This window comes from Rugosimonospora africana, assembly GCF_016862975.1.
Lineage (GTDB): Bacteria > Actinomycetota > Actinomycetes > Mycobacteriales > Micromonosporaceae > Rugosimonospora > Rugosimonospora africana.
The window spans coordinates 1-55,038 of the sequence record NZ_BONZ01000093.1 but is presented as its reverse complement, the minus strand read 5'-3'; the positions used below and the strand labels follow the sequence as shown (position 1 = coordinate 55,038).

58 protein-coding genes, 1 tRNA gene, 1 pseudogene and 1 riboswitch (1 of these 61 only partly in view) are annotated in these 55,038 nt (G+C 70.6%); of the genes and pseudogenes, 33 read left to right on the top strand and 27 right to left on the bottom strand.

What is annotated here, in order from left to right:
• Window positions 1–908, top strand: partial view of an ABC transporter ATP-binding protein gene (locus Raf01_RS42260; RefSeq protein WP_203923760.1) — the 3' portion only. Its footprint begins 130 nt before the window's first position; 908 of the gene's 1,038 nt are visible here — the last part of the coding sequence; its start codon lies off the left edge, out of view; the stop codon is at window positions 906–908.
• A 119-nt stretch (window positions 909–1,027) separates the two neighbouring features.
• Here the strand turns inward: Raf01_RS42260 and Raf01_RS42255 are convergent, their stop codons facing one another.
• Window positions 1,028–1,990, bottom strand: a complete 963-nt coding sequence (locus Raf01_RS42255) for a C40 family peptidase (protein ID WP_239134401.1) — start codon at window positions 1,988–1,990, stop codon at window positions 1,028–1,030.
• A gap of 39 nt (window positions 1,991–2,029) precedes the next feature.
• A riboswitch (cyclic di-AMP (ydaO/yuaA leader) is annotated at window positions 2,030–2,187 on the bottom strand.
• Between the two features lie 544 nt (window positions 2,188–2,731).
• On the opposite strand from Raf01_RS42255, the gene Raf01_RS42250 reads away from it, so the two are divergent.
• Window positions 2,732–3,196, top strand: coding sequence for a DUF6232 family protein (locus Raf01_RS42250; protein ID WP_203923759.1), 465 nt, complete (start codon window positions 2,732–2,734; stop codon window positions 3,194–3,196).
• A gap of 119 nt (window positions 3,197–3,315) precedes the next feature.
• On the opposite strand, the gene Raf01_RS42245 is transcribed toward Raf01_RS42250, so the two are convergent.
• Both Raf01_RS42245 and Raf01_RS42240 read right to left on the bottom strand, forming a co-directional pair.
• Window positions 3,316–4,365, bottom strand: coding sequence for a helix-turn-helix domain-containing protein (locus tag Raf01_RS42245; RefSeq protein ID WP_203923758.1), 1,050 nt, complete (start codon window positions 4,363–4,365; stop codon window positions 3,316–3,318).
• A gap of 167 nt (window positions 4,366–4,532) precedes the next feature.
• Window positions 4,533–5,879: an ABC transporter ATP-binding protein gene (locus tag Raf01_RS42240; RefSeq protein ID WP_239134400.1), complete on the bottom strand. Its 1,347-nt coding sequence runs from the start codon at window positions 5,877–5,879 to the stop codon at window positions 4,533–4,535.
• A gap of 265 nt (window positions 5,880–6,144) precedes the next feature.
• Between Raf01_RS42240 and Raf01_RS42235 the strand changes: the two genes are divergently transcribed.
• The 4 genes from Raf01_RS42235 (at window position 6,145) to trxA (ending at window position 7,689) form a co-directional block, all read left to right on the top strand.
• The gene (locus tag Raf01_RS42235; protein WP_203923757.1) at window positions 6,145–6,585 is read left to right on the top strand and encodes a MarR family winged helix-turn-helix transcriptional regulator; all 441 of its coding nucleotides are present in this window, start codon (window positions 6,145–6,147) and stop codon (window positions 6,583–6,585) included.
• An 18-nt stretch (window positions 6,586–6,603) separates the two neighbouring features.
• A complete protein-coding gene (locus tag Raf01_RS42230) occupies window positions 6,604–6,858 on the top strand; it encodes a Smr/MutS family protein (RefSeq protein ID WP_203923756.1) in 255 nt (84 codons plus the stop codon).
• Window positions 6,859–6,962: 104 nt separating this feature from the next.
• Window positions 6,963–7,322 (top strand): MerR family transcriptional regulator, encoded by a 360-nt coding sequence (locus tag Raf01_RS42225; RefSeq protein WP_203923755.1) that lies wholly within the window; start codon window positions 6,963–6,965, stop codon window positions 7,320–7,322.
• 46 nt (window positions 7,323–7,368) lie between these two features.
• Window positions 7,369–7,689 (top strand): thioredoxin, encoded by a 321-nt coding sequence (gene trxA, locus Raf01_RS42220; RefSeq protein ID WP_203923754.1) that lies wholly within the window; start codon window positions 7,369–7,371, stop codon window positions 7,687–7,689.
• 109 nt (window positions 7,690–7,798) lie between these two features.
• Here the strand turns inward: trxA and Raf01_RS42215 are convergent, their stop codons facing one another.
• Both Raf01_RS42215 and Raf01_RS42210 read right to left on the bottom strand, forming a co-directional pair.
• On the bottom strand, window positions 7,799–8,872 hold the full coding sequence (locus Raf01_RS42215) for a fatty acid desaturase family protein (RefSeq protein ID WP_203923753.1): 1,074 nt from the start codon (window positions 8,870–8,872) through the stop codon (window positions 7,799–7,801).
• A gap of 457 nt (window positions 8,873–9,329) precedes the next feature.
• Window positions 9,330–10,001: a DUF7144 family membrane protein gene (locus Raf01_RS42210; protein ID WP_203923752.1), complete on the bottom strand. Its 672-nt coding sequence runs from the start codon at window positions 9,999–10,001 to the stop codon at window positions 9,330–9,332.
• Window positions 10,002–10,891: 890 nt separating this feature from the next.
• On the opposite strand from Raf01_RS42210, the gene Raf01_RS42205 reads away from it, so the two are divergent.
• The gene (locus Raf01_RS42205; RefSeq protein WP_239134399.1) at window positions 10,892–11,509 is read left to right on the top strand and encodes a hypothetical protein; all 618 of its coding nucleotides are present in this window, start codon (window positions 10,892–10,894) and stop codon (window positions 11,507–11,509) included.
• A 77-nt stretch (window positions 11,510–11,586) separates the two neighbouring features.
• Here the strand turns inward: Raf01_RS42205 and Raf01_RS42200 are convergent, their stop codons facing one another.
• The 3 genes from Raf01_RS42200 to Raf01_RS42190 all read right to left on the bottom strand — a co-directional run bounded on the left by Raf01_RS42200 (window position 11,587) and on the right by Raf01_RS42190 (window position 13,524).
• Complete coding sequence (locus Raf01_RS42200; RefSeq protein ID WP_203923751.1) at window positions 11,587–11,958, bottom strand: hypothetical protein; 372 nt, start codon at window positions 11,956–11,958, stop codon at window positions 11,587–11,589.
• A gap of 119 nt (window positions 11,959–12,077) precedes the next feature.
• Window positions 12,078–13,028 carry a sulfotransferase domain-containing protein gene (locus Raf01_RS42195; RefSeq protein ID WP_203923750.1) on the bottom strand — a complete coding sequence of 317 codons (951 nt, stop codon included), beginning with the start codon at window positions 13,026–13,028 and terminating at the stop codon, window positions 12,078–12,080.
• Window positions 13,021–13,524 carry a DinB family protein gene (locus Raf01_RS42190; protein WP_203923749.1) on the bottom strand — a complete coding sequence of 168 codons (504 nt, stop codon included), beginning with the start codon at window positions 13,522–13,524 and terminating at the stop codon, window positions 13,021–13,023. The genes Raf01_RS42195 and Raf01_RS42190 overlap by 8 nt, the downstream gene beginning before the upstream one ends.
• An 86-nt stretch (window positions 13,525–13,610) precedes the next feature.
• Between Raf01_RS42190 and miaA the strand changes: the two genes are divergently transcribed.
• Entirely contained in the window at window positions 13,611–14,603 is a 993-nt protein-coding gene (gene miaA / locus Raf01_RS42185) for a tRNA (adenosine(37)-N6)-dimethylallyltransferase MiaA (protein ID WP_203923748.1), read from the top strand.
• Window positions 14,578–14,685: a pentapeptide repeat-containing protein gene (locus tag Raf01_RS51070; protein WP_373319747.1), complete on the top strand. Its 108-nt coding sequence runs from the start codon at window positions 14,578–14,580 to the stop codon at window positions 14,683–14,685. The genes miaA and Raf01_RS51070 overlap by 26 nt, the downstream gene beginning before the upstream one ends.
• Window positions 14,686–14,698: 13 nt before the next feature.
• On the opposite strand, the gene Raf01_RS42180 is transcribed toward Raf01_RS51070, so the two are convergent.
• Window positions 14,699–15,184: an NUDIX domain-containing protein gene (locus Raf01_RS42180; RefSeq protein ID WP_239134398.1), complete on the bottom strand. Its 486-nt coding sequence runs from the start codon at window positions 15,182–15,184 to the stop codon at window positions 14,699–14,701.
• A gap of 277 nt (window positions 15,185–15,461) precedes the next feature.
• On the opposite strand from Raf01_RS42180, the gene Raf01_RS42175 reads away from it, so the two are divergent.
• The 4 genes from Raf01_RS42175 (at window position 15,462) to Raf01_RS42160 (ending at window position 18,522) form a co-directional block, all read left to right on the top strand.
• Complete coding sequence (locus tag Raf01_RS42175) at window positions 15,462–16,019, top strand: flavoprotein (RefSeq protein ID WP_203923747.1); 558 nt, start codon at window positions 15,462–15,464, stop codon at window positions 16,017–16,019.
• Between the two features lie 68 nt (window positions 16,020–16,087).
• A complete protein-coding gene (locus Raf01_RS42170; RefSeq protein ID WP_203923746.1) occupies window positions 16,088–16,795 on the top strand; it encodes a permease-like cell division protein FtsX in 708 nt (235 codons plus the stop codon).
• 51 nt (window positions 16,796–16,846) lie between these two features.
• On the top strand, window positions 16,847–17,761 hold the full coding sequence (locus Raf01_RS42165) for a MerR family transcriptional regulator (RefSeq protein WP_203923745.1): 915 nt from the start codon (window positions 16,847–16,849) through the stop codon (window positions 17,759–17,761).
• Window positions 17,758–18,522 carry a class I SAM-dependent methyltransferase gene (locus Raf01_RS42160; protein WP_203923744.1) on the top strand — a complete coding sequence of 255 codons (765 nt, stop codon included), beginning with the start codon at window positions 17,758–17,760 and terminating at the stop codon, window positions 18,520–18,522. The genes Raf01_RS42165 and Raf01_RS42160 overlap by 4 nt, the downstream gene beginning before the upstream one ends.
• 62 nt (window positions 18,523–18,584) lie before the next feature.
• Here the strand turns inward: Raf01_RS42160 and Raf01_RS42155 are convergent, their stop codons facing one another.
• Together Raf01_RS42155 and Raf01_RS42150 are read right to left on the bottom strand one after the other, a co-directional pair.
• Entirely contained in the window at window positions 18,585–19,139 is a 555-nt protein-coding gene (locus Raf01_RS42155; protein ID WP_203923743.1) for a permease-like cell division protein FtsX, read from the bottom strand.
• Window positions 19,120–19,641: a SigE family RNA polymerase sigma factor gene (locus Raf01_RS42150; RefSeq protein WP_203923742.1), complete on the bottom strand. Its 522-nt coding sequence runs from the start codon at window positions 19,639–19,641 to the stop codon at window positions 19,120–19,122. The genes Raf01_RS42155 and Raf01_RS42150 overlap by 20 nt, the downstream gene beginning before the upstream one ends.
• A 186-nt stretch (window positions 19,642–19,827) precedes the next feature.
• On the opposite strand from Raf01_RS42150, the gene Raf01_RS42145 reads away from it, so the two are divergent.
• Window positions 19,828–20,559 (top strand): phosphotransferase, encoded by a 732-nt coding sequence (locus tag Raf01_RS42145; protein ID WP_203923741.1) that lies wholly within the window; start codon window positions 19,828–19,830, stop codon window positions 20,557–20,559.
• A gap of 338 nt (window positions 20,560–20,897) precedes the next feature.
• Here the strand turns inward: Raf01_RS42145 and Raf01_RS42140 are convergent.
• A tRNA-Arg gene (locus Raf01_RS42140) sits at window positions 20,898–20,970 on the bottom strand.
• Window positions 20,971–21,164: 194 nt separating this feature from the next.
• Here Raf01_RS42140 and Raf01_RS42135 point away from each other — a divergent pair.
• Window positions 21,165–21,680: a DUF1444 family protein gene (locus Raf01_RS42135; RefSeq protein ID WP_203923740.1), complete on the top strand. Its 516-nt coding sequence runs from the start codon at window positions 21,165–21,167 to the stop codon at window positions 21,678–21,680.
• Between the two features lie 3 nt (window positions 21,681–21,683).
• On the opposite strand, the gene Raf01_RS42130 is transcribed toward Raf01_RS42135, so the two are convergent.
• Complete coding sequence (locus tag Raf01_RS42130) at window positions 21,684–22,631, bottom strand: alpha/beta hydrolase (RefSeq protein WP_203923739.1); 948 nt, start codon at window positions 22,629–22,631, stop codon at window positions 21,684–21,686.
• Between the two features lie 270 nt (window positions 22,632–22,901).
• Here Raf01_RS42130 and ssb point away from each other — a divergent pair, with 270 nt between their 5' ends.
• The 8 genes from ssb to Raf01_RS42090 all read left to right on the top strand — a co-directional run bounded on the left by ssb (window position 22,902) and on the right by Raf01_RS42090 (window position 31,635).
• Window positions 22,902–23,483, top strand: coding sequence for a single-stranded DNA-binding protein (gene ssb, locus Raf01_RS42125; RefSeq protein WP_203923738.1), 582 nt, complete (start codon window positions 22,902–22,904; stop codon window positions 23,481–23,483).
• 106 nt (window positions 23,484–23,589) lie between these two features.
• A complete protein-coding gene (locus Raf01_RS42120) occupies window positions 23,590–24,771 on the top strand; it encodes a cobalamin biosynthesis protein (protein ID WP_203923737.1) in 1,182 nt (393 codons plus the stop codon).
• Window positions 24,768–26,279: a cobyric acid synthase gene (locus Raf01_RS42115; protein WP_203923736.1), complete on the top strand. Its 1,512-nt coding sequence runs from the start codon at window positions 24,768–24,770 to the stop codon at window positions 26,277–26,279. Before Raf01_RS42120 ends, Raf01_RS42115 begins: the two co-directional genes overlap by 4 nt.
• Before the next feature lie 2 nt (window positions 26,280–26,281).
• A complete protein-coding gene (locus tag Raf01_RS42110; RefSeq protein WP_203923735.1) occupies window positions 26,282–26,908 on the top strand; it encodes a uridine kinase family protein in 627 nt (208 codons plus the stop codon).
• Window positions 26,901–27,998 carry a M48 family metallopeptidase gene (locus Raf01_RS42105; protein WP_308442700.1) on the top strand — a complete coding sequence of 366 codons (1,098 nt, stop codon included), beginning with the start codon at window positions 26,901–26,903 and terminating at the stop codon, window positions 27,996–27,998. The genes Raf01_RS42110 and Raf01_RS42105 overlap by 8 nt, the downstream gene beginning before the upstream one ends.
• Window positions 27,999–28,100: 102 nt before the next feature.
• A complete protein-coding gene (locus Raf01_RS42100) occupies window positions 28,101–29,459 on the top strand; it encodes a dipeptidase (RefSeq protein ID WP_203923733.1) in 1,359 nt (452 codons plus the stop codon).
• A 16-nt stretch (window positions 29,460–29,475) separates the two neighbouring features.
• Window positions 29,476–29,706: a hypothetical protein gene (locus tag Raf01_RS42095; RefSeq protein ID WP_203923732.1), complete on the top strand. Its 231-nt coding sequence runs from the start codon at window positions 29,476–29,478 to the stop codon at window positions 29,704–29,706.
• 312 nt (window positions 29,707–30,018) lie between these two features.
• On the top strand, window positions 30,019–31,635 hold the full coding sequence (locus tag Raf01_RS42090) for an ATP-dependent DNA ligase (protein WP_203923731.1): 1,617 nt from the start codon (window positions 30,019–30,021) through the stop codon (window positions 31,633–31,635).
• Here Raf01_RS42090 and Raf01_RS42085 read toward each other — a convergent pair.
• Together Raf01_RS42085 and Raf01_RS42080 are read right to left on the bottom strand one after the other, a co-directional pair.
• Window positions 31,608–32,210 carry a hypothetical protein gene (locus Raf01_RS42085; RefSeq protein WP_239134396.1) on the bottom strand — a complete coding sequence of 201 codons (603 nt, stop codon included), beginning with the start codon at window positions 32,208–32,210 and terminating at the stop codon, window positions 31,608–31,610. The two genes, Raf01_RS42090 and Raf01_RS42085, sit on opposite strands and share 28 nt — an antisense overlap.
• A 195-nt stretch (window positions 32,211–32,405) precedes the next feature.
• A complete protein-coding gene (locus tag Raf01_RS42080) occupies window positions 32,406–33,239 on the bottom strand; it encodes an SURF1 family cytochrome oxidase biogenesis protein (protein WP_239134395.1) in 834 nt (277 codons plus the stop codon).
• Between the two features lie 98 nt (window positions 33,240–33,337).
• On the opposite strand from Raf01_RS42080, the gene Raf01_RS50210 reads away from it, so the two are divergent.
• On the top strand, window positions 33,338–35,203 hold the full coding sequence (locus Raf01_RS50210) for a nucleotide-binding protein (RefSeq protein ID WP_239134394.1): 1,866 nt from the start codon (window positions 33,338–33,340) through the stop codon (window positions 35,201–35,203).
• The gene (locus Raf01_RS42065) at window positions 35,200–35,787 is read left to right on the top strand and encodes a GNAT family N-acetyltransferase (protein ID WP_203923787.1); all 588 of its coding nucleotides are present in this window, start codon (window positions 35,200–35,202) and stop codon (window positions 35,785–35,787) included. The genes Raf01_RS50210 and Raf01_RS42065 overlap by 4 nt, the downstream gene beginning before the upstream one ends.
• A gap of 80 nt (window positions 35,788–35,867) precedes the next feature.
• On the opposite strand, the gene Raf01_RS42060 is transcribed toward Raf01_RS42065, so the two are convergent.
• Entirely contained in the window at window positions 35,868–38,045 is a 2,178-nt protein-coding gene (locus Raf01_RS42060; protein ID WP_203923730.1) for a transglycosylase domain-containing protein, read from the bottom strand.
• Between the two features lie 83 nt (window positions 38,046–38,128).
• On the opposite strand from Raf01_RS42060, the gene cobC reads away from it, so the two are divergent.
• From cobC to Raf01_RS42040, 4 genes are read left to right on the top strand one after another with little or no spacing between them, the layout of a single operon-like run.
• Window positions 38,129–39,298, top strand: a complete 1,170-nt coding sequence (gene cobC / locus Raf01_RS42055; RefSeq protein WP_203923729.1) for an Rv2231c family histidinol phosphate aminotransferase CobC — start codon at window positions 38,129–38,131, stop codon at window positions 39,296–39,298.
• 45 nt (window positions 39,299–39,343) lie between these two features.
• The gene (gene cobT, locus Raf01_RS42050) at window positions 39,344–40,393 is read left to right on the top strand and encodes a nicotinate-nucleotide--dimethylbenzimidazole phosphoribosyltransferase (RefSeq protein ID WP_203923728.1); all 1,050 of its coding nucleotides are present in this window, start codon (window positions 39,344–39,346) and stop codon (window positions 40,391–40,393) included.
• Window positions 40,390–41,589 (top strand): uroporphyrinogen-III C-methyltransferase, encoded by a 1,200-nt coding sequence (gene cobA / locus Raf01_RS42045; protein ID WP_203923727.1) that lies wholly within the window; start codon window positions 40,390–40,392, stop codon window positions 41,587–41,589. The genes cobT and cobA overlap by 4 nt, the downstream gene beginning before the upstream one ends.
• A 44-nt stretch (window positions 41,590–41,633) precedes the next feature.
• Window positions 41,634–42,701: a LacI family DNA-binding transcriptional regulator gene (locus Raf01_RS42040; protein ID WP_203923726.1), complete on the top strand. Its 1,068-nt coding sequence runs from the start codon at window positions 41,634–41,636 to the stop codon at window positions 42,699–42,701.
• Window positions 42,702–43,118: 417 nt separating this feature from the next.
• Here the strand turns inward: Raf01_RS42040 and Raf01_RS42035 are convergent, their stop codons facing one another.
• The 5 genes from Raf01_RS42035 to Raf01_RS42015 form a co-directional block, all read right to left on the bottom strand.
• A complete protein-coding gene (locus Raf01_RS42035) occupies window positions 43,119–43,832 on the bottom strand; it encodes an ABC transporter permease (RefSeq protein WP_203923725.1) in 714 nt (237 codons plus the stop codon).
• Between the two features lie 75 nt (window positions 43,833–43,907).
• Window positions 43,908–44,819 (bottom strand): ABC transporter ATP-binding protein, encoded by a 912-nt coding sequence (locus Raf01_RS42030; RefSeq protein ID WP_203923724.1) that lies wholly within the window; start codon window positions 44,817–44,819, stop codon window positions 43,908–43,910.
• Complete coding sequence (locus Raf01_RS42025; protein WP_239134393.1) at window positions 44,819–45,712, bottom strand: ABC transporter permease; 894 nt, start codon at window positions 45,710–45,712, stop codon at window positions 44,819–44,821. The genes Raf01_RS42030 and Raf01_RS42025 overlap by 1 nt, the downstream gene beginning before the upstream one ends.
• Window positions 45,702–46,631, bottom strand: a complete 930-nt coding sequence (locus tag Raf01_RS42020) for an ABC transporter ATP-binding protein (RefSeq protein ID WP_203923723.1) — start codon at window positions 46,629–46,631, stop codon at window positions 45,702–45,704. The genes Raf01_RS42025 and Raf01_RS42020 overlap by 11 nt, the downstream gene beginning before the upstream one ends.
• A gap of 137 nt (window positions 46,632–46,768) precedes the next feature.
• Window positions 46,769–47,089, bottom strand: coding sequence for an antibiotic biosynthesis monooxygenase family protein (locus Raf01_RS42015; protein ID WP_203923722.1), 321 nt, complete (start codon window positions 47,087–47,089; stop codon window positions 46,769–46,771).
• Window positions 47,090–47,201: 112 nt separating this feature from the next.
• On the opposite strand from Raf01_RS42015, the gene Raf01_RS42010 reads away from it, so the two are divergent.
• On the top strand, window positions 47,202–47,642 hold the full coding sequence (locus Raf01_RS42010) for a VOC family protein (protein WP_203923721.1): 441 nt from the start codon (window positions 47,202–47,204) through the stop codon (window positions 47,640–47,642).
• 7 nt (window positions 47,643–47,649) lie between these two features.
• Here the strand turns inward: Raf01_RS42010 and Raf01_RS42005 are convergent, their stop codons facing one another.
• The gene (locus Raf01_RS42005; protein WP_203923775.1) at window positions 47,650–48,345 is read right to left on the bottom strand and encodes a helix-turn-helix domain-containing protein; all 696 of its coding nucleotides are present in this window, start codon (window positions 48,343–48,345) and stop codon (window positions 47,650–47,652) included.
• A gap of 51 nt (window positions 48,346–48,396) precedes the next feature.
• On the bottom strand, window positions 48,397–48,768 hold the full coding sequence (locus tag Raf01_RS42000) for a VOC family protein (RefSeq protein ID WP_203923720.1): 372 nt from the start codon (window positions 48,766–48,768) through the stop codon (window positions 48,397–48,399).
• 70 nt (window positions 48,769–48,838) lie between these two features.
• Here Raf01_RS42000 and Raf01_RS50205 point away from each other — a divergent pair, with 70 nt between their 5' ends.
• From Raf01_RS50205 to Raf01_RS41985, 3 genes are all read left to right on the top strand, one after another.
• Window positions 48,839–49,558: a hypothetical protein gene (locus Raf01_RS50205; RefSeq protein ID WP_239134392.1), complete on the top strand. Its 720-nt coding sequence runs from the start codon at window positions 48,839–48,841 to the stop codon at window positions 49,556–49,558.
• Between the two features lie 96 nt (window positions 49,559–49,654).
• On the top strand, window positions 49,655–50,383 hold the full coding sequence (locus Raf01_RS41990; protein WP_203923719.1) for a dienelactone hydrolase family protein: 729 nt from the start codon (window positions 49,655–49,657) through the stop codon (window positions 50,381–50,383).
• 10 nt (window positions 50,384–50,393) lie between these two features.
• A complete protein-coding gene (locus Raf01_RS41985) occupies window positions 50,394–50,687 on the top strand; it encodes a DUF6295 family protein (protein ID WP_203923718.1) in 294 nt (97 codons plus the stop codon).
• Window positions 50,688–50,831: 144 nt separating this feature from the next.
• On the opposite strand, the gene Raf01_RS41980 is transcribed toward Raf01_RS41985, so the two are convergent.
• From Raf01_RS41980 to Raf01_RS41965, 4 genes and pseudogenes are all read right to left on the bottom strand, one after another.
• On the bottom strand, window positions 50,832–51,689 hold the full coding sequence (locus Raf01_RS41980; protein WP_203923717.1) for an SMP-30/gluconolactonase/LRE family protein: 858 nt from the start codon (window positions 51,687–51,689) through the stop codon (window positions 50,832–50,834).
• 79 nt (window positions 51,690–51,768) lie between these two features.
• Window positions 51,769–53,502 (bottom strand): IlvD/Edd family dehydratase, encoded by a 1,734-nt coding sequence (locus Raf01_RS41975; protein WP_203923716.1) that lies wholly within the window; start codon window positions 53,500–53,502, stop codon window positions 51,769–51,771.
• 28 nt (window positions 53,503–53,530) lie between these two features.
• Entirely contained in the window at window positions 53,531–54,640 is a 1,110-nt protein-coding gene (locus Raf01_RS41970; protein ID WP_203923715.1) for a Gfo/Idh/MocA family protein, read from the bottom strand.
• A 90-nt stretch (window positions 54,641–54,730) separates the two neighbouring features.
• Window positions 54,731–55,038 (bottom strand): annotated as a pseudogene (locus tag Raf01_RS41965) (hypothetical protein); the annotation flags it as partial.

The following is a 55,038-nucleotide window of genomic DNA, read 5'->3' as shown; positions in this document are numbered from 1 at the left end:
CTCTGGCCGGCCTGACGCAGAACCGGGGCTCGGTCGTGCTCGACGGCGAGGTGCTCGACCGGGTGCCGCCCGAGCGCCGGCGCGTCGGGGTGGTGTTCCAGGACTACCTGCTGTTTCCGCACCTGTCGGTGGTCGACAACGTGGCGTTCGGGCCGCGCTGCCGGGGTACCGGCCGGGCCGCCGCGCGCCGGGAGGCGATGGAGTGGCTGGAGCGCACCGGGTTGGCGGAGTACGCCGACGTCAAGCCCCGGTCGCTGTCCGGCGGTCAGGCACAGCGCGTGGCGCTGGCCCGGGCGCTGGCGGTACACCCCCGGCTGCTGCTGCTGGACGAGCCGCTCGCCGCGCTGGACGCCGGTACCCGCCTGGAGATCCGCGCCCGGCTCCGGCAGCACCTGGCCGGCTTCGAGGCGGCCACGGTACTCGTGACGCACGACGCGCTGGACGCGATGGTGCTGGCCGACCGGATCGTGGTGCTGGAGCGGGGCGCGATCGTCCAGGAGGGTACCCCCGCCGAGATAACCCGCCGGCCGCGTACCGACTACGTGGCCCGGCTGGTCGGCCTGAACCTGTACCGGGGCCGCGCCGCCGACGGCGTCGTGGAGTTGGCCGCGGGCGGCCGGCTGTCGGTCGACGCCCCGGTGACCGGTGAGGTGTTCGTGGCGTTCCCGCCGTCGGCGGTCGCGCTCTACGCCCAGCGACCCGAGGGCAGCCCGCGCAACGTCTGGCGGGGGACCGTGATGGGCGTGGAGCGGCAGGGCGACCGGGTGCGGGTCGAGTTGTCCGGGGCGCCGCCGGTGGTGGCGGACGTGACCCCCGCGGCGGTCGCGGAATTGGAACTGCTCGCCGGCCAGCCGGTATGGGCGGCGGTCAAGGCGACGGAAACGCACGCCTACCCGGCGCAGGTCTGACAACGGGTGGCCGTCCGCGCCCCCGTGGGGAGGTCGGGGGCGCGGACGGCAACGTGGGCGCGGACACTAACGTCGCGGGCCGGTGAAGGTGGGGGGTCGAACCAGCCCGGCAACGATTCCTAGTGCGGACGTCCGAACCCGTATGGAGTCATCATGTCCACGCTCGCCAGTTTGACGTCCTCGCCGGCCTGGGGAGCGTGGATGACCTGGTTGTTGCCGACGTAGATGGCCACGTGTCCGAGATTCAGGTAGAACACGAGGTCGCCAGGCTGTAGCTGGCTTCGGCTGATGTGGCTGACTACGCCCCACTGATCGGCGGCGTTGTGCGGCAGGCTCACCCCGGCCGCCTTCCACGCGGCCATCGTCAGCCCGGAGCAGTCGTACCCGCTGGAGCTGGCGCCGGCCCACACGTAGGGCGTGCCGATCGCGCCGTAGGCGAACTTGACCGCGACGCCCGCCTTGCCGGGCACGTACGGTGCCGTGACGGTGGACTTGTGCGCGGTCTCGGTCGCGGTCCCGTACGCCTTGGTGCGCATGGCGTAGAGGTTCTTCAGGTCGGCGTTGATCTTCGCCCGCTGCGCTCCCAGCGCGCTCTGTTGCGTGTGCTGCGCGGCGAGGTTGCTGTCCAGCAGCTGCTTCTGGCCGTTGTACTTGGCCTTGGCGGTCTGGTATGCGCTGATCTCCGCCTGCTGACGCCGGCCGATCTGGTCGAGGGAGTTGAGCTGGTCGATGAACGCCTGTGGCGAGCCCGCCTGGAGCAGCGCGCCGGCCCGGGTGGCCGGACCGCCCATGTAGGCGGCGACCGCGAGCTTGTCGACGTTTGCCGCGGCGGCATCCAGGTTTGCCTGCAGCGGTTGCAACTGCTGCTGCAGCTTGGCTTCCGCGGCCTGAGTGACGGTCAGCTGCCCGGTGACCTTGTCATACTGCTCGACGACCTTTTCCAGAGCCGTCGACGACTGATTGATCTGCTGCTGGATCTGTGCGGCGGTCGGCTCGGCGTTGGCGATGGACGCCGGTGCCACGATGCCGACCACGGCAACCCCGACGAGCAGGGTCCGCAGCATGCTTCGCGCGGTGCGCAAGAGCTACCCCTTCTTCCTCGACGGAGACGCATCAACGCGTCGGTCTCCGTCGCCGCCTACCGGGTTAGCTGACGGATTCGGGCCGGAAGAATGGCCCTACCGCGAAAGGCTCTCGCGGATTCACCCCAACGAACCTGGTTCCCCGGCTCGCGCCTGCCGTGATGGGGGCAGGTGGTGCGACTCGGCGGTGCCGCCCGGTATCGCCCTCGGATGGGCGACTGGACTTCCGGTTAGCGTCTTCAAGCTAGCGGGAAGATGCCGCCCCCGAAAGCCAGTGAGTGGGATCTGCGACAAATTTGGTGTAACAAGAGAAATCTTCCCTATGTCGGATACGCGTGAACGGTATTCATCTGATTCTTTCCAACGTCACGCGGGGACTTGGCGGCGGTGCTCGCCACACGCGCCTCTAGCTGCTCAAACGTAACCCTGTCGAGGCTCGCTCGGAGCCTTCCGGCGTGGGCAGATCGCTGAATGGATGCAGTCGATCTGACATATGGCAGATATCCACGCTTCCCTTGTCCAGGTGGCTGTCGCACAATGAAGACGGTCACTACCTGGTGCCCGCCACCTACCGATCGTGACTCCCGGCCGCAAGTGCGGCGGTCGCCCGGAGCGCGATCGTCGGGAAACGCGATCGTCGGGAGCGCGGTTGCCGGGAAAAGAAGCGGCACCCGGCTGCCACCGGATGCCGCTGACACCTCACTCCATCGCCCGTCTCATGAGCCGGAGGGAGACATTTCCATGGAGACTACCCAGAGTGGCGCAGGCGTACCAGACCGAAAACGTGCCACCGAGACAGTCTTCTACGACGAAGGCGGGATCACCGTGACCGACCGGTGGCTGGTGGTCTCCGGCTTCCGGTACCCGATCGCGGCGCTGACCGACATCCGGATGGTGCGCTCCCCGCACGATCCGCTGACCGTGGACGCCGGCATCGCCTCCGGCACGATCGCGGTCGGCATCACCATCACGGCCAGGTACCTCGACGCGTACGGCTGGCTCGGCGCGTTGGTGGTGCTGGCGATCCCGGTGAGCCTGATGCTGTACGGCCTGCTGCGCCGGCACCGCGCGTACGAGCTGTGGGCGCGGTACCAGGGGATGACCGTACAGCTGCTGTGGGTCGAGGACGCGCGGCGTTTCGGACAGATCAGCCGCGCCCTGCTGCGCGCGCACGAACGGGAGTTCGACCTGCGGCTCCCCGGCTGACCCGCGGCCCTGGCTGGCTCGCGGTGCCGGCTGGCCCGCGGTGCCGGCTGGCTCGCGGCCCTGGCTGACCCGCGGTGCTGGCTGTCCCACGATCCCCGGCGGCCCCGGGCCCGGGCGCCTCACAGCTGGCGCGCGACGCGGCCGATCAGCGCCAGTGACTCCCGTTCGCCCAGTGCCGCCGAGCGGACCCGGTCGAAGAGCCGGGCGTACGCGGCGATGACCGGATGCTGCGAGCGCATGCTCTGCACGCTGGAGAATCCCTCGACATAGAGCGCGGGCCCCTCGCTCTCGCTCTCGCGGTCGGCGCCGCCGCCGCCATTGCCATCGGGAATGCCGGGATAGCCATCGTGCTTGCCGTTGCCATTGCCGGAGTCGTCGTGATTGGCGGAGCCGTTGCCGGAGCCATCGCGATTGGCGGAGCCGTTGCCGGAGCCATTGCCGCGACCACTGCCGCCGTTGGGAAACCGGAACTCCAGCAGGGTGAAGGTGCCGAAGACGGCCGCGGACACCGGCGCGCTGAACGGCACGACGTGAAGGGTCACGTTGGGGCGCGTCGCGATCTGCTCCAGGTACCCGAGCTGGCCCCGCAGCGCCGCCCGGTCGCCACAGGTGCGCCACAGGCAGCCCTCGTCGAGCAGCGCCACGATCGCCGGCGGCCTGTCCTGCCCGAAGACGCCGCGCTGGCGCCGCATCCGCACATCGATCTCCAGGTCGAGACGGTCGTCGGGTACCGGCTCCGGCGCGGTGGCCCGGTTGACCGCCCGGGCGTACCGTTCCGTCTGCAGCAGCCCGGGTACGCAGCCGACCTGGTGAAGCTTCAACGCCGACGCTCCCGCCTCCAGGTCGAGGTACGACTGGAAGCCGGCGGCGAAGTGCTCGCGGTAGGCGTACCACCAGGGTTTGAGCCGGGCCAGCCGGGCGAGTTCGACCAGCTCGGAGCCGCGTTCGCCGGAGTCGACGCCGTACAGTCGCAACAGCCCCCGCACGTCGTTGACGGAGACGGTGACCGCGCCGGTCTCGATCCGGATCACCTTGGACAGCGACCAGTCCATCTCGGCCGCGACCCGCTCCTGCGTCATGCGTGCGTCGGCACGCAACTGGCGCAGCGCGGAGCGTAGCCGTCGCCGGTGACCGGAGTTCTCGCCGGACGGAGTCTGGGATCGCTCCACCCGATCCTCCCTCGGCCCCGCCGGGCCTGGCCGCCCAGCTCCCGCATCGCACGGCCCGACAGCGGTCAGTTCGCCGCCCCGGTCCGCCCGCATGCACCAACGAACCGGTTCCGCTCAAGGTTGCGCGCGGCCCCGTTGGTTGCGCGCGACCGGGCGGTTGCCGGCGGTCAGCGGTTCGGGAGGCGGATGCGGTCGCCCTGGTGGTCGAAGAGGAACACCTGGTTCAGGTCGACCGCGAGCGCCAGCGCGTCGCCCGGCCGGGGCGCCGGCACCGGCAGGGGGAACCGCGCCGACACCGTGCCGCCCAGCGACGACGGGCTGCGCTCGTCCCGTTCGTAGACCGGGTAGAACCCGTACCGGGTGCGTGCCGTCGCCGGTACCGGCCCGGGGTGCGGATGCGGCCTCAGCCGGGCAAGGGTGCCGCGCAGCGCATCGACGCCGTGTGACTGCGCCGGTTCCTCGGCGAGCGTCTCCGCCAGCAGCCCCGGCGCGTCGGGCAGTTCGAGTTGGCTCAACGCGGCCGCGGTCGGCACCCCGCCGACGTCCACCACCGCGATCGCCTCGTTGCCCAGGTGCTCGACGTGCTGGACCCGGCCGTGCAGGGCACCCGGGGTGGACGGCGGCACGACGGTCAGCGCGTCCGGGCGCATGCCGACGGTGATGCGGGCCGTGTGGTACGCGGCGAGCGCGCCGGCCCGTGGATCGGACCAGGGTGTCGAGATCACCTGTTCGCCCAGGTCGAGGATCGCCTCCTCGCCGGTGCGGACGTAGACCGCCGCCTGCAGCAAGCTGGTGCGCGGGGTGCCGAGGAAGGCCGCGACGAACAGCCGTTGCGGGTCGCTGTAGACCTGGCTGGGCGAGCCGATCTGCTCGATGCGGCCGCGACGCATGACCGCGATGCGGTCCGCCATCGTCATCGCCTCGGTCTGGTCGTGCGTCACGTAGAGCGTGCCGACGTGCAGCGTCCGGGTGATCGACGAGATCTCGGCGCGCAGGTCGGCCCGGACTGCGGCGTCCACATTGGACAGTGGCTCGTCCAGCAGCAGGGCGCCCGGCTTGCGCACGATGGCCCGCGCCATGGCGACCCGCTGCCGCTGGCCGCCGGAGAGCTGGATCGGCTTGCGGTGCAACAGTTCCTCCACCCCGACCAGCCGGGCGACCTCGGCGACCTGGGTGGCGATGGTGGCGTCGTCGACGTGCTCGGTGTGCAGCGGGAAGGCGATGTTCTGCCCGGCGGTGAGGTGCGGGTACAGCGCGAAGTCCTGGAAGACCATGGATACCCGGCGATCGCGGGCGCCCGCCTCGTCGACCGGGCGGCCGCCGAGCCACACCTCGCCGGAGGTGGCCGTCTCCAGACCCGCGACGATGCGCAGGATGGTGCTCTTGCCGCAGCCGGTCGGACCCAGCAGGGTGACGAATTCGCCCTCGGCGACTTCGAGGTCCACCCCGTCCACGGCGACCGTCCCGTCGGCGTACACCTTCGTTACGCCGGACAGGGCGATCGCGGCCACCATTCGTCTATCTGACTCCCGCCGCCGACATGACGCAAGCATCGATACCCGCACGTGATCAATCGACATTTTCGGGAACGCGAAGGGTAACTGTTGTTATGCGTAACGTATTTCGCGGGAGCTAATCCGCCGGCGATTTCACGTGAGAATTCACGTGCATCGCTCACCGGAAAGGGGGGCGGCAATGCCGGGTGCCGACGCTCGCGCGGGCGTCCCGGGTGCGTGCTGACGCACACAGAGACATCGACCACGGTGCTACCGTGCCCGGATGACCGATCCAACCGCGGCCTGGGCCGCGCTGATGCGGGTACACGCGACGCTCGTGCCGGCTCTGGACCGGGAGCTGCAACGGACGCACGGGCTGCCGTTGACGTGGTATGACGTGCTGGCCGAACTCGACGAGGCGCCACATCGCCGGTTGACGATGGGTGACCTGGGCGACGTCGCCATGGTCAGTCGCAGCAGGGTCAGCAGGGTGGTCGACGAGCTGGTGGACGCGGGCCTGGTCACGAAGGAGTCCAACCCGGCAGACGGCCGGTCGGCATACGCGGTCGTCACCACGCAGGGGCGCCGCCGGCTGCGCCAGGCGAGACCGAGCTACCTGGCCGCCGTGGAGCGCGGGTTCACCGCGAACCTGTCGATCCGGGAGGCCGAGACTGTCGCGCGGGCGCTGGGCAAAGTGCTGGCGGCGGGCGGACCGGACGACTGACCGCGTACCGTCGGGGTTGTGAAGCTGAAGTTGGACCTCCACGACATCTTCAATCGCGGCCAGGACATCGACCGGGCCCTGCGCGGCATCATCGATGAGGCGATCGCGAAGAAGGCGACGCTGGTGGAGATCATTCCCGGCAAGGGGTCCGGCCAGCTCAAGAAGCGCGTGCTGCGATTTCTGGATCAGAAGGAGATCCGGCAGCTCTACCACCGGGTGGAGAAGGACTCGCAGAATTGGGGACGGTTGTTCGTCCATTTTCGGCATAAGTAGCGGCGAATTCCCCATTCGATCTGGATGGGGTGATCCGTTCCGGTGTGCCGACCATTACGCGCGGCGCTGGCCCTGACACCGGTGTCAAGGTTTACCGTTGGAGCATGCGGATCGGGGAGCTGGCCGAGCGGGCCGGTACGAGCGCCAGGTCGCTGCGCTACTACGAGGCCCACGGGCTGATCGAAGCGCGGCGCGGGGCGAACGGGTACCGCGAGTATGACGAGAGCGACCTCCGGTTGGTACGGGAGATCCGCTCGCTGCTCGACATCGGGTTCGCTCTGGAGGAGACCCGGCCGTTCGTGGACTGCCTGCGTGCCGGCAACGACACCGGCTCGGTGTGTCCGGGATCCATCGCCGTGTACCGGCACAAGCTCGCCGAGCTGAACGGCTGCATCAGCCGCCTGGAGGCGGTCCGTGACCGCCTGCGGGGTGAGCTGGCGGAGGCGATCACGCAGGCCGGCTGAGCCAGCCGGGTGCAACAGAAGGCCGTAAGTAACGGAAAGGAACAACATGACCGCGAGCGTCACCGACGCCACCTTCGCCGACGAGGTTCTCGGCAGCGACGTCCCGGTACTGGTGGACTTCTGGGCCGAGTGGTGCGGGCCGTGCCACCGGATCGCACCTGTACTGGACGAGCTGGCCACCGAGTACGAGGGCCGGGCACGCATCGTCAAGCTGGACGCGGACAACAACCCGGAGACGGCGCGTAAGTACAACATCATGGCGATGCCCACGCTGATCGTCTTCCGTAACGGTGAGCCGGTCTCGCAGGTGATGGGCGCGCACCCGAAGTCCAAGTTCCGCGCGCAGCTGGACGACGCGCTCGGTTAAGGAGCGCTCGGTTAAGGAGCGCTCGGATAACGGCAGCCGAACGCGCGGTACCGGTCCGTCCGGTACCGCGCGTTTCTGTGTGTGCGCACGCTTCCGCCGGTGAGGACGTTCAGCGCATCGGCGCCCCGACGCCGTCCAGGTGCCGCAGGACCTGCCGGTACGACTGGATGAGGGTGGCGTCCCGGTACTCGATGCCGTGCTGTACGCAGTAGTCGCGAACCAGCGGCTGAGCTCGGCGCAGGTTGGGCCGCGGCATGCTCGGGAACAGGTGGTGCTCGATCTGGTAGTTGAGCCCGCCGAGCAGCAGGTCGGCCGCCGTGCCGCGCACGTTGCGCGAGGTGAGCACCTGACGGCGCAGGAAGTCCAGCCGGTCGGCGGCGGTCAGCACCGGCATCCCCTTGTGATTCGGTGCGAACGCGCAACCCATGTACAGCCCGAACAACCCCTGCTGTACGGCGATGAACGCCAGCGCCCGCAGCGGTGAGAGCACCAGCAGGACAGCGGTCGTGTACCCGATCAGGTGCGCGGCGAGCAGCACCGCCTCCACCCGGCGGTGGCGTCCCAGGCCGCGCAGCGACCGGACGCTCGACACGTGCAGGTTCAGCCCTTCGAGCAGCAGCAACGGGAAGAACAGGTACGCCTGCCGCCGGGCCAGGAACGCCCCCAGACCCCGCCGCGACCGGGCCTGCTTTCCGGTCCACACGATGGCGCCCGCGCCCACGTCGGGATCGCGCTCCTCGTGGTTGGGATTGGCGTGGTGCCGGGTGTGCTTGTCCATCCACCAGCCGTAGCTCAGGCCGACGCCCAGGTTGCCGTGCAGCAGGCCGAGGACCTCGCTGAACCGCCGGCTGCCCGACACCTGACGGTGCCCCGCGTCGTGGCCGAGGAACGCCACCTGAGTGAACGCGACGGCGAGCAGGGCGGCGACGAGAAGCTGAGCCCACGAGTCGCCGACCCAGGCGAAGAGCGCCCAGCCGCCGGCGAACGCCGCGTCGGTGAGCAGGAACCGCATCACGTAGTACCGGGGTCGTCGTTTCAGCAGGCCGGCCGCGACGATTCGCCGGGACAGCGCGGCGAAGTCGCTGCCGGCGGAGTCGCGGCTGGCCGAGTCGCGGCTGGCGGGGTCGCTGCGATTGCCTGTTACGGTCTCGGAATTGGCGCGGGTCAGGGTCGTCGAGGTCATGCCTTCGACTCTGTCCGCGACGGCAGCCCGCGGTAAGCCGGCCAGCCCCCAAGCTCACGGTGGGGTTTACCCCCCGGTCCGTGCGGGGTCCTGCGTCCCCACGCCGCCCATCGCGACCAATGCGAGAGACCGCGGTCGTCGATTGAGGAAGGGCTAGAGCCAATCGTGCCCTTCAATTTCATGCGAGCTCGGCCGGTCCTGCGGCGGGCCACGGCCTGGGCCGGCCTTGCGGCGGGCCACGGCCTCGGCCGGTCTTGCGTCCTGGGCCGGTCTTGCGTCCTGGGCCGGTCTTGCGTCCTGGGCCGGTCTTGCGTCCTGGGCCGGCCTTGCGTCCTGGGCCGGCCTTGCGGCCTCGGCCGGAAAACCGAAGCGGGGCCGGGTCGCGTTTCCGCGAATCCCGCCCCGCCTCGGTTGATGGCCAGCGACGTGACGCTGCGTCGCGCCGCTGGCCGCTTCGTCAGGTGCCAGGCTTGCGCCCGGTGCTCGGCTGCTGTTCACGCTGGCCGTCGCCGTGCATCTGGCCACCCGAGTCGCCGTGCATCTCGCCGGACATGTCGGCGCCGCGCATCGGCATCTGGTTGGACATGTCGCCCCGCATCTGCCCGGACACGTCAGACGCGCGCTGGCCGGTCTGCTCCATGGTGTTGTAGCCGGCCCGGTTGGTCATGGCCCACCGGTCCCCACTGGCCATGGCGCCAGCGTCCATCATGCGCGGCCCGGTACCCATGCGTTCCTGCGCGGGCGTGTTGGCCAGGGTCCAGATGATGAACACGTTGATCGCGATGATCAGCAGCGTCCAAATCGGATAATAAGGGATGAAGAAGAAGTTCTCGATCGCGGCCAGCGCGGCGATGGCCACGGCGACACCGCGGGACCAGCGCGAACCACTGAGCAGCGATATGGCCGTCAGCAGCATCACGCCACCGGCAACTACGTGCACGATGCCCCAGGAGTGGATGCTGTACCGGTAGGTGTACGCGGTGCTGGCGCCCCGGAAGAAGTTGGGGTCAGCCAGGGCCACGATGCCCATTAGAACCTGGAAGACGCCGGCGACCATCAGCATCGCCGACGCGAAAATCATCCCACCGCCAGCCCTGGCGGTGCGGGCGGTGCCGCTGATGTGGCTCATGGTTTTCCTCCCGAATTTCTTTCAAGAACAATCTCCACTTACCCGACATTACGGCTGCGATTCGGGGTGTGGCTTTCGAGTTGCCAACTTTCTCGGGGTCGCCCTCCATCCGGCGAGGCAAGGCAATAGTCGGGTGACGGATCCGCAGAAAAGCGCCCAAAATTCGAGCGCCGGTATGGGCCTCGTTCTGTTCGTTTGAGGTACCGGCAAAACCGGTGACGGGATCGCGCCCCTTGGGTCATCCCGTGCTCACTGAGGGCCGATGGGGCTTTCGGCCAGAGGTCAGGTTCCGGGTCGCCCGGCCGCGCGAATGCGGCACCGGAACGGATTCGGGCACCCGGGCGCACAGTCCGGCCCTGGCCACTCTCCGGGGGCGAACGCGCCCAGTGCGGCCGGAAACGCGGGCGGCCATTCCGCCCCGGGAGACGCCGCTTCCCCGGTACCGGTGCGCCAGGGCGTCTCGCCGATCGGCGGCACCGGATTTACTGCCCGATGGGTCGGTCCCAGCGCGCCGGGCCGAACGGTAGCGCCGGGTGCGGCACTGAGTACGGGATGGGCGCTGTGGGGCCACGGCATTGGGTGCGGTCGGCGCCGCCACTGTCGGCTGGGGCCCGGCGTTCCGGCTCGGCGCTGCCGGTATGGTCGCGCCGCCGCCGGCGTGGTCGTGCCTCCCTCGATATGGTCGCGCCGTCGTCGGTGTGGTCGCATTGCCGGGCAAGGGAACCAGCGCGGCCCGCAGGGCGAGTCCCTTGTGGACAGAGTCGTGGGGTACCGGTGCGGCTCGTCCTCAGTGGACGGTCCGTGATCGGGTTGATCACCCGGCCGGCGCGGGTACCAGTGATCTTGTCGTTGTCCGGGACGGCGGCGCGTGGCTCGGTAACGTACGGGGCGTGGATGGCGAGAGCGTGAACGGCGAGAGCATGGTCGGGTTCGGGTACAAGCAGGCGTGGCTGGCGATCCGCGACGGGCGGCCGGAGGCCGTGACGGACGCCCTGGGCCTGCGTGACCTGGGCCCGGTGTCCTGGCGGGACGGGATCGACCTGGCCTACCTGACCGACGACCGGGTTGTGCTGACCCCGCCGCTGCCCGGTGCCGGCAACTCCCGGTGGCTGCTGGTGACCGGCCGCTGGCTGTTCGGCCGCGGGCTGCTCGACCCCGGTGCCGCCGTGGACGTCACCGAGCTGTCCGCCACCCTGGGCACCGAGGTGCAGTTCTTCGCCACGTACCGGGTCGGGGAGGCGCACCGCTGGGAACGCGCGGTCGATGGGCGGCTGGTGCGGGCGTTCGGGTACGTGGGGGAGAGCGGCGAGGTCGTGCAGTGGCGGGGCGAGCCGGATGCCGCCGAGACCGCCATGGGCATCGCTCACGAGCCGGACGCCGGGACCGAGACCGACATCCTGGTCTCCGAGGACGACGTGATGCGGCTGGCCGGCATGTGGAGCGTGGACCCGTCCGGGCTCGGTGCGCAGCCGTCCTCTGGCCCGTTGCGGGCGGCCGCGGCGCCGTGACGGGTGCCGCGGCCGCCCGCTGGCCATGATTACGGCTGGCCGCGATCACCGTTGGCCGCGATCACCGATGGCCGTGGTCAGCGGCGCCCACCCCGGCGACGGGCCTGTTCCGCCTCGCGCAGCCGGGTCACAGTCGTGCGGCGCAGCGCCTCGACCGCCGTGGCGAGATCCCGGGCCGGACCGGGATCGTCCGGCCACGAGTGGTTGAGGATCGGTGCGACCGCTCGGGTCAGCCGCCAGAGGCCGGCGTAGTCGACGGGTTCGGGTACCTCGTCGATATCGATGATCGCCAGCACCACGTCGGCATAGCCCCGGCGGTCGTCCTGCCCGCCGCACCACGCGGGCGAGTCGTGCCACGCCTGGACGCGGGCGAAAACCTCGGCCGCGGCGGCCCGGATGTCGGCATCGAGCTGGGACGGAGTCAGGTCGGCAAGATCGAGTGGCGTCATAGGTCTATCGTACATGTGTTCGAACGATTGCGGGGGCGGTTTCGCCCCCTCGACCATGATCCGTCCCGATTTCCGCCGCTACCCGCCAGCGGCTCCGTGAGGCGTTGTCGCTCGGCCGGTCACCCGCTCTTCGGGGCGTCTCCGCCCGGCGAATCCTCACGGTGCAGCCAGGCGAGCAGGTCCGGTGCGGCCATCCGCCGGGTACGGGCGCGGTAGTCGGCCAACTCCTCGGCGGTCAGCAACTCGCGGCCGGCCCCCGAGGTGCCGCGGCGGAAGAAGGCCGCCTGGTCCTTCAGTACCCCGGACGGGTCGGGGACGTAGTTCCCCGGGTTCGATCGCATCCGATCGAACGTGGCCGCTTCCACGAGCCGGGGCCAGACCTCGTCGGGTACCGCGATGCCGAGCCGGTCCGCGAGGCGGCGCATCTCGCCGTCCAGGTCGGCGAGGAGGTCGTCGTAGTGCACGAGGACGACGTTTGGCTGGTCACGGCGCTTCCAGGCATCGGAGAGGTGCCACAGCACCCCGGGCAGGGAGTCCAGATCATCGGCCGGCTCCGGCTCCCGGGCGATCCAGCGCAGCAGCGAGTCGCGCTTCGGGCGGGGCGGCGCGGCCGGGGTCTTGCCCGGCTCCGGCTCGGGTTGCCCGCTCAGCTCGCGGATCCTGGCATGATTGAGGTTGTCGCTCTGGTGGTACAGCGAGACGGCCATGTCCAGTGGGTGCCTGGCGACCACGATGTAGGTCGCGCGAGGGTCCAGCGGTATCCCGTCCAGCGGGGTGTGCGTCTTGACGATCCGGCGGTGTTCCTGTGCGGCGAGGCGGGCGAACACCTCCTCGCGCGGCGTGATCAGCCAGTCCAGCCACGGGGAGAGCGCGGACAGCGGCTCGGGGAGCACCGGATCCTGGAACACCAGCAGCGCACAGATCATCTGCATCCAGGTCGTCCCGCTCTTCGACCGGGTACCGATGACGATGTCGCCCTGCCGGAACGGGAATCCGATCCAGCGGGCGCTGTCCTCGTCGTCGGAGCGGTACCGGATGGGCGCGTCGGCGCTCGGCTTAGGTTCAGGCACCGGTCACTCCGTCCGTCAGCTCGCGGAGGATGTCGAGGTGGCCGTTGTGGCGCGCGGTCTCCTCGATGAGGTGCAGCAGCACGAACCGCAGCGTCGGGAACTGGCCGTCACTCATCGACCGCTGACACCGGGTGTCCAGGTCCATGCCGGCGACGAGTTGCCGGTACCGCTCGGCCTGCGCGTCGTATTCGTCGAGGAGGGTGGCCAGCGGGACGTCGAGAGCGATGCGCATCTCCCGATCCGGATCCTCCTCGGTCCACGGGCCGGCGTCCTCGCGGCCGAGGAGCACTACCTCGAACCAGTAGTACTCAACCCATTTGAGGTGGCTCACCAGCCCGGGGACGGTCATCAGCGGCGAGGTCGGCAGGTGCTTCTGCCGCGCCGCCTCGTCAGACAGGCCCTCGCACTTCGCCCGTGCCGTGGCGCGGGCGTAGTCGAGCATGGCGGTCAACGTACTTCGTTCGTCCCAGGCTGCGGGCGTGTCGGTTCTGACCATGGTGGGATCCTTCCGGAGGCCGCCTGCGGCTGTCGCCCGAATTACCGTTGGCCAAACGGACGCGGTGCCGCTCTCAATGCGCGGAATTGCGCCACCCGGTCTGGCGTATAATCGGCGGTCGCAGCATCCGGTCAAATGCGATAGGGGAACCCTTGGGAAAGCCAAAGGCGGTTGCCATTATGGGTACGAACGCCTCCGGCAAAAGCAGCCTGGGAGTGACCCTCGCCAAGACTTTCGACGGCGAGATCGTCTCGGCGGATTCGCGTCAGATCTACCGCGGTCTGGATATCGGTACCGGCAAGTTGAGCGCCGACGAGATGAGCGGCGTGCCGCATCACCTGATCGACGTGGCCGACGTCTCCGAACAATTCTTCTCCCTCGCCGAATACCAGGAGATGGCGTACCGCGCGATCGATGACATCGTCGTGCGGCACCGGCCTCCGTTCATGGTCGGCGGCACCGGGCTCTACGTGCGCGCGATCGTCGAGGGCTACCGGTTCGAGGCCGCTCCCCCCGACTATGAGCGGCGGCGGCAGCTGGAGGCCATGGAGCCGGCCGAGCTGTGGTCGACGCTGGCCGGGTACGACGCCCCGGTCGCCGGGCGGTTCGATCCCCGGAACAAGCGCCGGATCATCCGGGCCATCGAGATCATTGAACACCGGGGATCGTACCCGGAGGAAATCCGCAACGAGCCCCGCTTCGAGTTCCTTCAACTCGGTCTCACCTGGCCGCCGGACGTATTGCGGGAACGGATCGAAAAGCGGTTGGCACTCCGCCTCGACGAGGGAATGGTCGACGAGGCGCGACGGCTGATGGATCGCGGAGTGACTCCGGAAATCATGGAGTCATTGGGTCTGGAATACCGGCACCTGGCGAAGCTCATCCTCGGTGGCTACCAGGACGAGAGCGAATTCTTCGAGAATCTCAGCCGGGCGATCTACCGGTTTTCCCGCAGGCAGATGTCCTGGTTCACCAAACAGAGTGCGATTGTCTGGCTTGATACCTCCGGCGACTACGTCGCCGAGGCGACCGAGCGGGTGGCCGCATTCCTGGATCGGGACTCACCCCAGAGCCGCTGACTTCGGCGGCGCTGACTTCAGAGGCGCTGACCTCGGAGGCGCTGACCTCAGAGCGGCACCTCGGCGCGGCGCGGCGTCTTAGAGACGCGCGGGCCTCAGAGACGCTGCCCGGCCGGTACCTCCTCGCCGTGCTCCGCGTAGATCATGCGACCGCCCCGCTTCGCGTCGATCGCCATGCGTATCCGGCTGGCGAGCCTGGGGGAGGCGAGGTCGTCCAGGCCGATGGCGTCGGCGTACCGGAGTTCGGTGATCTCGCCATTTTCCACCGCGATCCGGCGCAAGTCGTCGTCGCTGAGGCTCCCGCCGTCGAAGACGTAGATGATCTTGTCGCCCTCGTACTCGGCCGGCGCCCAGTCGATGACGAGCATCGGCCCGATGTGCGGGGTGATGCCCAGCTCCTCGCCGATCTCCCGCACGCACGCCGCGTACGGCGACTCGCCCGGCTCGACGTACCCGCCGGGGATGTCCCAGTGTTTCTTGTACGTCGGCCGGAGCATCAACACCCGACCGGCGGCGTCGAGGATCAGGGCGCTCGCGGCGACGCGTGGCTGGGCCATGGGCGGCAGCTCGTCTGGGATCACACTCGAAGCGTACGGCGGCCCGGCGCACTCGGGCGGGCTCCTCGCGCGCGGAGCCGTCCGGCACCAGGTAGGGCGGGGTACGCGCTGGACGCGGTGGCCGGCGATCGGAGCGGGTCGATCGGCATGGCGGACTTCGATGCGTGACGCCGGACGGTACGCTGCGGATGCGTCCGGTTACAACGTGATGTTGCGGGAGTCAGGTGCTGTGTCGACAGGAGTTGCGCGGCGTGCCGCTCGTTCCGGGGCGCCGGGCCGACCGCTGATGTCCGGTGACTCGTTGATTTCCGATGGTCTGGTCACGCTCGTCGTCTGCGGTGCGCCGCTGGCCTCCCGTACGCCCGAGTTGGTCGGCGCGTTGTCCGGCAAGGGTTGGCGGGTATCGGTGGTGGGTACGCCGGCATCCGCCGCATGGCTCGACCCGGAGGCGATCGCGCGGCAGACCGGCGAGCCGCCCCGGCTGGGCTTCCATCCACCGTCGCGACCGGGACACCCCGGCACACCCGACGCCCTGGTGGTGTGCCCGGCGACGTTCAACACCATCAACAAGGCGGCCACCGGCGTCAACGACTCGTACGCGCTCGACGTGCTGTGCGAGGCGTTGGGCACGGGGGTACCGGTGGTGGCCGTCCCGATGGTGGACGACCGGCTTTGGCGGCATCCGGCCTGGGCGGGCAGCCTGAACGTCTTGCGCGGAGCCGGTGTGCTGCTGGTCGACGTCGTCAGCGGTGGGCTGGTGCCGACACCGGTCGCCGCGGGTACCGGCGACCGGGTCGTGGCGGGCTTCGACCCGGCGTGGCTGATCGCACCGCTGGCGAGGCTCACGAGCGCCGGTTGATGGCGAGGCTCACGAGCGCCGGTTGATTCTGGGGCGCCGGCTCGCGCCGTACTCCTAAAATCTGCCGCATGCGTCGAGCGTTCCCGATCGTTGCCCTGGTTTTGTTGGCGAGCCTGGCTGGCTGTTCCCAGTCGACCGAGCATCAGAAAGCCCGGCTTTCCATCTTCCTGCGCGATGACGTGACCGACGATCAGCGCTCCGCGCTGAACAACGCGCTGCGCGCGACGCCGGACGTCCAGGGCGTCAGCTTCGAGAGCAAGGAGGAGGCGTACGAGAAGTTCAAGCAGCAGTTCAAGGACGCCCCGGACCTCGTCGCGCAGACGGATGCCGACAGCCTGCCCGGGTCGTACCAGGCAACGATCACCGACGGTTCGCTCGCCGAGGCCATCGAGTCGACGTTCGTCGGCAAGCCCGGTGTGCTGGACATGTCCGTCGACCTGACGCTGACCAAGGTGCCGGCCACCGAGGGTGTGGTGGTGCGGGTCAGTCCGGACATCACCGCCGACCAACGCACCGCGCTCGAACGGGCCATCCGCGCGCTACGGCAGGCGAAGCCGGCCAGATTCGAGTCAGCGGACGCGGCATATGCCCGGCTCAAGGAGGCGTGCAAAGGCCAGCCGGCCCTGGCGAAGGCGCTCCGCCGGGACGCGCTGGGGCCGTCGTACCGGTTCTCGTTCACGTTCACGAAGAGCGCGGCCGGAGACCCGCCGGGCATCACGCTCGGCCGGCTCGCGGGGGTCGACGACGTATTCACCGTGCCGGTGTCGGCTCTGTAACGCTCAGGCGACTTGACCCGCACCCTCGGGTACGGGTTTACCGTTTCGGTCATGCGGGTGGGTGAGCTGGCACGCCGGACCGGTACGACGATTCGGGCGTTGCGGTACTACGAGTCGCTGGGGCTGGTGATGCCGCAACGCCTCGACAACGGCTACCGTGAGTATCCGTCGATCGCGGTCGAACTCGTCGAGCAGATCCAGACACTGACGGCGCTGGGCTTGCGGGTCGAGGACGCCCGCCCGTTCGTGGAGTGTCTGGCCGACGGCCACGATGAGGGCGACATGTGCCCGGCGGCGTTGGCGACCTACCGGCGCAGCATCGTCGACCTCGACGAGCGCATCGCGCGCTTGGCGGCACAACGGGACAGTTTGCGGGCGCGGCTGGACGCCGCGGCTGGTCGGGGCATCGGCGTCGACGACCGCGGCCCGGTGGCCTCGATCCCGCATCGGGACCCCGAGGAACTGATCGGCCGCCGGGTCGGGGTGCTCAGGTTCGCTGCCACCGATGGTGGCACCGTCGACCTCGGAGACTCGGGTTGCGGCCTGAGCATCGTCTTCGTGTACCCGCTGACCGGCCGGCCCGGCGTCGATCTTCCCGACGGGTTCACCGAGATCCCCGGTGCCAGGGGCTGTACGGAGGAGACGTGTGGGTTCCGCGACCACCACCGGGACCTGCTCGACGCCGGGGCCGCCCGGGTCGTCGGCCTGTCCGCGCAGTCCAGCGGGTACCAGCGGGAACTGGTTCACCGACTGCGGCTGACCTATCCGCTGCTGGCCGACCCGCGCCTGACGGCCGCCCGCGCGCTCGGACTGCCCACCTTCACCACCGGCGGGATGACGCTCTACCGCCGGCTTACCCTCATCGTGGCCGACGGCGTTGTCGAGCACGTCTTCACGTCGATCCCGAACCCCGCCGACCATGCCGAGGCAGTCCTTGCCTGGCTGAAGGAAAGGAACGCTCGATGACCCGCGCCCTCGCCGGAGACTTCGACTACGACACCAAGGGCGCCGGCTACGCCGTCCATCGGCGCCCCGACCCGCGCATCGCCGCGATGATTCACGCGGCGCTCGGTGACGCGCGCACCGTACTGAATGTGGGGGCCGGCGCGGGATCGTACGAGCCGATCGACCGGTACGTCGTCGCCGTCGAGCCCTCCGCCGGAATGCGCGCCCAGCGCCCGGCCCAGGCCGTCCCGGCGATCGACGCCCGCGCCGAGGACCTACCCTTCGACGACCGTTCGTTCGACGCGGCGATGGCCACGGTCACCGTGCACCAATGGGCCGACGCCGGCCGCGGCCTCACCGAGCTCCGCCGGGTCGCTCGTGGCCCGGTCGTCGTGCTGACCTTCGACGGCGACGCGCTGGACCGGCTGTGGCTGGCCGAGTACGTTCCCGAGCTCGTCGCGGCAGAACGGCGCCGGTACCCACCGATCGACGCGATCGCCGCGGCCATCGGCGGCAGCTGCGACGTGCACGAGGTGCCGATTCCGATCGACTGTGTCGACGGGTTCACCGAGGCGTACTACGCCCGCCCCGAACGGTTCCTCGATCCGCGTGTCCGCGCCGCCCAGTCGGCATGGGGCTTCGTCGACGACGCGGCCATCGAGCGTTGCGTGGAACGGCTTCGCACCGACCTGAGCCGGGGCGCCTGGGACGAGCGATTCGGGCACCTTCGCGGCCAGCCCGAGTTCGTCGGGTCGTTGCGGCTACTCGTCGGGCGGCCGTGACGGTTCGCTGTCTTGCCATCGTGACGAGTGACCGCCCCGGAGCCCGGGGCGGTCACTCGACCCTACGGTTCGCGTGGAAGCACGCTGTCGACTCCCGCCAGACCGGCCACCGCGGACTTGATCGCTTCCCAGTCCGATCGGTCATTCGTCGCGACCCACAGCGACTCGCGTAGGTTCCCCGGCTTGGTCGCCGCGATGATTTCCGGGGCGTCGCATTCCTGGGCAGTGAACCGGGCCCATGCCTGGGTACGCGTCTCCAGCGTCACACCGAGATAACCCGGCACCGTGGCCAGCCGCTGCTCGATTGCCGAACGTTCGGCAGTGGTCGAGTTCAGGGTGAGATAGACGATCGTGGTCGCCCGCGAATCCACCGCCGGCAGCGTCGGGCATCCGCCGCCCGCCGCGACGGGCTGCGCCGAAACGCCGCCGCGATCGAATTCGTGTACCGCGGCCGTACTGCTCAACGCGATCGTCGCGACGGCAGCGATCGCGGCGGCAGTTCGTGACCGCCGTCGGCGTCGCCCTGCCAGCGCGCGGATCGACGCGGCCGGTGGCAGGCGGACGTCGGTGAGACCGTGGTCGAGGTCGTTCAGTGCGTCACGAAGTGGAGATGACATCGGAGTCCTCTCTCGTAGGTTCGTCGGTGAGCAGTTCGTTGAGCCGGGCGCGACCGCGGGACAGGTACGCCTTCACCGTGCCGACCGGCATCCCGGTGTCTCGCGCGATGTCGGCGATCGGCTGTTCGAAGAGGTGGTGCAGGACCACCACGAGACGCTGGGCCTCGGGCAGGTCGCGCAGTGCGGCCATCACGGCGACGCGGTCGGGATTCGGTCCGGCGGTGGTCGAATCGGTTACCAGCAGGGCGCGTACCCGCAGACGGCGGCGGATCCGGTGCCACCGGTTGATTGCCAGGCGGGAAGCCACCATGCGGACCCAGGCTTCCGGATCTTCGTAGTCGGCGACCCTCGACCAGCGCTGCCAGGCGCGGACGAACGCTTCCTGCGTCAGGTCCTGCGCTTCGGCCGGGTCGCCGGTCAGGGCATAGACGTGCAGCAGGACGCGGCGCGACGTCGCCTGGTAGAACTCGTCGAAGTCAGCGGTGCGGTGTCGAATCGGCATCGGGGCCTCCCACGAATAGACACACGCGCGGGGAGAAGGCGGTTACACCGGTACCCGACATTCCCGGGCCACGGTCGAAACGCCAGGGCCGGAACCCAGCAACGGGTACCTCCAACAGGCGCTGGAATGATCGACATCCGGATGTACCGAGAACAGTGATTTTCGAAGCCCCGTAAGATCTGGTCAATGGGGTGGGAGGCACTTGGGCAGTGGGGTGAAGACGTCTCGCGCGTCGAACGGCTCGCTGGCGGAGTGGCCAACGACGTGTGGAGCGTGCGCGTCAACGGGCAGCTCGCGGTCGGTCGTCTCGGTGCCAGGAGCGACGCTGATCTCGCGTGGGAGACCGAGCTCCTCGTCTACCTCGACCGTGAAGGTCTGACCGTGCCGGTGCCGATCCCGACGACGGACGGCCGGCTCTTCGCCGACGGTCTGGTGGTGATGACCTATCTGGATGGCGGACCGCCCGAGACGCAGGCCGACTGGCGCCGTGTGGCCGGCACGCTCCGCGAGTTGCATCGGTTGACGCAGGGCTGGCCGCAGCGCCCAGGGTGGCGGTCGTCGACCGACCTCCTGCACGCCGAGACCGGGACGAAGATCGACCTGGGCGCGATGCCCTCGGAGGGCGTTGCTCGATGCCGAGCAGCATGGGCGCGATTGTCCGGACGTCAGACCTGCGTCGTGCACGGCGACCCCAATCCTCGCAACGTCCGCATGACGGCGAATCGGGTCGCGCTGATCGACTGGGACGAGTCGCACGTCGACGTCCCCGACCTCGACCTTGTGCTGCCCGACAACGCCGCCGGCCTCGACGACGGCGCGCACGACATCGCCGCTCAAGCGTCGGCCGCATGGGAAGCCGCCGTCTGCTGGGACGACGACTACTCAGTCAGGCGGCTCGCCGAAGTTCGACCCCTCTGAGAAACGCATTCGACGAATGGGGCTATTGGCGGTCGACTGCGCACATCCGCCGCGAGGCGGGCGTGAATCCAGGTCCGGCGCTTCGGGCGAACTGCTCGACGCGTTGGTGGTCGACAAGGCGCGGCGGGTGGTGGGAGCGGCTCGTCGGCGCTACCTCGGCGGCAGGTCAAATCCGACACTCCGCGCATGTATGGCGAAAGGCGAGTCGCGGATCGCCCCCGCAAAACCGCAGGTCACAGCCTCGCGGTAGTCGGCGGAACGCGGTCATTGGCGGCTTGGCTGCCAGAGTTTGCGCAGGCCAGCGTATGTGCGGGATAGAGAGTTCACCCGCGTGTTCGTGCGCCCGGCAGGATTCGAACCTGCGACCTTGAGATTAGAAGTCTCCTGCTCTATCCACTGAGCTACGAGCGCGCGGTGCCGACAAAGGTTACCGCCAGTTCGCGGTCTGCTTAATCGGGTTCCGGTACGGCGTCAACTCAGCCGGTACGCCTTGATCATCTTTGTCCGGGAATGTCGATCTGATCGGTACTCTTCTCGCGGATGCGGACCAACCGGATTCATTCGAGGACTTTTCGTCTTCACATCAAGCTACTAAGTTGCTGACCGTGCAGGTGACGAGCGCCACGTTTCTTCCCATCCTGGTGTCGCCCAGCGATCGTGCCTACAGCGAACGGAACGTACTGGACGAGTACTTCGACGACCTCGCTGTGGCCTACAGCGTGGGGCCGCCGTACGGGGAGCGGCTGATCACCTGGGCTGACCTGGAGCGCATCGACCTGTCCCGGCGTGACCTGCGCCGGCGGGCCGCCAACAACCTCGACTCCATGCTCGACACCGTGCGCATCCACGGGCAGCCGCCCGCGCTGATGCTCTCCTTCCAAGGGCTGGAGTCGAGCCTCGTGCTGGCCGACCCGTTCTGGGACAGTCTCGAAGGGTCGGTGCCCGGCGAGCTGGTGATAGGGGTGCCGGCCCGAGATGTCGTGATCATGACAGGCTCCGCCTCGCAAGCCGGGATCGCGAAGGCGAGGCGGGCGGTCGACCGGGTGTTCTTCGCGGGCGGACCCCATCTGCTGGTACAGGAACTGCTGGTTCGCCGCCGCGGCGACTGGGAGGTGTACTGACCCTCACGCCGGCAGGTAGGCGCTCACCCAGCGGTCCAGTTCGTCGAAGACGCGGCCCCGCACCGTGGGAGCGGACAGGGTCAGGTCGTGCAGGCCACCGTCCACCCGAACGATCGTCACGTGCCGGCCGAGCCTGCTCGCGTACTGCGCGATGTGCTCGACATCGAGAACCGCGTCGGCGTGCATCGCAGCCTCGGCCCACGACTTGCCGCGGTAGGTCTTCGTCGAGCAGGCGACCAGGATCGGCGCCGGGATCGACAGGCCCGCCTGGAGCTCGGCCTGCGCGGTGCGGATCGCGGTCAGCCACGCCGCCCGTACCGGGAAGCTCTCCAGGGGTTTCCAGGTCAGGTCGTAGGCCCACTCGCCGTGGTGCGTGGAGTGGATGCTGTGCCCGTACGCCAAGGACACCGAGCTGCGCACCTTCGCGTACGGGCGCATCCGGGCCAACGCCGCGTAGGCGGGGCCGGCGGTGCGCCGGAGCAGCGGCGACACGTTGATTTCGAAGAACGGGCTGTTGAGGAACATGCCGTCGACGATTCCGGCGTCGCGGACCCGGTGCGCCCACAGCGGCGTGATGAGTCCCCCGGTGGAGTGCGCGTTGACGAGCAGTTGTCGGTGTCCGTCCTCATCCCGGATGATCCGTGCCGCCTCGTCCAGTTCCGGGAAGTACTCGCTGATGTCCCGTACGAAGTTCGGGGTCTGGTGGGGGAGCAGGCTGCGGCCGTACTTGCGCAGGTCCAAGGCGTAGAAGTCGAAGCCGCGCTCGACGTAGAAGTCGGCGAGGTGCTCCTGGAAGAAGTAGTCGACGTAGCCGTGCACGTAGAGGACGGCGCGGTCGGTCTTGGCGGGGGCTCTCCTGCTGACCAGGGTCGCGACGACCGGGCCCTCGTCGTCGGTGCCGAGGTCGATCGTGCGGCGCTGGTAGGGCGCGCCGAGGATGTCGGTCTCCACGAGCATGGACGCTACCGCGAAAAATCTCTGGCTCGTGCGGCCGGCGCCCGACGTTGAGTTTCAGGTGGTTTGGGCGCGTTCTTATAACAGATCCACGGGGGTACGGGCTGGTCGTCCACAACCACCCTTCCTGTCCACAGATCGGTACCGGCCCTGTCGCGCGGTACCCGCCCGCCGGCCAGCCTTGGACGCGAGTCGATACGCCGACCGCCAACCAAGCGCCCGGGCCGTCCGCCGGATCCACCCGGGCCCGCCTGAGGAGGAGACGAGATGTTCGATACCCCGGTCACCATCGTCGGCAATGTGCTGACCGCGCCCGAGTGGCGCCGCACCACGGTCACCGGCACGTTCGTGGTGTCTTTCAAGGTGGCGTCCAACTCCCGACGCTACGACCGCGAGCACGGCAAGTGGGTCGACGGGGACAGCCTTCGGGTCCGCGTCGTCTGCTGGCGCCGGCTCGGAGAAAATGTCTCCCTCTCGGTGCAGTTGGGCGATCCGGTCATCGTGCACGGCCGGCTCTACAGCCGCGACTGGACCGACGATCAGGGCAATCGCCGCACCTCGTACGAGCTGGACGCGCTCTCGGTAGGGCATGACCTGTCGCGTGGTGTGGACAAGTTCGCCCGGCGGAAGGCGGCCGGCTCGACCGAGGTCGTCAACGATCCGGTGGACGCCACGGCGGTGGGCGGCGAGCTGACCGAGGAGATGGACGATCCGGGCCGCCCGGACGACCTGCCGCCCGACAACGAGCTGTTCGACAACTTCGACCCCGCGGTCTTCGACACGTCGCCGGCCGGGCCGCCGGCGGCCGCCGCTTCGGACGAAGACTCGTTGGCCGGCGCGGGGCGGTGAGGGACGCGGGGAGGCGTCCGGCGCCGGCCGCCTCCCCGCCGCCAACCTCCGGGGCTTTGCCGATCGGGCCGGTGGATAGGCTTTCGGGCGGATCAGGGGAGGCACGATGGCGAAGGCGCCCGTCACACACTGGACCCGGCCGTCCCGCCGGGCGATCGGGCTCGCCGCGGCCCACGCGGGCGGCCTGCTCGCCGGCGCGGCCCTGGATGCCGCGTTCGGCGACCCGCGCCGGTTCCATCCGGTGGCCGGGTTTGGGCGGGCGGCGACCGCCCTGGAGCGCCGGTGCTACGCCCCCGATCGGGCCGCGGGCGCGCGGTTCACCGCGATCGCGGTGGGGGTGCCGGTGGCCGCCGGCATCGCGGCCACCCTGGCGACCCGGCGGCACCCGTGGATCCGGGCCGGGCTGGTGGCCGCGACGACCTGGGCGGTGCTGGGCGGCACCTCGCTGCGCCGGGAGGCGACCACGCTCGCGGACGCCCTCGACGCCGGGGATCTGCCGGCCGCCCGAGAGCGGCTGCCCCACCTGTGCGGTCGCGATCCGTCCACTCTGGACAATGCCGGCCTGGCGCGTGCGACCGTCGAGTCGGTCGCCGAGAACACGTCCGACGCAGTGGTGGCGCCACTGGCCTGGGGTGCGCTGACCGGCCTGCCGGGACTGTTGGGATACCGGGCGGTCAACACCCTGGACGCGATGGTCGGGCACCGGTCGCGCCGGTACCGGGACTTCGGCACCGCCTCCGCTCGCCTGGACGACGTGGCAAACCTGGCGCCGGCGCGAGCGACCGCGGCACTGACGGTCGCGACCGCACCGGTCGCCGGCGCCAGTTCGCTGGGAGCGCTGCGGACCTGGCTGCGCTACGGCGGCCGGCATCCCAGCCCGAACGCGGGGCAGTGTGAGGCCGCGATGGCCGGGGCACTCGGCATTCGTCTCGGCGGGCTCAACGTCTACCACGGCCGGGTCGAGGAGCGGCCCGCACTCGGCGACGGCCGGACGCCGGAGACGTCGGACATCCGGCGGGCGGCGCGGCTCTCCGGCGCGGTGGCGACCGCGGCGCTCGCGATGGCCGTGGGGCACGCGGCTGCTCGCCCATGGCGCCGTGCGCTGATCGCTCGGGCGGTGCGCACGGTCTCGGCCCGGCGGGCCCTGGCGGGGCGGGCCGTTGCTCGGCGGACGCTGGATCGGTCAGCGCTGGATCGGTCGGCGCTGGATCGGCCGGCGCTGGGTCGGTCGACGCCGGACCGGTGGGCCCTGGCTCGGCCGGCCCCGGACCGGCGGCGGTCGCGATGACCGGCGGTGGCCTGCTGGTCGCGGGCACCAGTTCGGACGCGGGCAAGAGCGTCGTGGCGGCCGGGATCTGCCGCTGGCTGCGGCGGCGCGGAGTGCGGGTGGCGCCGTTCAAGGCGCAGAACATGTCCAACAACTCGGTCGTGGCGCTCGACGGCGGGGAGATCGGGCGGGCGCAGGCACTCCAGGCCGCCGCGTGCGGGCTCGAACCCAGCGTCCGGTTCAACCCGGTGCTGTTGAAGCCGGGCAGCGACCACACGAGCCAGGTGGTGCTGCGCGGTCAAGCGGTCGGCCGGCTGGGCGCGGCCACCTTCACCGAGCGGCGGCCCGAGTTGGCCCGGGTCGCATTCGAGACTCTGGCCGAACTGCGCGCCGAGTTCGACGTGGTGATCTGCGAGGGTGCCGGGAGTCCGACCGAGATCAACCTCCGGGACGGCGACTTCGTCAACCTGGGCCTGGCCCGGCACGCGGAGCTTCCGGTCGTCATCGTCGGCGACATCGATCGCGGCGGGCTGTTCGCCGCGTTCTTCGGCAGCGTCGCGCTGCTCGCCCCGGAGGATCAGGCGTTGATCGCCGGCTTCGTGGTGAACAAGTTCCGGGGCAGCCAGGAGTTGCTCCAGCCCGGCCTGGACCGGTTGGCAAAGCTGACCGGCCGCCCGGACTTCGGCGTTCTGCCGTGGCATCCACAGCTGTGGCTCGACACCGAGGACTCACTGTCCGCAGTGGACGGTCGGCTGGTCGGTCGCCCGGATCCGCCGATGGGCGACGAGTGGCTGCGCGTGGCCATCGTCCGGCTGCCGCGCATCTCCAACTCCACCGATGTCGAAGCGCTCGCAACGGAACCGGGCGTGGCGGTCCGGCTGACCACCTCGGCGGCCGAGATCGCCGAGGCGGATCTCGTCATCCTGCCCGGCAGCAAGTCCACAGTGGACGACCTGAACTGGTTGCGCCGCACCGGACTCGAAGCGGCCGTGCGCGCGCATGTCGCGGCGGGCAAGCCGCTGATGGGCATCTGCGGTGGGTTCCAGATGCTCGCCACCACGATCGACGACGACGTGGAGAGCGGCGACGGCCTCGTCGAGGGACTCGGCCTGCTGCCGGTCGAGGTCGCCTTCGCGCCGGTGAAGACGCTGGCTCACTCGGCCGGCCGGGCACTCGGTGCGGAGGTGCACGGGTACGAGATCCATCTCGGCCGGGTATCGGCGAGCGGAGCAGCGCCGTTGATCGAGCCCGGCGAGGGTGCCCGGGTCGGCAACGTCTTCGGTACCCACTGGCACGGCACGTTCGAGTCCGACGGCTACCGGCGCGCGTTCCTGACCGAAGCGGCCCGCTTGGCCGGGCGTCACGGCTTCAGGGTCGCCACCGACACGGACTTCGCCGCCCGCCGCGAGAGCTTCCTCGACCTGCTCGGCGACCTGGTCGAACAGCATCTGGACACGGACGCGCTCTGGCGGCTCATCGAGTCGGGGGCGCCGGCCGGGTTGCCGTTCCTGCCACCCGGAGCTCTGTGACGATGCGCGTCGAGAGGTTCGACAACCTGGCCGTCGCGGTCCTGCGGGCACCGGCCCGGCTGGGTGCGGTCCGCGTGGTGGCCGTGGACGGACCGACCGGCGCGGGCAAGACGACCTTCGCGGAGCGGCTGGCGGGAGCGTTGTCGGCGGCCGGTGCCACGGTCTCGGTGGTGCACACCGACGACCTGCTCGACGGCTGGGGCGATCAGTTCACCTTCTGGCCTCGGTTGGCGGAGGGGGTGCTCGATCCGCTGCGCGAGGGCCGTCCCGGCCGGCACCCGGTGTACGACTGGGGCCAGGGTCGGTTCGACGCGACGCGTGAGGTGCCGGTCGCGGATGTGTTGATTGTCGAGGGGACCACCACGACGCGGCCCGAGGCGCGTGGCCAACTGTCGCTGTCGGTGTTTGTCTCCGCACCCGCCGACCTGCGCCTGAATCGTGTCGTGGCCAGGGACGGCGCCGCCGTACGGGAGCCGTTGCTGCGGTGGATGGATGCCGAGGCCGAGTACTTCGTTGCGCACCCGAGCCATGATTGGGTGGACGTCCTCATAGACGGGGCGTCGGAGCTGGGGCACGATCCGAGTAACGAATTCGTTCGATTGCCGCGACCGGGGGATGACGATGACTGAGACCGCACCGGTGCGCCGACGCGTGGTTTTGACCAGCATCAGCTCACGTGCCTGGGAACACCCGGCGGACCGGGGAGCCCTGACCGCGCTGCGTGAATTGCGCGGCTTCGACCAGGTACTCAAGATGCTCTCCGGGCTGTGGAGCGAGCGTGGCTGGCGGCTGCAATACCTGGGCGGTGCGATCCGGGCCGACCACCGTCAGCATCCACGGGTTCACCGACTGTTCGCGGAGGCCGCGGCGACTCTGGACATCGCCACGCTGCCCGAGCTCTACATCGAGTTCTCACCGAACCTCAACGCCAGCTGTGTCGGCATGTCCACCCCGTTCATCGTGGTCACCAGCCGGGCGGTCGAGCTGTTCGACGACGACGAACTGCGTTACGTGCTCGGCCACGAGCTGGGTCACCTGGTGAGCGGGCATGCCGTGTACCGGACGATGATGGCCATCCTGAGCCGCATGGCGCTCAACCTGGCCTGGCTGCCGATCGGCTCGATCGCGCTGCGGGCGATCATCGTGGCGCTGCACGAATGGTGGCGCAAGGCTGAGCTGTCCGCTGACCGGGCCGGGCTGCTGGCCGGTCAGGACCCGGCCGCGGCGCTGCGGGCGCACATGAAGCTGGCCGGGGGTGGCGACCTGTCGGAGATCGACACGGCCGCGTTCCTCGACCAGGCCACCGAGTACGACCGTGGCGGCGACCTTCGCGACAGCCTGCTCAAGCTGCGCATGGTGGCGTTCCTGACCCACCCGCTGCCGGTCGCCCGTGCCGCCGAGCTGCGGCACTGGATCGACCAGGGCGAATACCAGCGGATCCTGGGCGGCGACTACCCGCGCCGGGAGAACGACGGCGACGCCTCGCTGTCCGACGACGTGAAGGCCGCGGCCGACGAATACCGCAGCGCCTTCAACCGGTCGCAGGACCCACTGGTCGGGCTGCTGCGCAAGCTGGGCGACGGCGCCTCCGGCATGGGGGAGTGGGTCGGCGCGGGCGCCGGCCGGTTCCGCGACTGGATGGGCGGCCGTCGTTCCGGGACAAACGGCGCGGCCGACGAGCCCCCGGGCACGGGCGGTCCGTCGGATCCGGAAAACTGAGTCGGCGTCCGCGGCGACGAAACCGCTCTGAGCTGGGCATTGGCTAGCCGGGCGGGGGACTGGCCGGTGGCGGCGAGGTAATCAGCGCATACGATCGCGGGCATGACCGAAGCTGACCTCCGTGATGCCGTGACCCGGGTGCTGCCCGGGGTGACCGAGGACCTGATCCGGCTCGCCCGGATCCCGGGGATCGCCTTCGCGGGCTTCGACCACACCCCGGTCGAACGCTCCGCCGAGGCGGTCGCGGACCTGCTCAGGGGCGCCGGCCTGCCCGACGTCCGCATCGTGCGCGAGGGCGGGCAGCCCGCCGTGATCGGCCGCCGCCCGGCCCCACCCGGGGCGCCAACCGTCCTGCTGTACGCGCACCACGACGTCCAGCCGGTCGGCGACCTCAGCCAGTGGCGTACCGAGCCGTTCGAGCCCACCGAGATTGACGGCCGGCTCTACGGCCGGGGATGCGCCGACGACAAGGCCGGTGTGCTGGCGCATGTCGCAGCCCTGCGAGCGTTCGGTGACGACCTGCCGGTCGGCGTCGTCGTCTTCGTGGAGGGCGAGGAGGAGTTCGGCTCCGAGTCCCTGGAGGACATGCTGCGCACCTACCGCCACGAGATCGCGGCCGACGTCATCGTGATCGCCGACTCGGGCAACTGGGACATCGGCGTACCCGCGCTGACCACCAGCCTGCGCGGCCTGGTCAACGTGTTCGTGGACGTCGCGACACTGGACCACGCCGTACACAGCGGCATGTACGGCGGCGCCGTACCCGACGCGCTGACCTCGCTCTGCCGGCTGCTCGCGACGCTGCACGACGATGCCGGCGACGTGGCGATACCCGGGCTGGTCAGTACCGCCGCATCGCCCCTGGACTACCCGATCGACCGGTTCCGTACCGAGTCCGGAATCCTCGACGGAGTCGACCTGATCGGCACCGGCCGGCTGGTGGACCGCGTGTGGACCAAGCCGACGGCGACCGTGCTGGGCATCGACGCACCGGCGACCGGCGCGGCACCCAACGCCCTGGTGCCGACGGCACGCGCCAAGGTCTCGGTACGCCTGGCCCCGGGCGACGATCCGGACAAGGCGTTCGAGGCCATCAAGTCGTACCTCGAGGCCAGCGGCCCGTGGGGCGCCAAGGTCACGGTCACCCTGGAGCAGGGCGGCGCGCCCTTCGTCGTGCACGCCGAAGGCCCGGCATATGACGCCGCCCGGGCGGCCTTCCGCACTGCCTGGGACGGCGTCGACCCGGTGGACATCGGGGTCGGCGGTTCGATCCCGTTCATCGCCACGTTCCAGGAGCTGTTCCCGGCAGCCTCGGTACTGGTCACCGGGGTCGAAGACCCCGACTCTCGCGCGCACGGGCCGAACGAGAGCCTCCACCTGGGCGAGTTTGCCCGGGTCTGCCTGGCCGAGACGCTGCTGCTGGAGAATGTCGCGAAGTTCGTGCGGCCGGCTGCGGGCTGATGATAGTGTTTCGAACATGCGTACGAAGGAATCGATCGAGCGGCTGGATGCCGCCGTGCGTGCACTCGGCGAGGTAGATCTCGCCGACTGGTCCGACGCGACCCTGCGCGGGCACCTGGATGAACTGTCTGCCGTGTTGTGCCAGGTCGATGATGAGCTGTCCCGGCTCGCCGACGCGGTTCGCGCTCGGGGATTCCGAGTTGAGGAGAAGGCGGTGGAGCGGGTCGAGGTGATACTCGCGGCCTGACCCGGTCGCGAGGCCGGCTCGCTCGGTCGGGTCGCTCGGTCGGGTTGCGACGAGCCGCTAACCCGGCCATGCGGCCGGACCGCGCCCGCGTGGCCGCCTGGCCGGACCGCGCGACCGGATCGCCAGACCGGGCCGCCAGGCCGAACCGCCGGACGGGGCGGGCACGTCTCAACGACCGTGCCCGCCCCGCCGTTCCAGCGATCGTTCCGGCTCACTCCCGCGGCCCCGTCAAGCGCCCTTCCCGGCCCGCCGGGAAGGGTCGAGTTCGCCGGGGGGACCGGAAGTGTCGGGGGCGGCTGCGAGGATCCAGCTATGCAGTTCGTGGAGCTAGCCGCCACCTCCGCCGCCGTCGCCGCCACGTCGGCCCGGCGCGGAAAGATCGATCTTCTTGCCGCCGCCCTGCGCGGCCTGGCCCCGGAGGAGATCGAGGCCGGCGCGGCCTACCTTGCCGGCGAGCTTCGCCAGCGCCAGATCGGAGTCGGCTGGGCCGCCGTGCGCGACGCGCCGCCGCCCTCCGAGCAGGCCACGCTGACCGTCGCCCAGGTCGACGCGGCGCTGGCCGAGATCGGGGAGCAGTCGGGCGCCGGTTCCCAGGCCCGGCGTCGCAGCCTGCTCGGCGCGCTATTCGGCGCCGCCACCGCCGACGAGCAGAGGTTGCTGGTCGGGCTGCTCTCCGGCGAGGTGCGCCAGGGCGCACAGGCGGGTCTGCTGGCCGACGCGATCGCCCGGGCGGCCGGCGTGGCCGTCGCCGAGGTGCGCCGGGCGCTGCTGCTGTCCGGCGATCTCAAGACCGTCGCCCGGGCCGCGCTGACCGGTGGGTCGGCGGCGCTCGGCGAGTTCACGCTGCAGGTCGGCCGGCCGCTCGCACCGATGCTCGCGCAGGCCGCCGCGAGCGTCGACGCCGCGCTGGAGGCCACCGGCTTCCCGGCCGCAGTCGACGACAAGCTCGACGGCGTCCGGATCCAGGTGCACCGGTCGGGCGACGATGTCGCCGTCTACTCGCGCAGCCTGGCCGACATCACCTCGCGGATGCCCGACGTCGTGGCCGCCGTCCGCGCGCTGCCCGCCAGACAGATCGTGCTCGACGGGGAGGCCGTGGCGCTGGACCCGACCGGGCGCCCCCGACCGTTCCAGGAGACGTCGGCACGGGCCGCGCGCCGGGCCGGTCAGGTGGCGGGAGCCGGTAAGGCGAAGAGGACCGGCGACGTGAGCGAGCCCACCGGGGCGGACGGGGCCGACCGGGCGGCGGAGGCGGCCTCCCCCGACGTGTTGACGCCGTACTTCTTCGATCTGCTGCACCTCGACGGCGCGGACCTGCTCGACGAGACCGGACAACGGCGCTGGTCGGTGCTGGCCAAGGCCCTCCCGAGCGGGCTGCTGGTGGGCCGGCGGATGGTGTCCACGGTGGAGGAGGCCGCCGCCGCCTTCGACGCCGCGCTCACCAGCGGTCACGAGGGCGTGGTGGTGAAGGCGGCGGGCGCCGCATACGACGTGGGGCGTCGCGGCGCGGCCTGGGTCAAGGTCAAGCCACGGCACACGCTCGACCTCGTCGTGCTCGCCGCCGAATGGGGCCACGGCCGGCGCCGCGGATGGCTGTCCAACCTCCACCTCGGTGCCCGGGATCCGGCGGGCGGCGGGTTCGTGATGCTCGGCAAGACCTTCAAGGGCCTCACCGACGAGCTGCTGCGCTGGCAGACCGAGCGGCTGCTGGCCCTCGCGACCGAGCGTGGCGACTGGGTGGTGACGGTGCGACCCGAGCTGGTCGTCGAGATCGCGTTCGACGGGGTGCAGACCAGCCCGCGCTACCCGGGCGGAGTCGCCCTGCGCTTCGCCCGCGTGCTGCGGTACCGGGAGGACAAGCCGGCCGGCGAGGCGGACACCATCGACGATGTCCGCCGGTTTCACATGGTCGCCAGCGACCGCACGTAGTTGACCTGCTGGTAGATGTACTGCACCTCGTTCTGCTGGGTCGCGGGGATCCGGGCCACGTACTGGTACGGCCCGTTGCTCACGTGCACCTGCACGACGGCCCGGTAAGTGGTCTCCTTCGCGAGCAGGAACAGCAGGCTGAAGAAGGCGATGCAGAAGAACAGCGCGATCGACAGGACGATCGCCCAGGTGGGGATCTTCTGTTCGGTGGTCCACTGATCGGTGACGGTCCACTGCGATCCCCGCAGCGGGAACGTCCCGGCCGGAGTCCGGACCGTCGTCGCGGTCACCTGAATGTCGCCGATCTGCACGATCACCGGCTCGCCGGCCGGGTACGCCGCCGGCACCTCGGAGTACGTGGACGCCAGGCCCGGGTACGGGTACCGGGCTCCGGGCGGGCGGCTCGACGTCGGGAGCCCGGCGGGATCCGGCTCGGATGCGGGCGAGGCGGGCAGCGGCAGGGTCGGGGAAGGTCCGGCGGATGACGCGCCGGACAGCGGCACGGTCGACCCCCAGGGGTCGTGATACGGCGGATCGTCGTAGGGCGGGGGCCGCATCGGCTCCGGATCTACCATGACTTCGATTACACCAGCCGACTTCCAGTGCGGGAACCCGCGACTCGTCCAGAGCCGCCCGGGCCGGGCAGCGGCGCCGCCGGGCCAGGGAGGCCGCGAGGCCCGGGACAGCAACCGGGCCAAGGGAAGGGGCCGCGAACAGGGAAGGCAGCCAGGCAGGGAAGGCCGCCGGGCCAGGGGAGGCGCGGGGAGTGGTCAGACCGCCGGCGAGACCGGGGCGTCCGGGTGCTCGGCCGTGCCCAGCGCCGCCAAGTCCAGATCGCTGACCTTCGGGTGGGCCTCCCGGTACGCCGCCCAGCAGAAGCCGATCAGGGCGATGAGCGCGAAGCACCACCACTGCACGACGTAGCCCGCGTTCATCGTCGAGTCCTGGTGGTCGACTGGGATGGCGCCGAACGACGCGTTGTTGGCCGTCGGTTTCTGCGTGTTGAGGGTCACGTACCCGCCGCGCAGCGGGTACGGCACCGCACCGGCCAGCTTCTGCGGAGAGATCCGGCGCACGGTCAGCTTCCCGTCGGTGCGGATGGCCGTCTCGGCCTTGCTCTCCGGCAGGTGTACCAGCCCGACGACGGTCACCTCACCTGCCGGCGCGGGCGGTACGGCCGGCAGGGTGAGCGCGGCCCCCGACGGCGCCGGAGCCAGCCAGCCGCGGTCGACCAGTACCGCCGTGCCGTCGGCCAACCGGAGTGGATCAAGGATTTCGAAGCCGACCTGGCTGTTCAGCGTGCGTTCCCGGGCGATGATCTCGTGCCCCGGGTCGTACCGACCGGTGATCGTGACCCGGGTCCAGGCGGCGTGGTTCGCCGGCGCCTTTCCGACCGCCATGATCTGGTCGGCGGGTACCGGAGCGGCCTGGGAGGCGGCGTCGATCCGGGCGTTGGCGTCGGCGCGCTGGTGGTACCGGTCGAGCTGCCAGAACCCCAGCCCGACCATGATCGCCGCCAGCACCACCATCAGGGCGGCGAAGGCGATCCACCTGGGCGCGGCGAGGAACCGGTACACGTCGTTCAACGCTACCGGCAACGCCACCCGGCCCTGCGTTGGGTATCGTCACATTGCCGTGACCTAGGTCCATCCCTGCCGGCCAGGATCGACAAGCGTTGCCCCGCAGCCGCGAGGAGCCATCGATGAGCGCCACTCCGAGGGTCATGATCGCCGCACCCTCCTCCGGTAACGGCAAGACTGCCGTCGCCGTGGGAGTGCTGGCCGCGCTGCGTGCGCGCGGCCTGACCACCGCGGGCTTCAAGGTCGGTCCGGACTTCATCGACGCGGGCTACCTGGGCATGGCCGCCGGCCGACCGGGCCGCAACCTGGATCCCGGGCTGGTCGGCGCCGCGCGGCTGCCCGCGCTGTTCGGGCACGGCGCCGCCGGCGCCGAGATCGCGGTGATCGAGGCGACCATGGGCCTCTACGACGGCCTGTCCGGGCACACCGACGTACCGTCCAGCGCGCAGGTCGCCGAGATGCTCAAGGCGCCGGTGGTGCTGGTGGTCGACGTCGCCGCGATGGGCCAGTCCGTGGCCGCGGTGGTGCACGGCTTCCGGGTGTACGACGAACTGCTGTGGCTCGGCGGCGTGATCCTCAACCAGGTCGCCTCCGACCGGCACGAGCAGGTCCTGCGGGAGGCGCTCGACGACATCGGCGTGCCGGTCCTGGGCGCGCTGCGCCGCCGCGAGCTGTCCGGCGTCGCGCTGCCGTCCCGCGCCGACGGGCTGGTCCCGATGATCCACCGCAGCACCGACGCCACCCGGTCGCTGCGTCGCCTCGCCGAGGTGATCGGCGGCGCGGTCGACCTCGAGCAGCTGATCAGGCTGGCGCGTTCGGCACCCGATCTCGGCGGGGAGGCGTGGTCTCCGGCGGGCGCGGTCGGCCCGTGGGTGCCGCCCGGCGCCGCCGTCGCGCCGACGTCCCCGACGCCGTGGTCCGCTCCGGTGACCACGCCCGGGCCCTGGCAGCCGCCGCTCGCCGGGCCGGCCGGGGTGGGACCGGGAGCGGTCGGGCCAGGAGCGGTCGGGCCAGGAGCTGTCGGGCCGGGCGGTGCCGGAGCCGGCGTGATCGAGATCGGTGCCGGGGAGCCGGGCGCCGGCGGGTACCGACCGGTGGCGTTCGGGCCCGGTGCCGTCGGGCCGGTAACCGGAGGGCCGGTCAGCGGTGGGCCGATCAGCGGCGCGCCGGTGACCGGTGGACCGCTGCTCGCCGGCTCGGGCGCCTGGTCGTACCCGCCCGCCGCGGGTTCGCCGTCGATCCCCGCCGGTCCGGCGTCACCGGCCGGTGGGCCGCCGCCGGTGGTCGCCGGGGCCTGGCCGGTGCCGTCCGCGCCCGGACCGTCCTCGCCCGCGGTCGGGCCGGGGGCGATCATCGCCCCACCTCCCGGCAGCCCCCGCCCGATGATCGCGGTGACCGTGGGCTACGGGTACGCGGAAAACGCCGAGCTGCTGACCGCGGCCGGTGCCGAGGTGATCAGCCTCGACCCGCTGCGGGACGAGACGCTGCCCGACGGGGTGCGCGGGCTGGTCGTCGGTGGCGGGCTTCCGGAGGGGTACCTCGACGAGCTGTCCGCCAACGGCGGGCTGAACCTCGCCGTGGCGCGGCTGGCGGCCGCCGGGTACCCGATCGTGGCCGAGGGCCCCGGACTCGCCTGGCTGTGCCGGGAGTACGACGGCCGGCCGATGTGCGGGGTCATCGACGCGGCGGGGCGGACCAGTGAACACCTCGTCATCGGGTACCGCGATGCTACGGTACGGTCGGTTTCGCCGGTGTTGCCGCCGGGTACCCGCGTCGTCGGCTATAAACAACATCGTGGCCTGGTGAGCCCCCGGGCGGGTGAGCATCCCGCCTGGTCATGGCCGGGCGGAGCGCCGGAGGGTTTCGTGTCGGTTGGGCTGCACGCGTCGTACTTGTGCCTGCACTGGGCGGCCGCGCCGGAGATGGCGGTGCGGATCGTGGCGGCAGCCGCGGCGGGCGGTACTCCGTCGATGAGGTTGGCATCTTGAGTTCCGCGGCCCTGGGCGCCGGCGTCCTGCCGGTGCGGGCCTTTCCGCAGCTGACCGTGGCCACTCCCCGGCTGGACGTGCGCGGCCTGGTCGCCGACGACGCCGTCGACGTCACCGAGCTGTTCACCGACAAGCAGATCAAGCGGTGGCTGCACTTCCCGGCCGAGTCGGAGCCGATCGACGGCCTGGCCTGGTGCACGGAGCTGGCCCGGGAGCGGCGCGACAGCGGGGCCGGCGACCACTACGCGGTGGTACGGCGCGAGGACGAGCGCGTCGTCGGCCTGATGTGGACCCGACGCACCGACTGGGCGGCCTTGTCCACCGAGATCGCGTTCGCGGTCAGCCCGCACGCACGCGGGTTCGGCGTGGCGGCCGAGGCGGTCGACGCGCTGACCATCGCGCTGATCCTGGAGCACGGCTTCCAGCGGGTCGAGTTGCGGGTGGTACCCGGCAACAAGGCGTCCCGCCGGGTCGCGGAGAAGGCCGGCTTCGTCTACGAGGGACTGCTGCGCAACGCCGGCCACGTCCACAGCGGGCGGGTCGACCTGGAGATGTGGTCGCTGGTCGCCGGCGACCTGCGCTGAGCCGCTGGCGATCCGCGCTGAGGCCGCCGACGGCCTTCCGCTGAGGCCGCCGGCGACCGGAGTGTCGTCCCGGGGACGGGCTAGCCCGTCTGGGGCGTACCCACGATGTTCGGCGGCGGCGGGGTGAAGTTCGCCACCGGTACGCCGGCGAGCGCGTCATGGATGGTCAGCGCCACGGTGTCGACCGGCTTCTCGGACTGCGCGTCGCCGACCGCGTTCGCCGGTTCGTCCGGGTCGGCGATGAAGCTGGCCCCGGCCAGCTGCGGGGTGATCCCCGCGAACCAGGCCGCCCGGGTCGAGTCGGTGGTACCCGTCTTGCCGGCGAACGGCCGGCCCGCCGCCCCGTACGCTCCCGGTGCCGTCGACCAGCTGCCGCACGGGCCGGTCGCGGCGTTGTACCCGGTGGTGCAGCGCATCGCGTCCACCGCGCCGCGCGCCACGTCCTGGGACACGGCCTGATGGCAGCGGGGCGCCGCGACCGGTACCTGGGTGCCGTCGGCCCCCTTGGTCATGACCGGCTTGCCGTCCGGCCCGTTGACCGCCAGTACCGGCATCGGTTCGCAGTACTTGCCGTCCGCCGCGATGGCCGCGTAGGCGCTGGCCATCTCCAGCGGCGTGGTGTCCGCCACGCCGAGCGTGAACGATCCCCAGCCGGGTGCCTTCTGCGCCGACGCCTGCTCCCGGTCGACGTCGGTGTGCCAGGTCAGCCCGAGGCGTTCGGCCATGCTCACCGCGTTCTGCGCGCCGACGCGCTCCTCGACCTGGATCCAGTACGTGTTGACCGACTCACCCCAGCCCGACCACATGGTCTGGTACCCGGTCATGGCCGCGCTCGCGTTCGACGGGCAGTAGTAGATGCCGCAGGCCGACCCGCCGGCACCGCCCAGGTACTGCGTCTTGATCGTCATGGGGGAGTAGATCTTGGTATTGAGCGTCATCCCCTTTTCCAGCGCGGCCAGCATCGTGAACAGCTTGAACGTCGAGCCGGCCTGGTACCCGTTGATGCCGCCGCCGCCGAGCAGGGGAGTGACCGTGTTCGGATAGTTACCCTTGACGTTCGCCGCCCGGTTGTCCGGCGACGTGCTGGGCCCGTTGGCGGACGTGTCCAGCGAGTATTTTCGGTTGACCGCCATCGCCTTGATCAGGCCGGTGCCGGGCTCGACGAACACCGAGCCGAGCGCGAACGGATCGTTGACGGTCGACGCGGACAGCGTCCGGGCCATCGCGGCCGCCTGGGTCTTCGGGTCGAGAGACAGCACGATCGAGTACCCGCCCGTGCTCAGGTTCTCCAGCCGCTCGTCGGGGTTGCTGCCGAACGCCGGCTGCTGGGACCACCAGTTCTTGAGCTCGTCGCAGAAGAAGCCGTAGTCGTTGTGGTCGGCCGGTACCGACACGCAGTCCTTGCCGAGCGTGGACAGGTGCAGCGTGATCGGGGTCGCCTTGGCCTGTTTGGCCTCCTGCGGGGAGATGTACTCCAGCTGCTGCATCCGGTCGATGACGTAGTTGCGCCGGTTGAGGGCGGCGCCCTGGTCCGACCCGGTCGGGTCGTACGACGACGGAGCCTGAACCAGACCGGCGATGAGTGCCGCCTGGTCGAGCGTCAGATCGGAGGGGGATTTGGAGAAGTACGTCTCGGCGGCGGAGTGCACCCCGTAGGCCCGGTGACCGAAGTACGCGATGTTCAGGTACCCCTCGAGGATCTGCTGCTTGCTCATGCGCTTTTCCAGGTCGAGCGCGAGCTTCATCTCCCGGACTTTGCGGTCGGCGTTCTGTACGGTCGCGTCCACCGACTGCTGAGGAGTCGTGGCGCCGTCCCGCAGCGCGTTGCGCACGTACTGCATGGTCAGCGTCGAGGCACCCTGGGCCACCGCGCCGGCCTGCTGGTTGGCGACGAACGCGCGGATCGTCCCCTTGAAGTCCACCCCGTGGTGCTGGAAGAAGCGCGAGTCCTCGGCGGCGACGATGGCCTCCTGCACCAGCGGCGAGATGCCGGACAGTGGCGTGTACTTGCGGTCTTCTTCATAGAATGTAGTGAGCAATGTCTTGCCGTCTGATCCGTAGACGTATGTCGTCTGCGGCGACGGCTTGATGGTCAACTCATCGGGCATCCGCTCGTACGCGTCAGCGCCGAGCTTGGCGACGAGCCCGATCGCTGCTGTCGCCGGATAGGCGATGGCGGCGATGGCGAGCGAAGAGACGAGGACCAGGCGGACGAAACGCTTTCTGCGTTCGGCTTGGGTGAGGGCGTGCTTGACCACCTATTCAAGATAGGACATAGCATCTTATGTCGTGATTAAAAGTCCGCCAGATTGAGCTAACTCTGACTGGCACGATCGACGCTATGACACTCAAGAGGCGGTCACCTGACCGCGACGCCTCGCCGCCCAGCGCCGCTGGCGGTTCGACGGCCCTCGGCGCCGCTGGCGACCGCGGGACGAGTCTCGGCTTTCACGGCGACGCCGAAGTGGCGGATGGCCTGGTCGATCTGGCGGTCAACGTACGCCAGGATCCCCCGCCGGACTGGCTCGCCGAACCGATCGCGGCATCCTTGCGCGACCTCGCCCGGTACCCCGATCCCGCGCCGGCCCGCGCCGCGATCGCGGCGAGACACGGCCGCCCGGCCGGCGAGGTGCTGCTGACGGCGGGTGCGTCCCAGGCGTTCACGCTGCTGGCCCAGGCGCTGCGAGCGGTACGCCACCCGCTGGTGATCCATCCCCAGTTCACCGAGCCCGAGGCGGCGCTGAGGGCCGCCGGCCACTCGGTACGGCGGCTGATCCTGCGGCCGGAGGACGGCTTCCGGTTGGACCCCGCCGCGGTACCCGAGGACGCCGACCTGGTGATGGTCGGCAACCCGACCAATCCCACCTCGGTACTGCACCCGGCCGAGGCGATCGCCGCACTGGCCCGGCCGGGCCGGGTGCTGGTCGTCGACGAGGCGTTCGCGGACACCGTGCCGGGCGAGCCGGAGTCGCTGGCCGACCGGCGTGACCTGCCCGGGCTCGTGGTGCTGCGCAGCCTCACCAAGACCTGGGGGCTCGCCGGGCTGCGCATCGGGTACCTGCTCGGCGAGCCCGAGCTGGTGAGCCAACTGGCCGCGGTACAGCCGCTGTGGCCGGTGTCCACCCCGGCGCTGGCCGCCGCGCTCGCCTGTGCCGGACCGGCCGCCCGGGCGGCGGAACGGGCGATCGCGGCGCACCTGACGGTGGACCGTGAGTACCTGACCGATCGCCTGGCGAAAGTCGTCGGCGTCGCCATGGTCGGGCTGCCGACCAGCTCGTTCGTGCTCATCCACGTCGAGGACGGCGAGCGCGTCCGGATGGACCTGCGGGCCCGGGGCTTCGCGGTACGCCGCGGTGACACGTTCCCCGGCCTGGGCCCGGACTGGCTGCGGGTCGCCGTGCGGGACACCGGCACGACGGACGCCTTCGTCGAGGCGCTGGACGCGGTCATCGGTTCGGCCGCCGACGCCGCCGGGAACCAGGGGGCGGCAGGAGGCGGCCGGGGGCGATAGCGCAGGCTAGAGGGCCAGGATCGCCCCCCGACCGAGGAGTACCACGTGCTTGATCAGACCATCGGCCAGATCCGGCCGCTGGACGGCGCGGCCATGGCCGCCGCCAGGGACCGGCAGGCCCGCCTGACCAAGCCACCCGGCTCGCTCGGTGCGCTGGAGGAGCTGTCCGTCCGGCTCGCCGGCCTGGCCGGCGCCTGCCCGCCCCCGTTGCCCGAGCCGGCGGCGGTAGCCGTGTTCGCCGGCGACCACGGCGTGCACGCGCAGGGCGTCAGCCCGTGGCCGCAGGAGGTCACCGCGCAGATGGTCGCCAATTTCCTGTCCGGTGGGGCGGTGGTCAACGCGCTGGCCCGGCAGGTCGGCGCGACCGTGACAGTGATCGACGTCGGGGTGGCCGCGACCCTCGACCCGAATCCCGCCCTGGTCATCGCGAAGGTCCGGCCGGGTACCCGCGATCTCACCGTCGAGCCGGCGCTGACCCGTACCGAGGTGCTCGCCGCCCTCGACGTGGGCATCACGACGGCCGGGAGGCTGATCGACGGCGGCGCCGGGGTGCTGGTCACCGGCGACATGGGCATCGCGAACACGACTCCGGCGGCCGCCCTGATCGCGGCGTTCACCGGCGCCGATCCGGCCACGGTCACCGGCCGGGGCACCGGCATCGACGACGAGACGCTGGCGCGCAAGACGAAGTTGGTCGCGACCGCCCTCGCGGTGCACCGGCCGGATTCCGCGGACCCGGTCGGCGTACTGGCCGCCGTCGGTGGCTGCGAGCATGCCGCGCTGGCCGGGTTCATGCTGGCCGCGGCGGCGCGGCGGGTACCGGTGATCGTGGACGGCGTCATCGCGCTGTCGGCCGCGCTGGCCGCCGTCGCGTTGTGCCCGGACGCGCTCGGCGCGCTGGTCGCCGGCCACCGGTCGGTGGAGCCGGGCGCCTCGGTCGCGCTGGCGCACCTCGGGCTGGAGCCGGTGCTCTCGCTGGGCATGCGGCTGGGCGAGGGTACCGGTGCGCTGCTCGCGGTACCGGTGGTGGCCGGGGCGGTACGGGTGCTCCAGGAGGTCGCCACCTTCGACTCGGCGGGAGTGACCGAGAAGTGAGCAGCCTGTACCCGGTCGGCCTGCGCCTTTCCGGTAGGCGGGTGCTCGTGGTCGGGGGCGGTGCGGTGGCCAGCCGGCGGGTGCCGGCACTGCTCGACGCGGGTGCCGAGGTGGTACTGGTCAGTCCCGAGATCACCCCCGCGCTGCGGGCGCTGTCCGACGCGGGGCGAATCCACTGGGTACCGCGCCGGTTCGAGCCGTCCGATGTGGACGGTGCCTGGCTGGTACAGGCTGCGGTGGACGAGCCCGCCGCGGCTGCGGCGGTGAGCGAGGCGGCCGAGGCCCGGCGGGTGTTCTGCGTCCGGGCCGACGACCGGAGTGCCGCGACCGCGTGGACCCCGGCGGTCACCCGGCACGGACCGGTGACCGTGGCCGTGCTCGGCGGAGGCGACCCGCGCCGCGCGATGGCGGTACGCGACGGCATCCGGCAGCGGCTGATCGACGGCACGCTCGACGCCGGCCCGTCGCCGGTGCGCCCCGGCGTCGCGCTGGTCGGTGGCGGGCCCGGCGACCCGGAGCTGATCACGGTGAAGGGGCGGCGGCTGCTCGCCGCGGCCGACGTGGTGGTCGTCGACCGGCTCGCGCCCGGCCTGCTGCTCGACGAGGTACGACCGGACGTCGAGGTGGTCGACGCGTCGAAGATTCCGTACGGGCCGGCACGCACCCAGTCCGAGATCAATCGCATCATGATCGACCGGGTACGAGCCGGCAAGTTCGTCGTCCGGCTCAAGGGCGGCGACCCGTACGTGTTCGGCCGGGGCGGCGAGGAGTTGCTGGCCTGCGCCGAGGCCGGCGTACCGGTGACCGTGGTCTCCGGGGTAACCAGCGCGATCGCGGCACCGGCGGCGGCCGGCATCCCGGTGACCCACCGCGGCGTGGCGCACGAGTTCGTGGTGGTCTCCGGGCACCTCGCCCCCGGCGACCCGGCCGGGCTGGTGGACTGGCCGGCGCTCGCCCGGCTGCGCGGCACCCTGTGCGTCCTGATGGGCATGCGGCACCTGGCCGCGATCGTGTCGGTGCTGCTCGAACACGGCCGCCCGGCACATACGCCCGCGGCGGTGGTGCAGGAGGGTACGACCGGCGACCAGCGATCGGTCCGCGCCCCGCTGTCCGATCTGGTACGGGTTGCCGAGGGCGCGGGCCTCCGGCCACCGGCCATCATCGTGATCGGAGAGGTGATCGGCGCGCTCGACTGAACCAGTGCAAACACTTGCACGAATGATGCATTACGCTTGCACGCATGACGCGACGTCTCGCTGAAGTAGCCAAGTATGTCGGGGTGAGTGAGGCAACGGTGAGCCGCGTGCTCAACGGGAAGCCGGGGATCTCCGAGGCCACCCGTGCGGCCGTGCTGACCGCGCTCGACGTGCTCGGGTACGAGCGGCCGACCAAACTGCGCGGTGAGCGGGCCCGGCTGGTGGGGCTGGTCCTGCCCGAGCTGCAGAACCCGATCTTCCCGGCCTTCGCCGACGTCGTCGCCGGTACCCTGGCCATCCGCGGCTTCACGCCGGTGCTGTGCACTCGCACCGCCGAGGGTGTCTCCGAGTCGGACTACGTCGACATGCTCCTGGACCAGCATGTCTCCGGCGTCATCTTCGCCGGTGGCCTGTACGCGCAGGCCGACTCCGACCACGACCACTACTTCCGGCTGCATGAGCGCGGCCTGCCCGCCGTACTGGTCAACGCCGCCATCGAACACCTGGGTTTCGCCCGGGTCGCCACCGACGACGCGCACGCCGTCGACCGCGCGTACCAGCACCTCGTGTCGCTCGGCCACGAGCGCATCGGCCTGGTCCTCGGCCCCGCCGACCACGTGCCGTCGCACCGGAAGCGGGGCGCGTTCCTCAAGCGCATCGGCGCGGGACCCGACGACCCCGAGGTGGCCGAGCGGACGATCTACTCGATGGACTTCTCCATGGAGGGCGGTCACGCGGCCGCCGGAGCATTGGTCAAGCGCGGGATGACCGGACTGATCTGCGCGAGTGACGTGCTCGCGCTGGGAGCGATCCGGGCGGTACGGCGGCTGGGGCTGTCCGTGCCGGACGACGTCTCGGTCGTCGGGTTCGACGACTCCAACCTGATGAACTGCACCGATCCGCCGCTGACCACGGTGCGCCAGCCGATCGAGGCGATGGGGCAGGCGGCGGTCGCGCTGCTGGTGAGCCAGATCGCGGGCAACCCGGTACCGGCCGACGAGATGCTCTTCGACCCAGAGTTGGTGGTACGCGGCTCGACCGGCGCGGCTCCGTCCGGCAACCGGGCCGAACGGGTAACCGCCCAGGTCGGCGCGGACGGCGCCGCTTCCTGACCCACCCTCTGCGAGACGCTTTGCTCTGCTTACCTGGACGCAACACGTGGGCCCATGAACGTTGCGTCCAGGTAAGAGCCTGTTGGCAAACCCAGCTGACCGGCTGCGCCGCGCCCAGGCGGCGACCGGCGGCGTTGTCGGCTCGCCCGGATACAACACCGGTATCCGGGCGAACCTCCGCCTTGCCGGACGCAGCCTGGCTCGCGGCTCGCTCGGCCAGAGGTCTGCCAACAGGCTCTTACTCATACGCAACGTTGATCGCGATTTCCGATGCGTATAGGTAAGCAGAGCAAAGCGTGCGGCAGAGGGGTATGCCCGCGGCGGCCCGAGGCCCGTGCGACGGCGGTGCCGCGACTGTGCGACGACGGTGCCGCGGCCGTGCGAAGGCCGCGCCGCGCCAGGCGGCGGCCGGGCGGCTCAGCTCGTCTCGCCGGCCACACTGAACGACCGAAGCCGGTCGATGGCCAGCAGCGCGCCACCGACCAGGAACACCCCGGTCATCGCGATCGCCGCCGGCAGGCCCACGTGAGCCTTGATCAGATCGTTGGGCGCGATCGCGTGGGTGACGGTCAGCGCGTACTGGTGGATGGACAGCACCCGGGTGCCGGTCAGCACGTTGCCCAGCAACGCTTCCCAGATCAGCACGTACAGCAGGCCGACCAGCACCGGCCGCCGGGTGAGCAGGCTCATCGCCAGGAACACCCCGCTGTATCCGAGGGCCGCGACGAGGCAGGCCACCGCGAGCGCGACCCCGAACCGGACGGAGTCGACGAGTACGCCGACGATGAACATCGGTACCGCCGAAGTCACCGCGGTGATGCCGGCCGCCACCACCAGCTTCGCCACGATGATCTGGTGCCGGGGCAGTGGCTTCGCGAGGATGTGCACCACCGTCCCGTCGTCGATCTCGGAGCCGAGCACACCGGTACCCACGATCAGCGCGATCACCGGGACCATCACGGCGAAGCCCATCCCGTCGATGACCGACGGCGCCCAGTGGTCCGGGGCGACTCCGGCGCCCTTCGCCGCCAGGGTCAGCACGAGCAGCAGCACCGGTAGCGGAAACAGCAGCAGGAAGCGCCGCCGGCCGAACAGGCCACGGGCGGTGATCCCGGCAATGGTCAGATTCATCGCGTCACACTTTCTCGATCGGACCCGCGGGCCCGTCGGCGGCGCCGGTTCCCCATCGGTCGGTCAGCCCGGCGGTCAGGCCGTTATCAGGTAGGCGAAGACGCTTTCCAGCGACTCGTCGGACGGGATGAGCTGACGTACCCGCAGCCCCTCGCGCAGCGCGATCTTCGGCAGCGCCCGGGTGAACGCGCCGTAGTCGCCGGCCCGTACGGTCAGGCCGCCCTGGTCGAGGTCCAGTCCGTTGACCGATTCTTCGTGCATCAACGCCACCGCGAGGCGCCGGTCGTCGGTCGAGCGGATCGCGAACACGTGCGGCCGGTGCGTCATCAGCCGGCGGATGGTCCGGTAGTCGCCCGAGGCCGCCAACCGCCCCGCGACGATCACCTGTACCGTCCCGGAAACCTCCTCGACCTCCTCCAGGATGTGCGAGGAGAACAGCACCGTGCGGCCGGAGGAGCCCATCTGGTGCAGCAACTCCATCATGTGCAGCCGCTGGCGGGGATCCATGCCGTTGAACGGCTCGTCGAGCAGCAGGATCTCGGGGTCGTGCACCAGCGCGGCCGCCACCCGGGTGCGCTGCCGCATCCCCTTGGAGAACGTCTCGATCCGGCGGCTCTGCGCGTCGGTCATCTCGACCAGCTCGATCGCCCGCCGGGCGGCCTGCTCCGGCTGCGGGAGCTTGTGCAGCTTCGCGCTGGCGAGCACGAACTCCCAGGCGGTCAGGAAGCCGTGCACCGCCTCCCGCTCGGAGACCAGGCCGAGGTGCCGGTATATCCCCGGGTTTCGCCAGGCCGGTTCGCCGCCGATCAGAAGCTCGCCCTGGGACGGCGCGAGGAACCCGGACATCATGTGCAGCAGCGTGGTCTTGCCGGCACCGTTCGGGCCGAGCAGGCCGGTGACGCCAGAGCCCAGCGTCATCGTCACGTTGTTGATGGCGACGACGTTGCCGTACCAGCGGGACACGTTGGTGAGTTCGACGGTCTTCATCAGGCGGCCACTTTCCGGTACCGGGCGAGGAGAAGCGCGACGTACGCGACCAGCAGCACGACCGCGACGGCGAGGTAGACGACGCCGTAGTCGCCGATGTCGACCCCGGTGTTCCTGCCGTACAGCCAGCGCTCCAGGCCCTCGATCAGGGTGACCGGGTTGATGACCGGGCTGACCTTGCCGATCGCGCCGCCGAGCGTCGCCAGCACGACGGCCACCGGCGCGGTCACCAGGTACACCCCGGCGATCACGGCCGCGGCGACCGCACGTCGGCTGGAGAGCGAGGCGAGCAGAACGGCGAGGGCGGAGAAGGCCACGGCGGCGATCGCCGCGTAGCTGACGCCCTGCCCGAAGTCGTGCAACTCGTCCAGGAGCCCGCTCATCCCGTCCTTCCGGGAGAACACGCCGCCGATGAACATCAGCAACTGCGGGCTGGCGAGCAGCAGCCAGGCCGCGGTGGTCATCGCGCCCAGCTTCGTGAGCGCGTAGTCGCTGCGGCTCAGCGGCCTGGAGAAGTACAGCGGCAGCACATGCGCCCGCAGATCCCGGGAGACCAGTTCCGGGGCCACCACGGCGAGGAACAGCAGGGTCGGCATGCTGACGGTGTCGGTGAACTGGAGGTACCCGAGCAGTGCCGTGCCCGACTGGCCGCGCACCGCGACTGCGACGGTGGCGATCATGAAGACCAGCGCGACGACCAACCACGGAAAGATCTTCGACTTCGCGCTGCGGCCGAGGCCGAAGGCCGCCCGCAGGCTGTGCACGTACAACGACCGTGCGGCGTAGCCGCGGCCGAGTCGCGGCCCCTCGTAACGCTGGTATCCGATGTCGTGAATGACCCCGCCGGACGGCTCTACCGGCGCCGCCTGGGTGGGCACGATGTCAGCTGGCACGGTTTTCCACCTCTCGCGGCTGGGGCTGCGCCGAGAACAGTTCGGCGACCCGGTGCCGCCGCTGGTCGAGCCGGTGCAACGGCAGGTCGAGTTCGGCGACCGTACCGAGGATGACGTCGTAGGTCTGGTCGGACTCCAGCGGTACCAGCAGGATCCGCCCCTCCCGGGTGACCGGCAGCCCGGCCCGGGCCAGCCCCGCCTCCAACCGCTCGGTGCCCTCGTCCACCTCGATGGCGAGCACGTCGCGCTGCACGGTCATCGCGGAGATGCGGTCCGCGCGCAGCAGCTTCCCGGAGTCGATCGCGACGAGGGAGTCGCAGATGCGCTCGACCTCGCCGAGCAGGTGCGAGCAGACCATCACCGAGATGCCGAACTCGGTGCCGATGCGGTGCACCAGCGCGAGCATCGCGTCGCGGCCGGCCGGGTCGAGCCCGTTGGTGGGCTCGTCCAGCAGCAGCAGATCGGGATCGTGGACCAACGCCTGAGCCAGCTTCACCCGCTGCTTCATGCCGGTGGAGTATCCGCCGATCTGCCGGTACCGCTCCTCGTACAGGCCGACGTGGCGCAGCGCCTCGGACGCCCGTTCGCGGGCGGCGGTGCGAGGCAGCCCGCTCATCCGCGCCATGTGCGTGACGAACTCGGCGGCGACCATGTCGGGCGGCAGGCTGTCATGCTCCGGCATGTAGCCCACCCGACCGCGGATCGCCTCGCCGTCTCGGGCCGGGTCGAGGCCGAGCACACGGATCGTGCCGGACGTCGGCGAGGACAGGCCGAGCAGCGTCTTGATCAGGGTGGACTTGCCGGCCCCGTTCGCGCCGACGAGGCCGATGATGCCCGGCTCGATGTCGACCGTGAAGGCGTCGAGCGCGGTTACCCTTGGGTAGCGTTTGGTGAGCGACCGTGTTTCGATCAATGCCACGTCACAGACTGTACGGGTCTGGGCGACTGCCGTGGGTCCGGGCGCTCCCCTGGTGTCTCCCTGAACCCGCCCCCTAGGGAGGCTCGCTCGCGGCGACTCAATCAGCTCGTGGCGGACCGTCAGCTCGTGGCGGACCGTCAGCTCGTGGCGGCGCCGTCCGCGACGACGACGTCGTAGTGCGTGACGACCGGATCGAAGCTCAGCAGGGCGGCCTGTGCCTCGGGCGCGACGATGGCCGCGGTGGCGTCCGGTCCGGCGAAGCCCTCGATGGCCTCGACCGTGTCCCACATCGTCAGCACCCGGATCTCGGTGGCTTCCCGGTTGTCGTTGCGCAGCAGGTATCCGCCCCGGAATCCGACCATCGCCCGCAAGCCGGGCAGGACCGACCCGACGAAATGAGTCTCATACCAGTCGGCCCCGCTGGCGGTGGCGGTGGCGGACCAATGCCGTGCGATCATCACGAGCCCCCGTGTCCTCGTCGACCCTCATGCTCTCACGGGATTCCGGCTCGCGGGTGAGCGTCCGATTCGTTCAAGACCGCGGGGTACCGGCGCCGATACCGTCGCGGGCATGACCGTCACATTTCACTTCATCGGGTTCGTGGTCGACGACATGGCCCGCTCACTCGCCTTCTATCGCCGCCTCGGGCTGCCAATACCCGCCGAGGCCGACGGGCAGCCACACGTGGAGCTGACCCTCGACAGCGGCACCACGCTGGCCTGGGACACCGTCGAGACGGTGCGCTCGTTCGATCCCGGCTGGACGCCACCGACCGGCAGTCCGCGAAGTGGACTCGCGTTCCGTTGCGGCGACCCGAGCGAGGTCGACAAGCTCTACGCGGAAATGGCGGGAGCCGGGTACGACGGGCACCTGCCGCCCTGGGACGCGTTCTGGGGCCAGCGGTACGCCAGCCTGCACGACCCGGACGGCAACGCAGTCGACCTGTTCGCCCCGACCGGCGAAACCCCGGGCAGCGAGACCCCGGGCGCCGAGACTCAGGACAAGAGCTAACCAGCGTTCAGCTCCGCAGCAGGGTGCCCAGCGGCACGCCGGCCAGCGCTCGCACCTCACGCGACAGGTGAGCCTGGTCGGCGTATCCGGTGGTCGCGGCCACCTCGGCGAACGCGACGCCGTGCCGGGCCAGTGCGACCGCCCGGTCGAAACGCAGCACCCGGCCCAGCGTCTTCGGCCCGTACCCGAACAGCGCCAGGCACCGGCGGTGCAACTGCCGCTCGCTGAGCCCAAGCCGGTCGGCGACCAGGCGGACCGGTCTCCCAGCCCGCAGCGACGCGACGATCGCGCCCTCCACCACGGCCGGACCCGGATCCGGGGCACCCATCGCGGACAGCGCGGCGGTCTCCAGCACCCGCGCCGGGTCGGCCGCCTCGGCGAGTCGCGCACCGAGCCGGAGGACCGCCGACGGCCGCCACAGCGCCTCGAGCTCGACCCGCACGTCGCGCACCTCGCTGGCCGGCACGCCGAGCACGGCCGGCCCGGTGCCGGGAGCGAACCGCAGCCCGAGATAGGTCGCGCCCGGCGCGCTCTCGGCCAAATGCGCCCGGGTGTCGGGGCCGGCGACCAGCAGGGCGCCGGCTGCCCAGATGATGTCGAGACAGCCGTCGGGCAGGATGCGGTCGCTGGTCGCACCGGCGCCCACCGTCTTGCTCCAGATCACGGCGCCCGGAACCAGCCGCGACTTCCACTCGCGGTACACAGACTCCCTCTCTCGGTGCACCCCGTCAGCATGGCACCAGGGTGCGACACGTTAGTCGAGGTCCGTGCGCGGCTCCCAGTAGGTCTCGACCGGGTAGCCGTCCGGATCGAGGCACTTGAACGAGACCATGCCGGGCTCGTCTTCGTACTCCACGATCCGGTACCCGTCCCCCGACAGCAGCGCGTGCAGCGCGCGCACCGGTTCCGGGGCATCGAGCTGGAATCCGAAGTGCAGGAATGGCGGCACGCTCACCGGCTCGTCGGCGGCGTGCAGGGCGAGGTCGAAGCCCTCACCGTCGCGGATGATGATGGTCCCATCCGGGTACCGCGTTGCGGTCGCCGGATCGAACCCGAAGTAGTTCGCGTAGAACCGCTGGCTGCGCGCCTGGTCGGCGACCAACAGTCCGAGATGTCGCAGACGCATACCCCGATGCTCACAGCCCGCGTGGTTGGCGTCAAAGGGTAACCTGTCGGCCGACCCGAGAGGAGCTTCTTTGAACAGCCCTTACCCCTCGCAACCGCCCGGCGACCAGGGCTACCCGCCGTCGGCGGGGTACCAGCAGGGCGGCTACCCGCCCGCCGGGTACCAGCAGCCGTCCGGGCAACAGCAGCCGGGCTACCCGCAGGCTGGTTACCAGCAGGCGAACTACGAGCAACCGAATTACGAGCAGCCGAACTACGACCAGTCCGGCTACCAGCAGCAGGGCTATCAGCAGCCCGGCTACCAGCAGCCGTACCAGCAGCAGGGCTATCCCCAGCAGCCCGGCTACCCGCAGCAGGGCTACCAGCAGGGCGGCTATCCGCCAGGCGGTTACCAGGGCGGTGGCGGCGCGGCCATCGCGGTGACCACGAAGTTCTTCGTGATGGCGTTCATGCTCTTCTTCTTCAAGCCGAAGATCTTCGTCGACGGCCGGGAGATCGGGGCCGCCATCTGGGGCCGCAACACCATCCCGGTCGCGCCGGGCCAGCACCAGGTGCACGTGCACGTGCCATACTTCCTGCCGTCACAGATCGGCAAGTCGGACGTCGTGGTCAACGTCGCGCCTGGCCAGACGGCCGAACTGGAGTACAAGACTCCGCTGTGGGTGTTCGCCCAGGGATCGCTGGGGCCGCCTCCGCAGAGCTACAACGGCAAGTGGCTCTACTGGGTGATGGGCGCGGTTCTGCTCGTGCTTATCTTGTGTTGCTGCGGCACTGAGCTGCTGAACCACTGAGGGGTGTCGCCCTGGTCCCGCACCCCGGACGGGACCAGGGCGACCCGCTCAGCGCGGGACGAAACGACCGGAAGGGCCCGAATGTACGACGCAATGATGGCGGAGACGGTAAAGATCAACGGTCACCAGGGAGACGAGGTCGAGGCGTACCTGGCCCGTCCGCTGACCCCGGGACCGTCCGGGGGCGTGGTGGTCATCCACCACATGCCGGGGTACGACCAGTCGACGAAGGAGATGGTGCGCAAGTTCGCCGCGCACGGGTACGCGGCGATCTGCCCGAACCTGTACTGGCGGGAGGCGCCCGGCGCGGCACCCGACGACGCGGCGGCGACCGCCCGTGCCGCCGGCGGTGTCCCGGACGAGCGACTGATCGGTGACGTCGCCGGTGCGGCCGCCTACCTGCGCGGGCTCACGTCGTCCAACGGCAAGGTCGGCGTCATCGGCCACTGCTCCGGCGGCCGCCAGGCTTTCCTGTCGGCGTGCGAACTCGACCTCGACGCCGCGGTGGACTGCTACGGCGCGTTCGTGGTGAACACCCCGCCGGAGGGCTCGCCGTTGAAGGTACGCCCGGTGCTGCCGCTCGCCGAGAAGCTGAGCTGCCCGGTACTCGGGCTGTTCGGCGCGGACGACCAGTTCCCGGCCCCGGACGAGGTCGCGACGCTGGAGGCGGAGCTGACCAAGCTGGGCAAGGAGTTCGAGTTCCACAGCTACGAGGGCGCCGGCCACGCCTTCTTCGCCGTCGACCGGCCGAGTTACCGTCCGGCCGCCGCGGTCGAGGGCTGGCAGCGCATCTTCGAGTTCTACGGCCGCACGCTGGCCGCGTAAGGAGAGTTCCATGTGCACGTACCTGACCCAGTCCGGCCCGATCGACGGCAGTGGCAAGGGGCCTAACGGCTGGTTCACCCTCACTCAGGCCACGGTGTATGTCGACCACCCGCAGCACGCGCCCTACGAGCACACCGTCAACATCGACCTGGCCAACCCGAAGCTCGGCCCGGCCGCCCGCGTCGGGCTGGAGCTGACCGAGGAGGGGGCGCTGGCGCTGATCGAGTCGATCCGTGCGGCTCTCGCCTCGGCACCGCCCGGACTGGCCTCCGCCAACGGTCCGGCCCGACCGGTCGCCGCCTGACCGGCCCGTTCCACCCGACTGAGAGCACAAACCCAGAGCACGACACCGGCCGGCGCCCGCGGGCGCCGGCCGGTCGCTTTCCGAAAGCAGCGCCGCCGATGCGCGACGCCGGGCCGGGCGGTGACGCCGAATGAGGATCGGCCCTCAGCCGGCGAACGGCCGGGTGGGCAGGCCGGCGACGCCGGGCCGGGCGCGGAACACCGCGCCCGCCTCGGGCTGGCTCCCCGGCTCGACGTCCTCCCGGGACGTTGTGATGTACAGCTCCGCCAGGCCCGGTCCGCCGAAGGTGCACGCGGTCACCTGGCTGACCGGAAGTTCCAGGGCACCGTCGAGCATGCCGTCCGGCCGGTACCGGTGCACCGCGGAGCCGCCGTACAGCGCGACCCACACGTACCCGTCGCTGTCGACGGTCAGCCCGTCGGGCAGCCCGAGCGCCTCCGGGATCCGCACGAAGGGGCGCCGGCCGGTGAGCCCGGATCCGGAGTCGTAGTCGAAGACGTCGATCCGGTGGGTCTTGCTGTCGGTGTAGTAGGCCCGGCTGCCGTCCGCGGTCCAGGCGAGTCCGTTGGAACAGCTGACCTCGGACCACATCGGGGTGACCGAGCCGTCCGGGTCCAACCGGTACATGCTGCCGGCACCGGGTGCCGCGTGGTACTCCATCGAGCCGCAGTAGAACCGGCCGTCCGGATCGCAGCCGCCCTCGTTCATCCGTACCGTCGGGTCGGACCACAGCGGATCGAGCGCCCGCACCGTACCGTCGCCGTCGACGAGCACGAACCCGCGTTCCACCGCCACCACCATGCCCCCGCCGGTACGGGGCCGGAACGCGGCCGCCACCGCGTCCAGGTGCAACCGGTCCGCCTGCTCACCGGTCGCGTCCAGCGACACGATGTCGCCGGCCAGCATGTCGACGAACCGGAGCCCGTCCCAGCTGTCGGCCCACACCGGCCCCTCGCCGTGGTGGGCCAGCGGCTCGGTGAACTGCTGAACTTCTTCGCTCATGCCGAATCCTCGCTACGCTGCGGTCCGGCATGAGGCACATATTCGCTGCAACTCTGATTCGCTCGCTGACGCTCGCTCATTAGTGCGACTCCCTCGGTACCTCATGGCCCCGGCTCCCGCGCAGGAAGTCGAAGTCGGCGCCTTCCTCCGCCTGCAGCACGTGCTGCGTGTAGAGCCACGCGTACCCGCTGGTCGGACCGTCAACCGGCCGGCGCCACTCCGTCGCGCGCCGGGCCAGCTCGTCATCGGGGACGTCCAGGTTCAGCGTGCGGGCCGGTACGTCCAGCGTGATGGTGTCGCCGGTGCGTACCAACGCGAGCGGGCCACCGAGCGCGGCCTCCGGCGACACGTGCAGCACGACCGTGCCGAATCCGGTGCCGCTCATCCGGCCGTCGCAGATGCGCACCATGTCGTTGATCCCCCGGCGCAGCAGCTTCGTCGGCAACGCAACGTTGGACACCTCCGGCATGCCCGGGTAACCGCGCGGCCCGGAGTACCGGATGACCAGGATGTCGTCGGGCTCCACGTCGAGGTCGGGATCGTCGGCGACGGCGTGGTACGCCTCCGGCGAGTCGAACACCAGCGCCCGGCCCCGGTGCTTCATCAGGTGCGACGACGCCGCCGACTGCTTGATGACCGCCCCGCCCGGACACAGGTTGCCGCGCAGCACCGCGGTCCCCGACCCGGGCGGCTGGAGCGGAGCGTCCAGGGTCCGGATGACGTCCGGGTTCCAGCACTCGGCCGGGGCGACGTTCTCGCCGATCGTCGCGCCGGTCACGGTCACCTGGTCGGTGTTCAGCAGGCCGCCGGACGCCAGCTCGCGCAGTACGACCGGCAGGCCGCCGGCGTAGCAGAAGTCCTCCATCAGGTAGCGGCCGGAGGGCATCAGGTCGACCAGCGTCGGTACCGGGCGGGACAGCGCGTCGAAGTCGTCGAGGTTCAGCTCGACGCCCAGCCGGCCGGCGAGCGCGAGCAGGTGAATGATGGCGTTTGTCGACCCGCCGATCGCGGCGTTGGCCCGGATCGCGTTCTCGAAAGCGGCGCGGGTCATCACCGCGCTGGGTCGCAGGTCCTCCTCGACCATCGCGACAATCCGCTGCCCGGCCTGTTGCGCGGTCTCCATCCGCCGGGAGTCCGCGGCCGGCCACGCCGCCGAGCCGGGCAGCTGCATGCCCAGCGCCTCGGCGACACAGGCCATGGTCGAGGCGGTGCCCATCGTCATGCAGTGCCCGTTGGAGCGGGCCATGCAGCCCTCGGCGACGTAACACTCCTCCTGCGTCATCCGGCCGGCCTTGAGGTCCGCCTCGAACTTCCAGACGTGCGTGCCCGAACCCACGTCCGCGCCCTGGTATTTCCCGTTGAGCATCGGACCACCGGTCACCATGATGGCCGGCAGGTCGACGCTCGCCGCGGCCATCAGCAGGCCGGGCGTCGTCTTGTCGCAGCCGGACAGGAGCACGACGCCGTCCAGCGGGTTGGCCCGGATCAGCTCCTCGGCCTCCATCGCCAGCAGGTTGCGGTACAGCATGGTGGTCGGGCGCATCAGGGTCTCGCCGAGCGCCATGACCGGGAACTCCAACGGGAAGCCACCGGCCTGCCAGACACCCCGCTTGACCGCCTCGGCGACCCGGTGCAGGTGGGCATTGCACGGGGCGAGTTCCGACCAGGCGGTGGCGATCCCGACGACCGGGCGACCGTCGAAGACGTCCGGACCGAATCCCTGGTTGCGCATCCACGACCGGTACACCATGCCGGACCGGCCGGTGGCACCGAACCAGGACTGGCTGCGCCGGACAGTTCCCTCAACACTCATCCGGAAACCCTACGTCTCAACCCGCTCCTTACGCACCGGTCGCCCACGGCTCGGTACGCGTGGTAACCGGCCGGCCGGTGCGCACCGACTCCCCGATGGCGAGGCCGATCAGGTGATCCTGGCAGCCTTCGGCCAGCGGGTACGGTTCCGGCGCCTCGCCGCGTGCCCACAGGCCGGTACGCCGGGCGAGGTCGGCCACCGCGAGGTCGTCGTCGGACAGGCCGGAGCCGACGAACGGGTTGCGGTACACCACGTCGCCGTCGAAGCTGATGTGCTTGAGGTCCAGGCCCTCCAGGTTCAGGTCGTGACCGGTCTGCCGGCGCGTCAACGCCGACTCGACCGGGGTACCCGGGTCGACCAGCCGCACCACCCGGTCGTCCACCAGCTCACCGAGCGAGCCGCGCACCACGATCCGCCGGGAGCGCAACGGGTTCCACCACTGGTTGTCGGTGAAGTCGTACAGGCCCATGCGGCCACCGAAGTCGATGGTCGCCAGGGTCGTGGTCGCCTGCTTGGGCGCGTCGTCCCCGGTCCAGCCGGCCGGCGTCAGCGGGTCGGCCAGCGGCGCGACGAACGCCTTCGCGTCCACCTCGGCCTCGTCGTACCCGACGCCGAGCAGCCCACGGATCAGGGAGACCGCGTGGTACAGGTGCGTCGAGGAGAGCTGGACCGAGGTCGGTTCGCCGATCACCCCGGCCGCGACCAGCGCGCGCCGCGCGGCGTGGCCGGGCATCAGCCGGTACTGCTCGGCGACCTGCACCAGGCCGCTGCCGCCGACGTCGGCCCACAGCGCGCGCAGGCCGTCCAGGTCGGGGGCGGGCGGCGTCTCGGCGAGTACCGGTACGCCGAGTCCGACCACCTCGCGGGTGGCGTCCGGGGTCACGTCCCAGGGCACCGACACGATGACGTAGTCCGGGCGCCGCGCGGCGAGCAGGTCCGGCACCGTACGGAACGTCGGCACGTCCCACTCGGCCTCGATCTCGGCGCCCCGGGCGGCGGTGCGGGTCACCACCCCGGTGGCTCGCAACTGGTCGGGCAGGCGCCTGGCCAGGCGCAGGAAGAACTGCGTCCGCCAACCGCTGCCAACCAGTCCGAAGCTGACCGCCGCGGTTCCGGAGTTCTTCGCGGATGATGTCATCGATGGCCCTCACTTGATGCCGGCAACCTGGGTGAGGACCATCTTGCTCACTCACCCCGTACCTGATCAAGAAGCCGAGGGCGCTCTACGCTAAGAACCTCCCGGATTGAGGGGGTTGACCAGGTCCGGGTGGTTGGCCGCGAACTGCTGGAGCTTGTCCTCGCGCAGGGCCTTCCAGAGGGCGGGCGCGTCATCGTCGGGCATCACGTACGAGGTGTCGTCCACCATGTCCGGGTGGGACGGGGTACGCAGGCCGACGAGCGAGTTGGCCTTGATGCCACGCATGGCGAGCAGCAGGTCGGTCACCGAGACCCCGTTGGTGTCCATCGTCGTCGCCTGTCCGATGTCGTGCACCACCCGGTCGGCCTTGAACGGGTTGCTCAGTGTGCCGGCCGACG

Coding starts and splice junctions, on each gene's coding strand:
- Raf01_RS41970 (WP_203923715.1), bottom strand. CDS start 54,640: ATGACATCATCCGCGAAGAACTCCGGAACCGCGGCGGTCAGCTTCGGA.
- Raf01_RS42250 (WP_203923759.1), top strand. CDS start 2,732: ATGGAGACTACCCAGAGTGGCGCAGGCGTACCAGACCGAAAACGTGCC.
- Raf01_RS41980 (WP_203923717.1), bottom strand. CDS start 51,689: ATGAGCGAAGAAGTTCAGCAGTTCACCGAGCCGCTGGCCCACCACGGC.
- Raf01_RS42100 (WP_203923733.1), top strand. CDS start 28,101: ATGACCGAAGCTGACCTCCGTGATGCCGTGACCCGGGTGCTGCCCGGG.
- Raf01_RS42165 (WP_203923745.1), top strand. CDS start 16,847: ATGCGGGTGGGTGAGCTGGCACGCCGGACCGGTACGACGATTCGGGCG.
- Raf01_RS41985 (WP_203923718.1), top strand. CDS start 50,394: ATGTGCACGTACCTGACCCAGTCCGGCCCGATCGACGGCAGTGGCAAG.
- Raf01_RS42155 (WP_203923743.1), bottom strand. CDS start 19,139: ATGTCATCTCCACTTCGTGACGCACTGAACGACCTCGACCACGGTCTC.
- Raf01_RS42110 (WP_203923735.1), top strand. CDS start 26,282: ATGCGCGTCGAGAGGTTCGACAACCTGGCCGTCGCGGTCCTGCGGGCA.
- Raf01_RS41990 (WP_203923719.1), top strand. CDS start 49,655: ATGGCGGAGACGGTAAAGATCAACGGTCACCAGGGAGACGAGGTCGAG.
- Raf01_RS42090 (WP_203923731.1), top strand. CDS start 30,019: ATGCAGTTCGTGGAGCTAGCCGCCACCTCCGCCGCCGTCGCCGCCACG.
- Raf01_RS41975 (WP_203923716.1), bottom strand. CDS start 53,502: ATGAGTGTTGAGGGAACTGTCCGGCGCAGCCAGTCCTGGTTCGGTGCC.
- cobC (WP_203923729.1), top strand. CDS start 38,129: ATGACACTCAAGAGGCGGTCACCTGACCGCGACGCCTCGCCGCCCAGC.
- Raf01_RS42210 (WP_203923752.1), bottom strand. CDS start 10,001: ATGAGCCACATCAGCGGCACCGCCCGCACCGCCAGGGCTGGCGGTGGG.
- Raf01_RS42145 (WP_203923741.1), top strand. CDS start 19,828: ATGGGGTGGGAGGCACTTGGGCAGTGGGGTGAAGACGTCTCGCGCGTC.
- Raf01_RS42240 (WP_239134400.1), bottom strand. CDS start 5,879: ATGGTGGCCGCGATCGCCCTGTCCGGCGTAACGAAGGTGTACGCCGAC.
- Raf01_RS42010 (WP_203923721.1), top strand. CDS start 47,202: ATGACCGTCACATTTCACTTCATCGGGTTCGTGGTCGACGACATGGCC.
- Raf01_RS42160 (WP_203923744.1), top strand. CDS start 17,758: ATGACCCGCGCCCTCGCCGGAGACTTCGACTACGACACCAAGGGCGCC.
- Raf01_RS50210 (WP_239134394.1), top strand. CDS start 33,338: ATGAGCGCCACTCCGAGGGTCATGATCGCCGCACCCTCCTCCGGTAAC.
- Raf01_RS42085 (WP_239134396.1), bottom strand. CDS start 32,210: ATGGTAGATCCGGAGCCGATGCGGCCCCCGCCCTACGACGATCCGCCG.
- Raf01_RS42235 (WP_203923757.1), top strand. CDS start 6,145: ATGACCGATCCAACCGCGGCCTGGGCCGCGCTGATGCGGGTACACGCG.
- Raf01_RS42120 (WP_203923737.1), top strand. CDS start 23,590: ATGGCGAAGGCGCCCGTCACACACTGGACCCGGCCGTCCCGCCGGGCG.
- Raf01_RS42030 (WP_203923724.1), bottom strand. CDS start 44,819: ATGAAGACCGTCGAACTCACCAACGTGTCCCGCTGGTACGGCAACGTC.
- Raf01_RS42200 (WP_203923751.1), bottom strand. CDS start 11,958: ATGACGCCACTCGATCTTGCCGACCTGACTCCGTCCCAGCTCGATGCC.
- Raf01_RS42190 (WP_203923749.1), bottom strand. CDS start 13,524: ATGGTCAGAACCGACACGCCCGCAGCCTGGGACGAACGAAGTACGTTG.
- Raf01_RS42115 (WP_203923736.1), top strand. CDS start 24,768: ATGACCGGCGGTGGCCTGCTGGTCGCGGGCACCAGTTCGGACGCGGGC.
- ssb (WP_203923738.1), top strand. CDS start 22,902: ATGTTCGATACCCCGGTCACCATCGTCGGCAATGTGCTGACCGCGCCC.
- Raf01_RS42015 (WP_203923722.1), bottom strand. CDS start 47,089: ATGATCGCACGGCATTGGTCCGCCACCGCCACCGCCAGCGGGGCCGAC.
- Raf01_RS42215 (WP_203923753.1), bottom strand. CDS start 8,872: ATGACCTCGACGACCCTGACCCGCGCCAATTCCGAGACCGTAACAGGC.
- Raf01_RS42225 (WP_203923755.1), top strand. CDS start 6,963: ATGCGGATCGGGGAGCTGGCCGAGCGGGCCGGTACGAGCGCCAGGTCG.
- Raf01_RS42170 (WP_203923746.1), top strand. CDS start 16,088: ATGCGTCGAGCGTTCCCGATCGTTGCCCTGGTTTTGTTGGCGAGCCTG.
- Raf01_RS42000 (WP_203923720.1), bottom strand. CDS start 48,768: ATGCGTCTGCGACATCTCGGACTGTTGGTCGCCGACCAGGCGCGCAGC.
- Raf01_RS42035 (WP_203923725.1), bottom strand. CDS start 43,832: ATGAATCTGACCATTGCCGGGATCACCGCCCGTGGCCTGTTCGGCCGG.
- Raf01_RS42095 (WP_203923732.1), top strand. CDS start 29,476: ATGCGTACGAAGGAATCGATCGAGCGGCTGGATGCCGCCGTGCGTGCA.
- Raf01_RS42040 (WP_203923726.1), top strand. CDS start 41,634: ATGACGCGACGTCTCGCTGAAGTAGCCAAGTATGTCGGGGTGAGTGAG.
- Raf01_RS42150 (WP_203923742.1), bottom strand. CDS start 19,641: ATGCCGATTCGACACCGCACCGCTGACTTCGACGAGTTCTACCAGGCG.
- trxA (WP_203923754.1), top strand. CDS start 7,369: ATGACCGCGAGCGTCACCGACGCCACCTTCGCCGACGAGGTTCTCGGC.
- Raf01_RS42105 (WP_308442700.1), top strand. CDS start 26,901: ATGACTGAGACCGCACCGGTGCGCCGACGCGTGGTTTTGACCAGCATC.